Annotated in this window: 58 protein-coding genes (1 of these 58 only partly in view); 34 read left to right on the top strand and 24 right to left on the bottom strand. The window is 48.4% G+C overall.

Going from position 1 to position 55910, the window contains the following annotated elements:
• On the top strand, positions 1 to 322 hold the 3' portion of the coding sequence (locus ACZ5ZZ_RS18160) for a hypothetical protein (protein WP_464142497.1). It extends 35 nt beyond the left edge of the window; only the last 322 of its 357 coding nucleotides appear in the window; its start codon lies beyond the left edge, outside the window; the stop codon is at positions 320 to 322.
• Positions 323 to 327: 5 nt separating this feature from the next.
• On the opposite strand, the gene ACZ5ZZ_RS18155 is transcribed toward ACZ5ZZ_RS18160, so the two are convergent.
• From ACZ5ZZ_RS18155 to ACZ5ZZ_RS18145, 3 genes are read right to left on the bottom strand one after another with little or no spacing between them, the layout of a single operon-like run.
• The gene (locus ACZ5ZZ_RS18155; protein WP_464142495.1) at positions 328 to 1302 is read right to left on the bottom strand and encodes a hypothetical protein; all 975 of its coding nucleotides are present in this window, start codon (positions 1300 to 1302) and stop codon (positions 328 to 330) included.
• A 10-nt stretch (positions 1303 to 1312) separates the two neighbouring features.
• On the bottom strand, positions 1313 to 3259 hold the full coding sequence (locus ACZ5ZZ_RS18150) for a hypothetical protein (RefSeq protein ID WP_464142493.1): 1947 nt from the start codon (positions 3257 to 3259) through the stop codon (positions 1313 to 1315).
• 1 nt (position 3260) lies between these two features.
• Positions 3261 to 5471, bottom strand: a complete 2211-nt coding sequence (locus ACZ5ZZ_RS18145) for a hypothetical protein (RefSeq protein ID WP_464142490.1) — start codon at positions 5469 to 5471, stop codon at positions 3261 to 3263.
• Positions 5472 to 5575: 104 nt separating this feature from the next.
• Between ACZ5ZZ_RS18145 and ACZ5ZZ_RS18140 the strand changes: the two genes are divergently transcribed.
• Positions 5576 to 5920 (top strand): hypothetical protein, encoded by a 345-nt coding sequence (locus ACZ5ZZ_RS18140; RefSeq protein WP_464142488.1) that lies wholly within the window; start codon positions 5576 to 5578, stop codon positions 5918 to 5920.
• A 111-nt stretch (positions 5921 to 6031) separates the two neighbouring features.
• Here the strand turns inward: ACZ5ZZ_RS18140 and ACZ5ZZ_RS18135 are convergent, their stop codons facing one another.
• From ACZ5ZZ_RS18135 to ACZ5ZZ_RS18125, 3 genes are all read right to left on the bottom strand, one after another.
• Positions 6032 to 6154 carry a hypothetical protein gene (locus ACZ5ZZ_RS18135; protein WP_464142486.1) on the bottom strand — a complete coding sequence of 41 codons (123 nt, stop codon included), beginning with the start codon at positions 6152 to 6154 and terminating at the stop codon, positions 6032 to 6034.
• A gap of 140 nt (positions 6155 to 6294) precedes the next feature.
• A complete protein-coding gene (locus ACZ5ZZ_RS18130) occupies positions 6295 to 7134 on the bottom strand; it encodes a hypothetical protein (RefSeq protein WP_464142484.1) in 840 nt (279 codons plus the stop codon).
• Between the two features lie 54 nt (positions 7135 to 7188).
• A complete protein-coding gene (locus tag ACZ5ZZ_RS18125; protein WP_464142482.1) occupies positions 7189 to 7470 on the bottom strand; it encodes a hypothetical protein in 282 nt (93 codons plus the stop codon).
• Positions 7471 to 7550: 80 nt separating this feature from the next.
• On the opposite strand from ACZ5ZZ_RS18125, the gene ACZ5ZZ_RS18120 reads away from it, so the two are divergent.
• Positions 7551 to 7862, top strand: a complete 312-nt coding sequence (locus ACZ5ZZ_RS18120; RefSeq protein WP_464142480.1) for a hypothetical protein — start codon at positions 7551 to 7553, stop codon at positions 7860 to 7862.
• Between the two features lie 142 nt (positions 7863 to 8004).
• Positions 8005 to 8394, top strand: coding sequence for a hypothetical protein (locus ACZ5ZZ_RS18115; protein ID WP_464142478.1), 390 nt, complete (start codon positions 8005 to 8007; stop codon positions 8392 to 8394).
• Positions 8395 to 8412: 18 nt separating this feature from the next.
• Here the strand turns inward: ACZ5ZZ_RS18115 and ACZ5ZZ_RS18110 are convergent, their stop codons facing one another.
• A complete protein-coding gene (locus ACZ5ZZ_RS18110; protein ID WP_464142476.1) occupies positions 8413 to 9300 on the bottom strand; it encodes a hypothetical protein in 888 nt (295 codons plus the stop codon).
• Complete coding sequence (locus tag ACZ5ZZ_RS18105; protein ID WP_464142474.1) at positions 9276 to 9884, bottom strand: PH domain-containing protein; 609 nt, start codon at positions 9882 to 9884, stop codon at positions 9276 to 9278. The genes ACZ5ZZ_RS18110 and ACZ5ZZ_RS18105 overlap by 25 nt, the downstream gene beginning before the upstream one ends.
• A gap of 54 nt (positions 9885 to 9938) precedes the next feature.
• On the opposite strand from ACZ5ZZ_RS18105, the gene ACZ5ZZ_RS18100 reads away from it, so the two are divergent.
• Positions 9939 to 11741: a hypothetical protein gene (locus ACZ5ZZ_RS18100; protein ID WP_464142472.1), complete on the top strand. Its 1803-nt coding sequence runs from the start codon at positions 9939 to 9941 to the stop codon at positions 11739 to 11741.
• Here ACZ5ZZ_RS18100 and ACZ5ZZ_RS18095 read toward each other — a convergent pair whose 3' ends face one another.
• The 5 genes from ACZ5ZZ_RS18095 to ACZ5ZZ_RS18075 all read right to left on the bottom strand — a co-directional run bounded on the left by ACZ5ZZ_RS18095 (position 11742) and on the right by ACZ5ZZ_RS18075 (position 15641).
• A complete protein-coding gene (locus tag ACZ5ZZ_RS18095; protein WP_464142470.1) occupies positions 11742 to 12503 on the bottom strand; it encodes a DUF2227 family putative metal-binding protein in 762 nt (253 codons plus the stop codon). It abuts the gene before it with no gap.
• Entirely contained in the window at positions 12478 to 13014 is a 537-nt protein-coding gene (locus ACZ5ZZ_RS18090) for a hypothetical protein (protein WP_464142468.1), read from the bottom strand. The genes ACZ5ZZ_RS18095 and ACZ5ZZ_RS18090 overlap by 26 nt, the downstream gene beginning before the upstream one ends.
• A gap of 1 nt (position 13015) precedes the next feature.
• On the bottom strand, positions 13016 to 13720 hold the full coding sequence (locus ACZ5ZZ_RS18085; protein ID WP_464142466.1) for a hypothetical protein: 705 nt from the start codon (positions 13718 to 13720) through the stop codon (positions 13016 to 13018).
• 135 nt (positions 13721 to 13855) lie between these two features.
• Positions 13856 to 15025: an AAA family ATPase gene (locus ACZ5ZZ_RS18080; protein WP_464142464.1), complete on the bottom strand. Its 1170-nt coding sequence runs from the start codon at positions 15023 to 15025 to the stop codon at positions 13856 to 13858.
• A gap of 139 nt (positions 15026 to 15164) precedes the next feature.
• Positions 15165 to 15641 (bottom strand): transglycosylase SLT domain-containing protein, encoded by a 477-nt coding sequence (locus ACZ5ZZ_RS18075; RefSeq protein WP_464142462.1) that lies wholly within the window; start codon positions 15639 to 15641, stop codon positions 15165 to 15167.
• A gap of 233 nt (positions 15642 to 15874) precedes the next feature.
• On the opposite strand from ACZ5ZZ_RS18075, the gene ACZ5ZZ_RS18070 reads away from it, so the two are divergent.
• From ACZ5ZZ_RS18070 to ACZ5ZZ_RS18060, 3 genes are all read left to right on the top strand, one after another.
• A complete protein-coding gene (locus tag ACZ5ZZ_RS18070) occupies positions 15875 to 16192 on the top strand; it encodes a hypothetical protein (RefSeq protein ID WP_464142460.1) in 318 nt (105 codons plus the stop codon).
• A gap of 763 nt (positions 16193 to 16955) precedes the next feature.
• Entirely contained in the window at positions 16956 to 19049 is a 2094-nt protein-coding gene (locus tag ACZ5ZZ_RS18065; RefSeq protein ID WP_464142458.1) for a hypothetical protein, read from the top strand.
• Positions 19049 to 20806, top strand: a complete 1758-nt coding sequence (locus ACZ5ZZ_RS18060) for a hypothetical protein (protein ID WP_464142456.1) — start codon at positions 19049 to 19051, stop codon at positions 20804 to 20806. The genes ACZ5ZZ_RS18065 and ACZ5ZZ_RS18060 overlap by 1 nt, the downstream gene beginning before the upstream one ends.
• 38 nt (positions 20807 to 20844) lie before the next feature.
• On the opposite strand, the gene ACZ5ZZ_RS18055 is transcribed toward ACZ5ZZ_RS18060, so the two are convergent.
• On the bottom strand, positions 20845 to 22101 hold the full coding sequence (locus tag ACZ5ZZ_RS18055) for a restriction endonuclease (RefSeq protein ID WP_464142453.1): 1257 nt from the start codon (positions 22099 to 22101) through the stop codon (positions 20845 to 20847).
• Positions 22102 to 22298: 197 nt separating this feature from the next.
• Between ACZ5ZZ_RS18055 and ACZ5ZZ_RS18050 the strand changes: the two genes are divergently transcribed.
• The 3 genes from ACZ5ZZ_RS18050 (at position 22299) to ACZ5ZZ_RS18040 (ending at position 24871) form a co-directional block, all read left to right on the top strand.
• Positions 22299 to 22946, top strand: coding sequence for a hypothetical protein (locus ACZ5ZZ_RS18050; protein WP_464142451.1), 648 nt, complete (start codon positions 22299 to 22301; stop codon positions 22944 to 22946).
• 53 nt (positions 22947 to 22999) lie between these two features.
• Entirely contained in the window at positions 23000 to 23242 is a 243-nt protein-coding gene (locus ACZ5ZZ_RS18045) for a hypothetical protein (protein WP_464142449.1), read from the top strand.
• Positions 23243 to 23437: 195 nt separating this feature from the next.
• Entirely contained in the window at positions 23438 to 24871 is a 1434-nt protein-coding gene (locus tag ACZ5ZZ_RS18040; RefSeq protein WP_464142447.1) for a hypothetical protein, read from the top strand.
• Between the two features lie 21 nt (positions 24872 to 24892).
• Here ACZ5ZZ_RS18040 and ACZ5ZZ_RS18035 read toward each other — a convergent pair whose 3' ends face one another.
• Positions 24893 to 25357, bottom strand: coding sequence for a hypothetical protein (locus tag ACZ5ZZ_RS18035; RefSeq protein ID WP_464142445.1), 465 nt, complete (start codon positions 25355 to 25357; stop codon positions 24893 to 24895).
• A gap of 11 nt (positions 25358 to 25368) precedes the next feature.
• Positions 25369 to 26331, bottom strand: coding sequence for a hypothetical protein (locus tag ACZ5ZZ_RS18030; protein WP_464142443.1), 963 nt, complete (start codon positions 26329 to 26331; stop codon positions 25369 to 25371).
• Between the two features lie 187 nt (positions 26332 to 26518).
• On the opposite strand from ACZ5ZZ_RS18030, the gene ACZ5ZZ_RS18025 reads away from it, so the two are divergent.
• Positions 26519 to 27010, top strand: a complete 492-nt coding sequence (locus tag ACZ5ZZ_RS18025) for a hypothetical protein (RefSeq protein WP_464142441.1) — start codon at positions 26519 to 26521, stop codon at positions 27008 to 27010.
• Positions 27011 to 27137: 127 nt separating this feature from the next.
• The gene (locus ACZ5ZZ_RS18020; protein WP_464142440.1) at positions 27138 to 28499 is read left to right on the top strand and encodes a hypothetical protein; all 1362 of its coding nucleotides are present in this window, start codon (positions 27138 to 27140) and stop codon (positions 28497 to 28499) included.
• A 21-nt stretch (positions 28500 to 28520) separates the two neighbouring features.
• Here the strand turns inward: ACZ5ZZ_RS18020 and ACZ5ZZ_RS18015 are convergent, their stop codons facing one another.
• Both ACZ5ZZ_RS18015 and ACZ5ZZ_RS18010 read right to left on the bottom strand, forming a co-directional pair.
• On the bottom strand, positions 28521 to 29858 hold the full coding sequence (locus tag ACZ5ZZ_RS18015) for a hypothetical protein (RefSeq protein ID WP_464142438.1): 1338 nt from the start codon (positions 29856 to 29858) through the stop codon (positions 28521 to 28523).
• 170 nt (positions 29859 to 30028) lie between these two features.
• Positions 30029 to 30514, bottom strand: coding sequence for a hypothetical protein (locus ACZ5ZZ_RS18010; RefSeq protein WP_464142436.1), 486 nt, complete (start codon positions 30512 to 30514; stop codon positions 30029 to 30031).
• Between the two features lie 126 nt (positions 30515 to 30640).
• Between ACZ5ZZ_RS18010 and ACZ5ZZ_RS18005 the strand changes: the two genes are divergently transcribed.
• The 9 genes from ACZ5ZZ_RS18005 to ACZ5ZZ_RS17965 all read left to right on the top strand — a co-directional run bounded on the left by ACZ5ZZ_RS18005 (position 30641) and on the right by ACZ5ZZ_RS17965 (position 38471).
• On the top strand, positions 30641 to 31255 hold the full coding sequence (locus ACZ5ZZ_RS18005) for a hypothetical protein (RefSeq protein ID WP_464142434.1): 615 nt from the start codon (positions 30641 to 30643) through the stop codon (positions 31253 to 31255).
• A 110-nt stretch (positions 31256 to 31365) separates the two neighbouring features.
• Entirely contained in the window at positions 31366 to 31902 is a 537-nt protein-coding gene (locus ACZ5ZZ_RS18000; RefSeq protein WP_464142432.1) for a hypothetical protein, read from the top strand.
• A gap of 83 nt (positions 31903 to 31985) precedes the next feature.
• Positions 31986 to 32204, top strand: coding sequence for a helix-turn-helix domain-containing protein (locus tag ACZ5ZZ_RS17995; protein ID WP_464142430.1), 219 nt, complete (start codon positions 31986 to 31988; stop codon positions 32202 to 32204).
• Between the two features lie 63 nt (positions 32205 to 32267).
• Positions 32268 to 32438 carry a hypothetical protein gene (locus ACZ5ZZ_RS17990; protein WP_464142428.1) on the top strand — a complete coding sequence of 57 codons (171 nt, stop codon included), beginning with the start codon at positions 32268 to 32270 and terminating at the stop codon, positions 32436 to 32438.
• 56 nt (positions 32439 to 32494) lie between these two features.
• Complete coding sequence (locus ACZ5ZZ_RS17985) at positions 32495 to 32704, top strand: hypothetical protein (protein WP_464142426.1); 210 nt, start codon at positions 32495 to 32497, stop codon at positions 32702 to 32704.
• 460 nt (positions 32705 to 33164) lie between these two features.
• Positions 33165 to 33869, top strand: a complete 705-nt coding sequence (locus ACZ5ZZ_RS17980; protein ID WP_464142830.1) for a hypothetical protein — start codon at positions 33165 to 33167, stop codon at positions 33867 to 33869.
• Between the two features lie 579 nt (positions 33870 to 34448).
• Entirely contained in the window at positions 34449 to 35702 is a 1254-nt protein-coding gene (locus ACZ5ZZ_RS17975) for a ParA family protein (protein ID WP_464142828.1), read from the top strand.
• Between the two features lie 243 nt (positions 35703 to 35945).
• Positions 35946 to 37865: a hypothetical protein gene (locus ACZ5ZZ_RS17970; RefSeq protein ID WP_464142826.1), complete on the top strand. Its 1920-nt coding sequence runs from the start codon at positions 35946 to 35948 to the stop codon at positions 37863 to 37865.
• A 204-nt stretch (positions 37866 to 38069) separates the two neighbouring features.
• The gene (locus tag ACZ5ZZ_RS17965) at positions 38070 to 38471 is read left to right on the top strand and encodes a hypothetical protein (RefSeq protein WP_464142824.1); all 402 of its coding nucleotides are present in this window, start codon (positions 38070 to 38072) and stop codon (positions 38469 to 38471) included.
• A gap of 26 nt (positions 38472 to 38497) precedes the next feature.
• Here the strand turns inward: ACZ5ZZ_RS17965 and ACZ5ZZ_RS17960 are convergent, their stop codons facing one another.
• Positions 38498 to 38983, bottom strand: a complete 486-nt coding sequence (locus ACZ5ZZ_RS17960; RefSeq protein WP_464142822.1) for a MerR family transcriptional regulator — start codon at positions 38981 to 38983, stop codon at positions 38498 to 38500.
• 743 nt (positions 38984 to 39726) lie between these two features.
• On the opposite strand from ACZ5ZZ_RS17960, the gene ACZ5ZZ_RS17955 reads away from it, so the two are divergent.
• From ACZ5ZZ_RS17955 to ACZ5ZZ_RS17940, 4 genes are all read left to right on the top strand, one after another.
• A complete protein-coding gene (locus tag ACZ5ZZ_RS17955) occupies positions 39727 to 39969 on the top strand; it encodes a hypothetical protein (RefSeq protein ID WP_464142820.1) in 243 nt (80 codons plus the stop codon).
• A gap of 165 nt (positions 39970 to 40134) precedes the next feature.
• Complete coding sequence (locus ACZ5ZZ_RS17950; RefSeq protein ID WP_464142817.1) at positions 40135 to 41070, top strand: hypothetical protein; 936 nt, start codon at positions 40135 to 40137, stop codon at positions 41068 to 41070.
• 144 nt (positions 41071 to 41214) lie between these two features.
• Positions 41215 to 41640, top strand: a complete 426-nt coding sequence (locus ACZ5ZZ_RS17945; RefSeq protein ID WP_464142813.1) for a hypothetical protein — start codon at positions 41215 to 41217, stop codon at positions 41638 to 41640.
• Between the two features lie 39 nt (positions 41641 to 41679).
• On the top strand, positions 41680 to 42597 hold the full coding sequence (locus ACZ5ZZ_RS17940; protein ID WP_464142809.1) for a tyrosine-type recombinase/integrase: 918 nt from the start codon (positions 41680 to 41682) through the stop codon (positions 42595 to 42597).
• On the opposite strand, the gene ACZ5ZZ_RS17935 is transcribed toward ACZ5ZZ_RS17940, so the two are convergent.
• The gene (locus ACZ5ZZ_RS17935; RefSeq protein ID WP_464142807.1) at positions 42598 to 43311 is read right to left on the bottom strand and encodes an endonuclease; all 714 of its coding nucleotides are present in this window, start codon (positions 43309 to 43311) and stop codon (positions 42598 to 42600) included.
• A gap of 124 nt (positions 43312 to 43435) precedes the next feature.
• On the opposite strand from ACZ5ZZ_RS17935, the gene ACZ5ZZ_RS17930 reads away from it, so the two are divergent.
• Both ACZ5ZZ_RS17930 and ACZ5ZZ_RS17925 read left to right on the top strand, forming a co-directional pair.
• Positions 43436 to 44182 (top strand): hypothetical protein, encoded by a 747-nt coding sequence (locus ACZ5ZZ_RS17930; RefSeq protein WP_464142805.1) that lies wholly within the window; start codon positions 43436 to 43438, stop codon positions 44180 to 44182.
• Positions 44183 to 44229: 47 nt separating this feature from the next.
• A complete protein-coding gene (locus ACZ5ZZ_RS17925) occupies positions 44230 to 44961 on the top strand; it encodes a hypothetical protein (protein WP_464142803.1) in 732 nt (243 codons plus the stop codon).
• Positions 44962 to 44988: 27 nt separating this feature from the next.
• On the opposite strand, the gene ACZ5ZZ_RS17920 is transcribed toward ACZ5ZZ_RS17925, so the two are convergent.
• The 3 genes from ACZ5ZZ_RS17920 to ACZ5ZZ_RS17910 form a co-directional block, all read right to left on the bottom strand.
• Positions 44989 to 45591, bottom strand: coding sequence for a hypothetical protein (locus tag ACZ5ZZ_RS17920; protein ID WP_464142799.1), 603 nt, complete (start codon positions 45589 to 45591; stop codon positions 44989 to 44991).
• The gene (locus tag ACZ5ZZ_RS17915) at positions 45578 to 47587 is read right to left on the bottom strand and encodes an NHL repeat-containing protein (RefSeq protein WP_464142797.1); all 2010 of its coding nucleotides are present in this window, start codon (positions 47585 to 47587) and stop codon (positions 45578 to 45580) included. The genes ACZ5ZZ_RS17920 and ACZ5ZZ_RS17915 overlap by 14 nt, the downstream gene beginning before the upstream one ends.
• Before the next feature lie 97 nt (positions 47588 to 47684).
• The gene (locus tag ACZ5ZZ_RS17910) at positions 47685 to 48191 is read right to left on the bottom strand and encodes a MerR family transcriptional regulator (protein ID WP_464142795.1); all 507 of its coding nucleotides are present in this window, start codon (positions 48189 to 48191) and stop codon (positions 47685 to 47687) included.
• A gap of 88 nt (positions 48192 to 48279) precedes the next feature.
• On the opposite strand from ACZ5ZZ_RS17910, the gene ACZ5ZZ_RS17905 reads away from it, so the two are divergent.
• Positions 48280 to 48798: a crossover junction endodeoxyribonuclease RuvC gene (locus ACZ5ZZ_RS17905; protein WP_464142792.1), complete on the top strand. Its 519-nt coding sequence runs from the start codon at positions 48280 to 48282 to the stop codon at positions 48796 to 48798.
• On the opposite strand, the gene ACZ5ZZ_RS17900 is transcribed toward ACZ5ZZ_RS17905, so the two are convergent.
• On the bottom strand, positions 48793 to 50133 hold the full coding sequence (locus ACZ5ZZ_RS17900) for an HD domain-containing phosphohydrolase (protein ID WP_464142789.1): 1341 nt from the start codon (positions 50131 to 50133) through the stop codon (positions 48793 to 48795). The genes ACZ5ZZ_RS17905 and ACZ5ZZ_RS17900 overlap by 6 nt on opposite strands.
• A 133-nt stretch (positions 50134 to 50266) precedes the next feature.
• Here ACZ5ZZ_RS17900 and ACZ5ZZ_RS17895 point away from each other — a divergent pair, with 133 nt between their 5' ends.
• The 5 genes from ACZ5ZZ_RS17895 (at position 50267) to ACZ5ZZ_RS17875 (ending at position 55848) form a co-directional block, all read left to right on the top strand.
• Positions 50267 to 51940 carry a hypothetical protein gene (locus ACZ5ZZ_RS17895; protein WP_464142786.1) on the top strand — a complete coding sequence of 558 codons (1674 nt, stop codon included), beginning with the start codon at positions 50267 to 50269 and terminating at the stop codon, positions 51938 to 51940.
• 160 nt (positions 51941 to 52100) lie between these two features.
• Positions 52101 to 54161 (top strand): hypothetical protein, encoded by a 2061-nt coding sequence (locus tag ACZ5ZZ_RS17890; RefSeq protein ID WP_464142783.1) that lies wholly within the window; start codon positions 52101 to 52103, stop codon positions 54159 to 54161.
• 94 nt (positions 54162 to 54255) lie between these two features.
• On the top strand, positions 54256 to 54687 hold the full coding sequence (locus ACZ5ZZ_RS17885; protein ID WP_464142779.1) for a single-stranded DNA-binding protein: 432 nt from the start codon (positions 54256 to 54258) through the stop codon (positions 54685 to 54687).
• A 9-nt stretch (positions 54688 to 54696) separates the two neighbouring features.
• Entirely contained in the window at positions 54697 to 55344 is a 648-nt protein-coding gene (locus tag ACZ5ZZ_RS17880) for a hypothetical protein (protein WP_464142777.1), read from the top strand.
• A 9-nt stretch (positions 55345 to 55353) separates the two neighbouring features.
• Positions 55354 to 55848 carry a hypothetical protein gene (locus ACZ5ZZ_RS17875; protein ID WP_464142775.1) on the top strand — a complete coding sequence of 165 codons (495 nt, stop codon included), beginning with the start codon at positions 55354 to 55356 and terminating at the stop codon, positions 55846 to 55848.
• Positions 55849 to 55910 lie beyond the last annotated feature (62 nt).

Below are 55910 nucleotides of genomic sequence, written 5' to 3'. Positions count from 1 at the left end.
TAAGGCAAGAAAACTTGTCGAAGTAAAGCCTGGATACAGATATGCCACGGCCCCTAAGAGATCTTATTCGGAGACCACTGAGACGCTTCTGGAATGCGGGTACAACGCGGCCACCGCCGTACAACGCCTTCTGGAGTTTGTTGAAGAGATGGGCGTAAATGATCTTGGCGCCCGCGATAACTTGACGGCCTATCAGCAGCGCCAGCTTGTGTACATCGCTAAGGTCATGGGCAGCATTGCACTGGATTGCGGAGATCAGGCTGAATACATCTTTGAGCTTCTTGACGAAAACGACAACGAAGACGGCCCGTCACCGGCATAAGGTGATCACGGCAGATAAGGGATGACCATAAGCCCTGAACTGGTGAGAGTATTCACGGAGATCGTGCCACTCTCCCCCGCCGCCCCGTCTACCAGTAAATTGAATCCGACCTTCCCGTCGACAACTGGAAGGTCTTTAAATCCTGGCGTCCCATCCCCGAACAAAAACTTATCCAAGGAAACCTTTACAATTACCCCGTCGTCGATCTGATTACCAAATCGGTCTCTCAGAGTCTTTGTTTCGACAAAAATCGCCCCTGGTGATGAAACACTGATGTTTTCGATAGTGTTCGTAAACTCAATGTCGCCGAATGTTGTTCTTGCGCCAATCTGGGCACTGACACTCAAGTCAATCGAAGAAACTCCGGAGTTGAGGCGGAAGTTTTCTGAATAGGCCAAATTCTTCGTTTCACGATAGAATCGCAACTTCAGCGAGCACGTAGTCCCTGGATTGATGTAGGCCTGACATGTCGTTGATTCGATAGTCATGTCCCCAGATCCTTCAAGGCTAGGGAATGAAACCGGCTCTTCACCATCATTGCCAATGATCATTGGTAATGACCGAATATCGCCAGCCTCCATGAAGCCAAAATCAATCACCGTTTCAGAATCCGTAAACAGATTTCCGGACGACTTGACGTAAGCCGGCAGATCAATTCGCACCCCCATAAATTCAACCGCGAAATCCCGACTTCCAGTGATTGTTGGACGGATAACGATTTTTCCCTGGCAGACCGTGTTTGAAGAAATTGGATTACTGCACCCGACGACTGAAAGCTCTGGCCCAGACAAGGTCACGAATTGCGGGGAGTCAGTCCCATTTCTGAATATGGCATCAAGTTCTACCGCTGTATCGCTAAGCATTTCGCTGAGAATGCCGCTCCCGCGAACTTCGATAGCTGCGGACTCGGTTGAAGCAGCATCTTGCGGCTCTGAGCAAGCCGCAAGGAACATAACGATTGCCAATAAAACCACTTTCACGGTCTTCTCCTTACGGGCAGGTTGGGCACAGATGTCTTCTCAGCATTCCGCGAACCATTGGGTCGGAGCGCTTCCAAATAGACACGGCCTCTTCCTGCGTACGTACCGGGAAGGTGACTGGATAGATCACGCTGCTCGCATTGAATTTAAAGGGCTTCCAGTCGACTTGGTAAAAGTTAACAACCGGACTGTGGGTATTGTCCCCAGTAATCTGAGCACAGTTTTTGATCAGAGGGTCAGCTGAAATGTCAGCCTCGCCGTTTCGCCCGTGAGCCCCGTTAGAGAAATTCACGTTTACAAGCCCTTTGATGTCGTAGGCAAGAACCGTCGCCTTGCCGCCGAATGAACCTTCTTCACCGGCCCCAAGGTTGATTGTCTCGGAAGTTCGTTCTGCATTGCTGTTTGAGATCGCAACGCCAGGGCATGAGGCCTTGGTGCAATTGGCATTATCCTGTCTTTCCACAGGGTTAATGCTTTGACCAGGGTTGACGGGGTTCGCGAACGGATTTGTGCGCCCATGGTCAGTGAACAGCCCCACTTCATCATACGGAGGTCTTGCACCGGCGCCTCCAGGGCAAGCGCTGCCGGGCTCGACCCAAACGGTAGATGACGGGTTGCTTACGGCATCCTGAAGACCGTCGTCGCGCTCGTACGCTTCACATGAAAGCGTGTCGTCGATAAGGCGGAATTTCAGCTCCGTTTCCGCCATCTTGTGCATATAGAAAGTGATGCCGCGACCTGGGTTGACGACGTTAGCCGGGCTCACCAAACTGCTTTCAGCTTTCTGATAGTCGGTCAGAGCTCCATCAAAGTACCCGCCGATATTGGCCCCGATTTGGGGCGGACGCTCTTTCTTGTAGTAATAAGTCTTATCTTGGCTAGTATTTTCAGGCGTGGCAATCCAGTGCATAAAGTTGTATGCAAACTGAGGAGGCAAACAAATGTTATCTGTTACTGAGGCGTGGTAGTTAACAGTGTACTGTATGTTTGCAATCCATTTTGGGTAGTAACAGCCAGAACACCACCATTTCAAATACCAGTTCTTGAAAGCCTCAGTGCGCTGCGCTTCCGGTGTCCAGGTGGAGTTAGACGGCATTGAAAAGTCGTCATACTTCACTGTGTACCCTTTTGTTTTGTGTACATAGGTCTGATTTGACGCCAACTGAAATGCGCTGTGCCACTCAGAGTCCGCCGCCCAAAGCTCAAGACGGCAAGTGGTAGATTTTCGGGCGCACTTTCTCTGCCCCCCAATGTAAGGAGGGCGAACGCACTTCTTCAACGTCCGCGGAACCAGTTTTGTAACCCGCACAGCTGGCGAAGACACTCCGTCTTGGCCAATTGTATTGAAGCCAGCACCTTTCTCTGCACACAGGGCCTCAGAGAACTGATCACTGTTTGACTGAATTGTGCTAACGTCAACAGCGTCACATCGGGATCTCAGGTTCTCTGGGGAGCATGGGCCAGCGGATCCGTCAGCACATCTTGAGATGAAGGCATCATAAGCCGCCTCCCCATAAAAGCCTGACTTCATTTTTTCGGCGCAGATTTCAGAAGCATCAGCTGCTCGCTTGCCGGCATAACCGGCAACATTGATATTCACATTGTTGAACACGTCGCCAAGAACAATTGCAGATCCAGCGTTCGGACTTTTAACCACGCCTTGAGTTCCAGTCGCGGGATCCCACTTCCCTGCCAGATCAATGTTCAAAGATTGAGAAATGCCGTTGTTCGAAGTGAATACGCGTAGATTTAGAGGCACCGTGTTGGCTTCGTTTGATACGGAAACGATATTATTGGATGGATTGTTCACCACAACGTTTGAAACCGGAGCCAACGTGTTTGAAAGCGTGTTTATGACGGTCATATCAGGAGAGCTGCACGTCGTCCCCGCTCCGTCCGTTTTGCACACTGACGACGCTGCCAGAGCGATACTCATCAGTAATTGGTAGATCATCATATTACAGCCCCCCTCTACAGGTTGGACACAGCTGCCTTCTCACGATATCTCTAACAGCAGGGTCCGTTCTCTTAAATAGCTTGACGGCATCCTGCTGGGTCCGAGGTGAGATATTCTCGTTTTGGACGTATGTTGGCTCAATAAAGTCCAAGATCTTCCAAAAGGTCTTGTGGAATCCCACGTACAGATTTTTTGTCCCATTGTTCACGATGTTTGAGCAGTTTTTCAGCACGCTCGGAGCCGAAATGTCCATATCCCCGTTCACGCCGTGATCACCGTTCTGATATACCAAAGATGGAATATTTTTGATTTCGTACACCAAAAGCTGAGACGTCCCGCCGCGGGAGCCTAGTTCTCCCCGTTCAAGATTCACGACCTCCTTCGTAACTTCGCTCTGAGAGTTTGAGATGGCTACATGTGAGCAGTTCAGGCCCGAGCAGTTAGTATCCACAGTAGAAACAAGCGGATCTACCTGTTGTCCAAGCGCCCCAGTGAATTGGTCGCGAAGCCCATGGGCCGCCGTGTTCCCTTTATCTTCCCACGCGGGCACGTAATTCGCCGGATCTCCAGCTGGGCACGTCTGGTTGGTTTGGACATAGTTTGTAGCCATTGGGACCAAGTTCCCTGGTGTAGTGTCCGGAGAAGGTCCGCGATCTTCCTCATTGGAGAAACAATCAGATCCGAGCGGAAGAAATCTTTTGCCCAAAACTGTTTGAGTGCCTTTGTTTAACACAAGCGTGTGTCCACCAAATCTTGAATCCACCACGCCACTGTCGTCGTAAGTGTAATAACCAGGGTCGCACATCTGCGTGCTAAAAGTGTCAGAACAATGCTCGGGATGATAAGTGGATGGGTTCAAGTACTCGCTTGACTTCATGTCGGCACTTTCAATCGAAAGAGTTGGGACACCGTTCATAGATGACACTAACATCAACTCGAAATCTGAACTATCCGGCACAAGAGTGTAGCCTACACCGGAGAAACATTCGTTCATTTTGTAAATTTCTGGGCGAGCAAAAGGGGACAAAAATGGTACCGAGACCACTTGGTAAGAGGCGGGTATGCAGGATGTCAGTGTTTTCGTTCCCCCCACAGATGCTGTGGAGCCATCGAAGAACACGGGTCCCCACCCTTCTCTTTTTGTCGCTCCTTGCTGAGAGGACGAGAACATCTTCAAAATCTGAAGGCGAACGGGTGCGTAATCTTTTCCTCGAACAACGACTTTGAACGCCTTTCCGGACAAGGCTGCCCAATTTTTTGTAGACCAGTAATTAGTCAGATCGCCAGGATTTGTCGTGTTGTAGATACCAACGATTGTTGTACCAGGCTTTTCATAAACTCCTTGCATCGAGTTTAACCAATTGGTAATTGCGGGCTCCTTCCATTCACTGCCCGAAGCGATCGAGCTCTTCCCATACAAGGACAGGAGTGAGGCCACACTGTGAAACACAGGAGTGTTAAATCGAAGCTCGGTTTGAAGCAGTTCGCATAACTGCGCGTATCTGTAGTGGGCAGGTCTTTGGCACAACTTCAGTTCGCGAGGCACAAGTTTTGTCACAGTTACGATCGGGTTCACAATCTGATCTTGTGTAGAGAGATACGAGAACCCGCCCGGACAAATGCCAGCATGCTCAGTCGTATCCAGATTGAGGTCCATCATATCTGCATCATCACACTTTGTTCGGATAAGGTATTCGGGACAAGGGCTCCCAACAGTGCCGTCAGAACATCTGGTCATGAACTTGTCTTTTAGACCTTGTCCGTAGTCGCCGTTTAGAATTTTGGCGGCACAGATCTCAGAAGCGTTTTTCCCATTTTTTCCAACGTATCCCGCGGTATTCAAGGTCAAATTGTCGATGATTCCAGCCGTCACAATTGAGCTTGCCCCTTCCGCGGCACTCGACAACCCATTGGATTGAGCGTTTTTGTCCCACTTCGCCGAAAGGTCCAGAACCACATCCAGCGGTTCGCCCTGGTTGTTCAGAAAGATGTTAGTCTTCATTTTTTTTGAGTTTTCAAGAAGAAGGATGTTCACCTGCTCACCAGAAACCGCAGGAACATCTATGTTTGAGGTCGGAACCCCTTGGACTGTGGAGTTAACGATGCGAGCGCTGGAGGCTGAGGAGCATGCTGTGGCCCCTCCGGACGTAAAACAGTCAACATCCAGAGCATGGACACTCAATGGTAATAAGATCAGGAGTTTCCAAAGCATATGACCTCCATTCTTCACCACTTAAATAGCCAGCGCAGGGTCCGGGAGGCTCGGGCAGTCGTTTGACTATTTATGGTTCCAAGGAGGATTTTATGATCCGCAAAATGTTTTCTAAGGTAGACCAATTTGCCGCTATGGGCGCCGCCCACCTGATGGCAGACAAAACCCTTGTTCGCAGCGCCAAAATCGCGGGCGTGGCAGCAACTCTTCTGGCAGCCCCGTTGGCTCATGCCGGCTTCATCTCTGACGTGATGAGCACCCCAGTGACCCGCACGATCTTTGCTGCTGGATTCGGCCTGTTGGCTCTTATCGTGCTGTTTGTAAAGGTGATCATGCCATTGATCAACGGTAACAGTGACGGCATCGCCGCTGCGGTAATTGGCGCCGCAATTTTGGCCGGCATCGCCCTGAAAGGGCCAGAAATCATCATGGCCATCGGCCTTGACTAAAATCACAAACAACTCCGGGGCGACAGCCCCGGAGCACTGAATTTAATTTGGAGAGGGTGGAGTATGACAAAATGTGTAGATTTATCTGAAGACCCGCGGTTTACAGAAATTTCAATCACTTCGCTGATCGCTTTCTTCTTCCTTTTTTTGCTGATCAATATCTTCATCACAGTCGGTTTCTTCTATTTGATCCTTTGCGTTGCTGCTTTTGCGGTATCGCAAATCTTCTTCCAAGGGTCTCCGCGGCACGTCCTCCTTAGATTCAGATATACGGTCACAACATCCTCCACCCTCTCCCCAACTGTTCCACCCTCGGTGATCCTTCCGGATCCCGAGGAGGTTGAGGGGATTATGCGTTTTACAGGGATTGGTGATCACTCTTCTGAAAGATCGCTGTTCTCTTCTAAACTCTGAGCGTCTTCGCTGTTAACACTCGCTTGCGCCGGTTCTTCAAGAACCGGCTTTTTCTTTGTTGCTTCTGGCGAACCCCATCCAGGGACTTTGCTTGGCTCAAAGACAATTGTTTTAGGAAGTTCTGCCGATTTGATGGCCAAAAACACACGAGCATCATCCGCGGCAACCTTTGGGTGCTTCGCGGCCTTGAAGTTCACCGACGCCCAAAAGCTTGCATTGCTCATTACTGAGTCAGGATTGGCGTTGTGTGAGTAAAAAAGGATGGCGTCAGGAGTCCAGCAAACATCCCAAGGCTCGCCGTTTTCATTGACGTAACGAAAGTGCTGGAGTGCCTTCTTTAGCTCATTTTCCTTTTTAAAACCAATATTCAATGACAAGAAAATACTTCCGGCCATCGCTATCCCGTACCCGATTGCCGCTGGATAAAAGTGAATCAGCTTCACAGGGATGTTGCTCTTTTTTACGAGCCACTTTTCAGGGGGCCTGTTAAGGCGGACTTTGAATTTCGGCATCGTCACGGATCGACCCTGCGTGATGAAGTCTCTTGAATCGTACCCCATCCACAAGAAGCTTGCCAAAATCCCCAGAGACAAGGGGTAACGAACGAATCTGTTCAACAAACGATTGTTATTGGCCCGAATAGCGCCAGCGTATTCGTGCTCAAATCGTACCTGCATATCTTTCAGGAATTTCGCGTACTTTCCGTAACGTTTGGACACGATTCTCGGGAACATCAAAATGCTCCACAGCTCTTTGAGGAGCTTTCTTCTTGGGACTTCATCTTTCTTCTTCGTGGCCATAAACTCTAAATAGACCTTCCGTCTGGCTGGACTCTTTTAATACTTTATACGGTATTAAGAAGCATCGAGCTCGTAGATAGAGACCGGGTACACGGTCGCCACAACTTCGTCACAGAAAGCAAAAACAATCCCTTCGTAGAGGTACATCCCTGAGGAGTTGTGCCTTTCAGCTTTCGCCAAACAGGTCTTGCGCAAGGTGGGATCAGAGAGAACATCAAGCCCATCCTCAAGAGATCTCCAGGCTTTCTCGGCTATCTGTGAAGGGCTAAGCCCAAACCTTTCTCTCGCCCTCTCCACGGCATGATCACTGATCTTGATTGACTTATAGGAGAACATTTCACCTCCAGGCTACCCATTAAATAGCCTCGGGAGCTCGGCCCGACTATTTATTAGGCACTGAAAACCACGGAGCTACATTGGAAGACACAGTTGCAAAGACCAACGCCGAAGCAGTGAAACGCATTTTGTTTGAAAAAGTTCTTGAGACGCCAGTTCCGAGGACCGTGAACCCGAAGGCCACTCTTCGCGACTACGTTCCCAAAAAATTCACCTCATTTGCGGACGATTTTGTAATCATGTACTTGGACAAAATTGAGCGTGAGTTCAACGTATCGACCCACGGCATGAAAAGTAAGACGATCTCGGATATCTTGTCCTATCTTGAGTCAGCCAAGGTTCGCGCGATGAAGTACGGCAATCGCCCAATGAAGAAAAAGGTTTGGGGATAGTGCCCCTTTTTGGGAAAATGCCTCCGTCGACTTCTATATACCGGAAATCCCGTGATATTCTGAACACAGAACGGAAGGAGGCTTTATGGGAGGCACCAGACCCTCAAAGGCCGAAATTTGGACAGAGGCTCAGCGTGACATCTTGGAGATGACTGCGCGGCGCTTTGTTAAACCAGGCGAAAACCCTGAGAACAACGTGTTTATAAAGCTTGTCGGCCATGTCACCGGCAGGAAACCATTCTCCCCAGCTTTGCCTAAATTCGTTCAGAGAGCTCAAGCCAAAGGTGTCGATCTATTTATAGGTCAATCCGGAGGCATCATGAACAATAAAGCGAAAAACACAGCCGCAATTCTTAAAGACCCCACCGTCCAGAAGCTCCTCCAGGAAGCCGGAGACGGCGGCATCACTTCAAGGCGAGAGTCAAAACCAAGCCAGGATGAGCCTCCTCAGCGCCTTGAACCAATCACTCAAGACGACTTGATCAACACAGACTTTCTGACTTTTATGGGCAAAAAAATAAAAGAGGGGTAAATCCCCTCTTTTCATTTTCTAGCTCATCCACCTCGGAACAAGCAAGTAGGTCCGCTTTATCATAACCACGCTTGAATCAATAGCAGTTCCGCAGATTGCGCCCTTAATCGGAACAGTGATCGCCTCGACGGCCTCTTTGGCCACCTTCCATGATCTTGAAAATTCATCCAGGACCACGGAGCCGACCTTCAAGATGCGCTGATCATCGTCAAAGTGTACGGATGAGTGCAGTTTGCCTTTGCCGGCATCGTTTTGGTCAATGATGTGCTCAAGCTGTGCCTTGAAACCCTTGACTGCATATTTCCCGTCCGTCTCGTTCAAGAATGACGACAAAGCCACTGTCTTAACCATATCCCTTGCGTAATCGTCTTCGATACTTGAGACCTTCACAACGTGCGACACGTTTTGCAAGAAGGTAAGAGCTCCGCTTTTAATCACGTTGTCCATGATCACTTCAAAGACGATCTTGTACACGTCGAGATTCTTAAGAATGTTTAGTGAACATTCTTCTTTCGGCAAGTGGGTATAAATCAACTCCTTGTAATTTAGAGTCTCCAAGACTGACGGCGGAACATTGCTTTTCACCAGCTTAAAAAGCATGGTGACTTTTTCTTTGTAGAGCTCCTCAATGAGGGATTGCGTGGTGATGCAGTTTCTGAACAGATACCAAAGACCTGAAACCATATCCCCATCGCGAAGCCCGTTTGCGGACCGTAGTGTCTGAAAGTAGCTCTCCGCCTCATGCTTGAATTCGTGATACTTCTCCAGGAGTTCCTTTGTCTCGAGGTAACTCAGCTCCGCAAGCAGAGTTTCTGGCGCCAAGTTGGCGCGAACACCACAGAGATCATCCAAGAAGCCCTGCCACTTTACGCGAAATCTTACTAACTGCTCTGCTCTCGCGTCCATTCCTCACCTCCGTTCCTTAAATGGCCAGGATAGCTCCTGCCTTGGGATTCTCGGCTTTTAAGGTGTTCCACCATCGAATTCTGAGACTGGGCCGCAACAAAAGCGTCAAGCTCGAGCGCAATTCTTACCGGTATCCCCCGGATTTTGAGTTGTTTATTGGTCACATCCCTGGGTGCGAAGATTTTTATCGAACAGTAGCCAAGCAAGTTTGCAAAAATGTTCGAGCCAACCTGATGATCTTCGATCTTCACCATGTCGATGCTCTCGATGGGTCGAAAAATCAGGCCTGAGCGCATCGTCATTCTGGTTCTGTCAAACCTGACCTTTGTAGTCAGGGGGATCAATACCATATATAGTATGGAGAGCACCCCGGCCGCCGCGGCTGCCTTCTGGTGCTTGGTTGCAAACTTCAGCAGTGCAGCTTCCGGCTTTTTGATGATCTTGGCAATTTGCGGGTTGATTTTCGCCATATACCGGTGAACCAAGGGTCGCTCATTGATTGCCAGATAGTACGTCAAAATTAAAACCGCGATGATTGGGATAATGTTCTTTGCGGGATTTAAGCGAAATTCAATTTCGGTCATACGCCCTCCACCTCACTAAATAGCCGCAGGCAGCCATTTGGCTATTTACCAAGTATGGACATGACATCGCTTTTCTATCCTCCGCTGAGCCGGAAGATTTATGACACCAAATCCTATATAGACGCAATTGAAGACGGTAAAACGTTTCGCGACGTCTTCTGTCTTGGTGTTTGTGAACAAAATGGCGGCTCATGGCTTTTGAAAGATTTTGGGCAGGAGCCTCACGCTCTGTACGTCGGCACGACAGGTTCAGGTAAATCAAAGGCTGGAAGCTTTACTTTGACGACATACACCGCTACCAACTCTGATCACGCCATCATCTTTATCGCCGATGTTATCAAGGGTGCCGGCGACTACTCCCACCTCTTCGACCTTCCAAATGTCTACACCTCGGTCAATGAGAAGGGTTTTAATGCCAACGAAGGACTCAAGAGAATGATTGACCTGATGTACTCAGAGGCGCAAGTTCGCCAAGAGGAGTTCATCAACGCCGACGTTCCCGATCTTCCTGCCTATGAGCGTCTGACAGGAAAGAAAATTGCAAGAATTGTCCTTTTTATGGAGGAGTTTCACGCGATTCCTTACGGCGTCCTAGCCTTTGATAAAGACTACAAAAAGAAATACACGTCCGCTGAAAAATTCTTTAAGTTGATGCGTATTGGGCGCTCTCTCGGCATCTGGATTATTGGCGCTTCACAAAAAAGTACCAAATCCGACGTCCCAACTGAGATACGTGACTCTTTCACTCAAAGACTGATCTTCCGCGTTTCTCAGGGCGAGGCGCAGTACGTTTTGGGTGATTTGCGACCAGCTTTTTTGAGAACGGACCAAAAGGGCCGATGCTTCCACGAGGAAGGAGAAGTGCAATTCCCTTTCATTTCTCAATCTGAGTGTCGCCGAATCGTTGAAAAGTACGCCAAGCCATTCAACGCCGAGTGTTTCTATCTCAAGCCGGAAATGATCAAGAAGTATCTTTCTGGAAAAGACGGCAAGGAGCTGTACAGTCACAAGCGTGTTTCGGAATTGACGGAGGCGATTGAGTCCCATAAGGGAGAGATCGTTCTGGAGATCTGTCACGAAAAACTTGGACATTCATGGGAATCGGTCAACTCGAAGATTGATCCATATGGCATCTGCGGAATCATTACTGACCAGGAAGACAAGCGCTACTGTGTCGCTTACGAGACTGGAAAAGTCGGATTTAAAACGATCGCGAATCTTGTGAGAGCCATCAAGGAAAATAAGACGAATGGCGCTGTCTTGTACTGTTTGGCGGACGGGCTTAGTGCAAGAATTTACAAGGACGCAACCGAAGCTGGTATCCTTATCTACGACCACAAGGACCTAATCCGTTTTGGCGAGCAACTCGACACCGGAAAGGTCGATGTGGCGCTTCGCATGTACAAACTTCTGGCCAACAATGACGAGCATCACGATGACGAGGGGTACGATGATGAATTTGATGAGGATTACCTGCCTCCGGCAAAAGCTGAGAAGAAACCTCGCGCAACCAAACTGCCGAAGGATTTTGACTTCTCCTCGAAGGTTTCCGTCACAAGACCGATGACCGAAGAGTATTCTGTGGAGCCAGAAAAAGAAAAAGCCGTACCGAAAAAGAAGCCTAAAACCAAGCCCGCAAAAGAACGCGAAGAGGATCTGAAAATTCTCGAGAATGTCCGAAAAGGTCGAGTTCTTGCAGAGGCAGTTCTTGATGGCGAATTGCCAAAGAAGTCTCGCCAGCGAGCTGAGGACGTGATCAATAAGCGCGACTTCTTAAAAGACGAGCTGGACACATTCCTCGTGCCATCAGGCCAGATTGATCAAGCTCTAAAAGGATTGTTCGAGCCAGAGGAATAGTCACTTCAATGAATCGAGGTGTTCACGAACCATTCCAGGAACACCTTTTGACCTCTTCCAAATCACGGCCAAGTACCCGCGCTTGGCCGTTTGTGGCACATAAGAGGTTCCTTTGAGATAGGACTCGATGTAATCACCGAGCGAATGAAAGATGTCACTCACGAAGACTGGGAAGCAAAGTAGATAAAAACCGAGACTCCCAAATCCCTTCTCCCACGGAAAAAAGCTCGCCAACCACGCCTTGAAAACGCCAGGTATGGCTCCGCGAAGCCCGACAGGAGTCAAAACCATCTCCAGCAAGAAAACAACTCCCATTAGATACCAGATCCGCAACCACACTCCCAGAATAGGCAAGTGCGAAATACCTCTGTGGGTCAGAGTGTTTGCGAATGGTTGCCACAATACATTCCAGAGCAAATTTATCGGAGAAACGAACGTCTTCAGATACTGCCCAAATCCGAAATTTTTTATAGCGGACGGAAACGGAAATGTGTGCTTGCCTGGGCGATTCTCCGGATGATCAAGATCCGGTTGGAAAAAGGCCGAGCAATACATGTAGACCGCTGACGAAATGGCGCTCACGGTTACCGCTCCGGTAAAAGCGCTTGGGCCAAAGTTTGGCATCCTGTAGTAGAAGTGAAGAATGATGTAAATGAGAGCATAGTAAAGGGGCGTTGCCGTGTGGTTAACAGCAACGTTACTGATATTGTTCCCACCATAAGGGAAATAGTACTTTTTAAGCCGCTTCTTGAATTTCTCCACTGGAGACCTTTCCCGAACGAACCTGTGGTATCAACTCCCTGAGTACGTCCTGAAGAGCTGTCTTTTCAAAAGATCTACACAGAAATCGCGATGTGCTATTTGAAACAACTCCGTTGATTACGATCGCAGCTTTCCATACCGCCGTGACAATCCGCTCATCCCGATCAAATTTCAACTCAATGCCCTCCTCAGCGTACGACTTGGCCAAGACCTTTTCTTTCACAGCCCTGTATTCCGCGGCCTCCTTGATGTAACCAACATTTTCAAGGTGCTTGTCTGTGAACCTTCTCCCAAGTTCGCTAACAAGTTCTGGGTACGCGTCGCTGATCTCCCGAGCAACTATAGAGAGAACGGAATCTCTTGCGATCTCGGCTTCTTGAATCAGGCCGCGGTCAAGACACAGTGTTTCGGCGCCAGAGAGCTTGGCGCGCAAGCGGCCATTGGCGGAGCTGTCTTTAACGGTAATGTCCCAGTGCGGGAGAAGTGCCTGAAGTTCGTCTTGTGCTCTCATATCACTCCTTGAAAATGCTCTTGGCTTCGTCTTCGAAATTGTAGGTTGGAGCGAGCTCAAATTCGTTCTTAAAGAAAACCCTCGTTCTTGCGCTCGTGTTCACCAAAAACGAATCCTTTGTTACGTTCATGTTCAGGGTATCCCAAATTGTTTTATTCGCTGCGACCTCGTTCGCCGCCTTTCCCGTGATGTTCAGATACACGCCAAACGGAGTCCAAAGGGCCTGGCTGGCTGTTGATGGATCAAAACCATTCCAGACCAGGACTTTCTTGAGCCTTCTTCTTTCAACAATAAGAGGGTGGCTAAAATTCAAAAGAAGGCCAAAGAATCCTTGCGCGACAAAGAAAATGAATACAGGGTGTTCCAGGACCTTGTTGTAGTTCAGCTTCCCGGTCTTCATTTTTAGTGCGCTTTTGATGGAGAAGGTTGATTTGCTTTTTGTGAAGGGGCCGGCTCCAACATCGGCCATCAAATATCCGACCGCTACGGCATTTAGAGCCAACAACAAAGCCGCAGCTGCAAGGTGCCTCTTCATAGCAGATTTGATCCACGCTTGTTCGACCGTCAGTTTGTGAGCCTGAAAAAATTTCGACAAGGGAATTGTGCTTAGAGCAATGAGTAAAAGTTCAGCCCAAGGGAACAAGGTGGCGAAAAGGGCGCCGCTGCCGCCACTGCTTTCCTTCCCGCTTTCCATAGAACTTTTCATTATTTACCTCCGCTTCGACTTCCCTATAAATAGATCAGTGAAGCCGGAGGGGTGCCTTGTGACGGCGTTGCGCGGGACAGGAGCGCCATCCCGCGAACTTTTGTTATCTATCCAAAATCACAAAGGTAATCAGCTTTATGCCGAGAGCAGTGATTTTTTGTCGATTTCTTGCATTACCGGCCCGCTCATGGTGATCAGGACTTGGCTCTCCTGGTACTTTTCAATATCCATAATGACAGGTTTGACAAGGTTCAGAATCTCCTCCTTTAGGGATCTGACTCCAAAAGACTCCTTCATAGCCTTCTCGCTCACAGAGTCCAGAACCTCGTCGGCAAAAGACAGTCGCACTCGGTCCGCGTCCCAGAGAACATCCCTGTAATACTTCACCGGCGATTGATCGCTGGATTTGAGGATGTTCAGAATCATCTCTTTCGTAATCGGGTTTGTTTTGGTCAATGTCGTGAATCTTCCAACGAACTCCGGCGTAAATCCGAACTTCACAATATGGTCTTTGGTGAGCTTCGCTTCCCACTCCTTAGAGTCAGAGTCCCCAACGAGATCAATCTGTTTGGAGTTTGTCAGACCGGAGATCTCTCCGATTCCCTCAAAAGCTCCCGCTCCGATAAAGAGAATTTTCTTCGTGTTGAAGACGATCTCCCGGTCTCCGTTTTGGTTGCCGGTTTTGACCATTAGGGGAATCTCGGCGCCCTCCAGGATCTTTAGAAGTTCTTGCTGAACCATCTCGGACTTGAACATGTCCGAGGTCTTTGAACGGCCAATCTTGTCAATCTCGTCAATGAAAATGATCGAGCGCTCGGCTTTCTCGATGTCGCCATTTGCCATGTTCAAGGCCATGGAAAGCATGGAGCTGACTGAAAGCCCCACGTATCCGGTCGGAGACCAGCTCGAAGCGTCTACCTGAATCACTGGGTAGTCTTCAAGATTTCTGGCAAGAACGCGGGCCAGTTCAGTTTTGCCACTTCCGGTCTTTCCCATGATGATGGTGTTGTGTTTCATGCTTGAGTAGTTCCCGCGTGCGCCACGGGTGTGCATTGACACCGCCAGTGCCAGGGCGGCCTTGGCCTCATCTTGCCCAATAACGCTTTGATTGAACATCTCTATGATCTGACTTGGCGAGTACACGCGAGGCCCTTGCTTGCTATTGCCTCCTGCTGTGAGTCCGTTTTGGTTCAGCGTTTTCCTGATCATCTCAGACGTCTTATCAAGACAGTCGGAACACACGATCACATCGTTAAACTGAGCTGCCAGAACCACTTGCTCACCACATTTATGACACTGAACCATAAAAACTCCCCCTCCCGAAGAGATCATTTTTACCGAAACATCCTCAATTATCATTTCGAAACATCATCAATTTGCGGGATATATGCTGAACACGAAAATATTCAGATCCCGGTAAAATATCCTTTAAAAACCAAAACACTTAAAGACTCCCGATAACAGTGTCGGTAAAAATATTTTGGCTTTTGAAGTGTTCGCGATTAGCCGATACCTTCTTGTAATAAGGGTCCTCTTGGGGAACGCTAACGTTTCTCGCCCCGCGGACACCACGGTTAAAACAGATAACAAACTGGACATCATCCTTGAAAGGGCAGCTCTTCTTAAGCTGTCGCAAAAAGGCTGTGCCCTTTCTGATGTTTGTTTCCGGATCAAAGAGGTCTTTCTCTTTGATTTCCGCAATTGTTCCTTTTAGGAACGAGGGGGTTTTTGTTTTATAGATCGGTCCAAGATCTGGTTCAGCGAAAAATTCTGGGCGCAGTTGCATTAAGCCAATTTCGCCAATACCGCCGACAGCTTTTGTGTTAAAACTACTCTCCGTCTTGATCAGTCCTGCTACCAGGTAAGGGTCAAGGCCGTTTGCGTTCGAATACATTGCTATAAGCATCAAGATTGTTTTCATGAACCCAGTATATCCCGTTTTCATGTTATATACCGTCGCAAATGTGGCTTCGTATCACATTGGGCCATTTACATTACATACTACGTTTATATTTGTATATACCGAGATCGGGATTCTTACACTGATACGGAATTCAAATATGGAGAGAATTTAATATTCCAGTAACGTAAAATTGCTTTGGGAAACTTAAAAAGTCGGAAACGACAAAACACATCGTTAAGGAGGTACGTACAGTGAAGGGCGATGAATTGGTCTTTAGAGTTGAGGGTGCATTCAGAACGATAACTGATATGAGCGACGGAACGCTAAAAGCGGAAAAGGATGTTGAGCTGGATTTTTTACCGGCGAATCAGTTTTTAGACCTGCATGAAGCCCTAGAGATCATCAAAACCGAGCTTAAGCTCAGTGGGGGGTGGGAAATATACAGTGAGACGAAAGCTGTGATGAATATCATCAAGGACGGCTGTCACCACAAGCTTGTCGTTTGTTACGATGTTGTTGCTTTTGAAGATCTGCAAGAAGTGAACATATACCAAGAAGCAGCAGCATAGTTTTAGAGGAGCCGGGAAAATGATGTCCTGGCTTTTTCTTTTTTATCAGAGCGCTCTTATCGAGCGACATTCCTTTTAAAATATATCCAATATAAAGAGCTTTTTCATCCTGGCAGTGTGGTGGCTATTTACCGTCCACAAAGCATGTATCCATGCCGCGAAGATAAGGGTTTGCTGTTGCCCAGGTGAAACTCGCGCTACAAGAACACCTTCCTAATACAGACTCCCGCACCCTCCTAAAAAGGAGGTCGATGAGTACCAGCTCCGGTCAAAGTGGAGCCGCCCATTGGTCCAAAGAACAGGGACCGCGCTGTTGGGAAAGCTAACCGTCGAGTGTCGCCTTTGGAGAGGATTAAACGGCTCGATGCGAAACAAGAGATTGCGGAGAAGATAAAAACTTCTCTTTTTTAAAAACGCAATTTTTGTCTTATTATTATAAGATAATTGCCCTCCCATGCCTTCATTTCTAAGAGATTCTTGGACTTTTGGGTCCGGGTTAGGGTCGGGGGCGGACCGAGCCCCCGGACAGAGACCCGCTAGGGTCAAATAAAATTGAACATCTTGTGGTTCTGATCTTTAAAAAATGAATCAAGACAAAAACTGTTTCCTGAACGGTTGATAGGCTAGCTCCGTAAATCTCTCAGTCCACTGAAAAAGTGTGGATGCCACCTTTCTGGCTATATCAGAAAATATACCCCAAAAGGGATAAACCAGCACACGCCCAGCGCCTCCTCAGTCTATTTATAGAACGTAGGAGATGTGCATGAAAAGCTTCGCGAATTTCTTTAAATCACTGATGGTGTTCGGGGTTATGCTCCTCCCCTCCCTCGCTTTTGCGAACATGAAGGAAACCGAAGCTGCTGAGGATCTTGCCAGTAAGATTGCCAGTGACATGTACACTTCGATCCTAAAGTCATCATCCGCTCTCATTTCAGCCGTTGATTTTAAAGTATTGATTCTTGTTCTAAGCCTCGTTGCTTTCGGCAAAATGATTTATGACGGACTCGAAAGCACGGACCGTGTTGCCACCGGGTTGTTAAAGCTCTGCATCTACGCTTCTCTTGCGACTTTTTGCGTAGATTCTGGCGCGTATCGTGCCACCGGCCTGGGTCAACAATTCTCAGCATACACCCAGTCTGAATCCACAGGCTATCTCGATGGAGACTTCATTAAGGCTGCGAAAACATTTGCTGACGGTCTTGCAAATGCCCTTTTCGCTGGAGACGGTCGTCAGCAGTTTTTGAAAGCCAGAACAGAGGCGATTGAGTATATCGTTGGGTCAGAGCCCAACACTATTGATTTTGACAATCCGTTAAGCTTCTGGAAGCTTGTGACTCCTTCCGGGTTCTTGATGTTCGCTTTTACGATTGTTGATCTTATTTGCGCGATCCTGGTTTTCATCACGATGATCATCTTTTCTGCCTACGCCGCCTTGACCCTGATTGGCTTTAAGTTGATTGTTTCATTCATGGTTCTTGAATCGTACCGAGACGAAATCAAGAGAGCGTACAAGGTGCCCCTTGCCAGTGCATTCTTTAATGCTGCAAACATCTTCATGCTCGGAATAATGGCGATGATTTACAGCTCGTTGATCACCTTGTTGAAATCTTACAGTGTCAACGTGGCAGCTGATACGACATTCAGGCTGGTAACAGTCGGGTTTCTTGTGTTTATGATTGCGGCACAGATCGCCTGCATCTGGCTCATCCCTCGCGTAGCCCGCGATATTTTGGATCTATCGCTTGAGAACTTCACAAAATTGCCGGGTGAGATCGTCAAAGGTGGCTGGGGACTTGGAATGTTGCTTGCAAACCCGGCGTCAGCGATCATTGGAAAGATTATGGGCCAAGCCGGAAGTCTTGGAGCTGGTCTTTTTGATAAAGTAAAAGGAAAGTTTGCAAACAATCCTTCGTCTGAGTTCTCTGGCGGCGGACCTGCATCAGCGGCGGCTTTCACCAATTCTCAGAATGGTCCATCCAACATGTATGGGGGAGCAGCTGGGTTGACTAACGTACTCGGCGGATTAACCTCTTCGTCCTCCCCTGCGGCTCAACTTCCATATGGCGGCAGTAATTCTGGATTCAGTAACGGACCTGGACCATCCGCACCATCAGGAACGCCTCAACAGCCGTCCGGCCCATCTTCCGGCGGCGGCGGTTCTGCGTCCCCGGTAGTGAATGTTCAGCCTACCGATAAAAAGAAGATTTATAACAAATCAGAGGATCTTGAAAAGATCGTATCTTCAAACGACTCTCAAGACCCCTCGCAGCCCAAAGCGTCCTTCTCAGATATTGGTTCTGATGAAAACAATGGGAGTTATCCTGTAACCATTGATGTGACGCCGATAAAAGAAAAAACTCTGACCAATGTCTCAGAAAGGGATGTTGGCGGTGACGCTGGGTCTGACGGCGTTATTGATGCCGACGCAGTACGCGATGTCTCCGAGGCAGGACTCCATAAAGAAAAGGGTGTAAGCAAGACAAAAAGTGTCCTGAAAAAAGCTTGGGGCGCGACAAAAGTTGTTGCTAAAATTACGAAAGAAACTGCCAAGTACGCGGGCGGCGTGGCAGCCGAAACTGCGAAACTGGCAGCCGAAACAATTCCAAACTGGGACAAAGGTGCGAATCATGTCTTCGACAGAGCTATTGACAGAGCCGACAATATCGCTGGAACAACCGCCAGAGCTATTGGAAAAGACTATCTTCACATCCATGGACAGAATAAAGGCAAGCTTGAGAGCGAAGTTCAGCAAGAAAAGCTGAAAAAGAAAAATTCCAAGGGCGATGATCGCTCCGAGAAGCCGAGCAAAAACAAGACTCAAGAGAGTGACGAGAATAATGATAAGGGGAATGAATAATGGGTACGTGCAAATGCTTATTCTGTAACAGGCCATTTGACCCAAACAACACCAACAACGTTGGTGCCGAGTGGGGCTACGGACCTGAATGCTTTAAGAAAATCGTGAACGGCGAAGTAAAAATGCACGGTGTTCTCGTCAAAAAACCAATTTATGATGAGATTGATACGTTGGCGGCAGAGATTGCGTGCAACGAAGGGCGTGAACAAACTCCTGTTGATCATTACCGCGCGGTACTGACAAAAGCTCACTACGCTAATGCTATGACCGGAACTGGCGACTACCCTATGGAAGCTATTCGCGGAATACGTTATCACAGCACTTACGACCATCTCTTTGATGCTCGTGAAAAAAAGTTGCTGGACGAGACTATTGAATGGATGGAGAAAAGCTTAAATCCTGTTGAAATGGAGAGGTACATTCTTGAACAGGATGATCTTGCTGATGAAGTTCAGAAGGTGATCAAAAACGCCGTATCCAAAAACTACGTCGCGCAAAAAGACCGAAATGACTACATCAAAGATACCGATCTGGGTATCGCCGTGCCCTTCGTTCGGCTGGGAGTCAGAGACGCTGACCCAATTGACATTATCATGGCGAATAAAGCCGCTGAGGAATACGAAACCAACATGTTTCTCGTCAATTCGGCTCACAATATGCCCGAAGAACATCGCCATGTTCATCTTCCATCCGACAATCTGAGACTCTTATCAGACGACGGCAAGACCTTGGACACGTCTTTTGAGGGTGCGGTCAGAAAGGCTCTTGAGGCTCAGGCAGTTTTGAAAACAGGTAAGGACGACACGTTTGACGCCAGCATGACGAAGCTGTTTAACGGCTCAGGGAAAGAGGATCTGGTCAAAAGATACATTGATCAATACAAGAAGGACCTCGAGGGGAAAACTATAAAAGTGGCCGGAGCCTTTTATCCTCAACGCGCTCTCGACGAAAACATTCGCAACAACGATAAGGCCGGCGACCTTCAAGTAAAGATCCGCTCAACTACGAACTACTTGGCCCCTCACGCAAAGCAGTTGCGCGACATTGCGGAAGGAAAAGAAAAGATAACGCCGTACTCTATCGCTCCTCTCGCCTTGGCCCCTCTTGCAAAGTATGCCGAGAAGGACGGGTACAGCGCAATCGTGATCAAGTCGCAAAACGGCGAGTACAGAGGCATCAGCTTCGTCAAAGCGCACTCAATGCTAAAGGATACGTCTTCTCCTTTTGAGAAGGCTTACTCAGCATGGACCCAATGGTCGGGCGGCAAGGCTGGCGCCGCAAAGAAAGCTGCTGCTGGCGAATCTATCCACATTGTTGCCAGGGGCACTGATGAGGCAATCTATGTCTACTGTGTGAATCCCGTTGATGTTACTTCTCTGCCGGAGGATATCAGAAGCAACTTCGTGAGAGTGCGTTCTGAAGGAAAAGAGAAGGGGTTCCAATTCCTTTCTTGCTACGAGATTGGGGAGAACTTCAGTGGAGATCCGCACAAGTATTTGCTTGCCCCCGCCTCTTTAGAGGAGTTCAACAGATTCTATCCAAAATATGAGAATCCCGATTCGGTAAACTTTGAGAAGGGGCCTTTAATGTTGGGCGGGCTTACGCAAAGCTTCAGCCTCTCGCCTCTTGCTGAGACCGGGAATCCCATGATTTCAGACTATGTCTTCCCAAGAGATATGGTCCACAGGCTTGGGGTTGCCCGGTACAAGAGACCGCTCGCCGAGACTCTTGCGATCAGAATGAAAGCAAAGAAATAGAGACCTGAAGACATCATCTCTAAAGAGATAGTGTCTTTTTAAGAAGCTCTTGTTCCTTCGCCAACTTTAAAATCTCTCATACAAGCTACCGTTTTTTGACCAGAAAACACGATGATACCCTGGGCTTTAGCTGCTTGCTCCGCTGCTGGCGTCAATGTGTTGTTGGTGATGAGGACAAGTTCAGCTTTGCTGGTTTTGACAATGCCTTCCTGACGGTAAACGTGATATCCACGAACAAGTTGGTCAATAGCTTCTACGCCCACAGGCTTTGAATAGTATTTGGCTTGAACGACCGCAGTAGTCGGCTCACGATCAATCAGACTCTGACCGTAAACCAGCACGTCAACACCCTGGTCAAAGCCTTGAATTTTCTTAAGGCGGCCCCACTTCTTCAAATCCGAGGTCAGGTGATACGAGCCTTTGTAAATTTGAGACAACATCTCGCCAGAGGCGTACTCAAAATTATCACAATGACGCGCACCCAAGGTGTGCTTATTTACTGGAACACTGATGTTTCCACCAACTGCTTTAAGGACGATCACTGATTTTCGAGAAACAACCTTTGCAAGATCAATTGACCAATCTTTTCTACGGAAAGCCGCAAGTGCAACCGCTGCCGCAATTCCAGAAAGTGCTGCCACTCCTGAAAATCCGACAAGGATGTCTTTGGTGACTTTAAGGTGCTTTTGGACCAATCTCTTATCAGTGCTGCTCCATTTGCTCAAATTCTTCTCGTATTTACCGGCCTTAGCGTAAACTGCGCCTTTTTTCGTCACTTCTGGCAACTCTGAACGAAGCCCGCGTAAATTGTAAACACTGTAAACCTGCATCATGGCAACAGCGATAATTGCCCACACACGAAGACCATCAGCGATCTTTTGACCAGCATCACTATTCTTTGTCTTATAGATCAGGTGAAATGCAAAATAGGAAACCACAGAAGCAAATATAAATGGGCCAGAATAGATCCAGTACTCCAACGTGCTCATCATTGGGTGCGCCACATAGAAGGTCGCCAAAGGCTGGCCGACACCGATAAGCTCAAAGGAGAGGAATTTGAACATAACCACTGTGGCCACTACCGGAAGAACGTAAATGCCGGGAGTCAAAGCCAGAGCAGCCAGAGCCAACGCCACAACAACGAAGGGGTACAAATAAGAGCTCGCAAGAGAGAATAGCACCATGGTGCCGATCGTCATGATGCCATGCTTGGTGAACACAACTCTTCCAATTAAAGTAAGAATCGCGCCGATAAGCTTTCCAATTGCCGAGTTTGTTGCAGTTGTTGAAGTCATAGGGCCTCCAGGTATGCTTTCAATATAATATACCTTTTACGGTATATCCATATAAAAACGAAATATCGCGTCAAAGTGAGACATTTCGATAACTTGGACCATGGAATTTCTTCACCGAGCGCGAAACGGCCCGTTAATTGCGAGCCAATTTCGGGTCGCTGACGGCCCCTTCTCCTTCATCCTACGAGTATAAGGAAGTGAAAATGGTGCTTGGTCTTGCTGCCCACAGAATTGATTTGATTTTGGCGTTTGATAACACGAAGGATAATGTCCTGTTTGTAGACAACCTGAAGGTCGACGCTGTCGATATTGGTGCGGCAGTCAGAAGTTTCGTAAGAAACATCTGCGCCTTCAAGGACGACTTTCAAATTTATACCGCGGACCGATTCTTCTCAATTGGGGAATTCTACGCCACAAAGGGCTACGACGCCTCTTACTACGCTGCCGGAGACGCGCTGAAAAAACATTTTGAGCAAAAGTTTGCCAACATCTTCCGCGACACTCCCCAGGGGTACAAGTCAGACAGTATGGACTATATCTCCCCCTCTGAGCTTGTTTATCCGGTCCTCTCTAGCGAGAACCAGCACGCCTTTTACATAATGCCGGTGTATATCATCACGGTCAAAGAGAAGGCGAAGAAGATGGTTGAGAGCTTGGACAGCTTTAAAACGAAGGATCAGGATTCTTTGACCAAAAAAATGTTCGATGCGACTCACTTGAAGAATGTCGTGAGCTGCGCAACGAACGGGGCAACTTACCTGTCCGCTGTCCCGAGAAATGTTGACCTGGTGAAGTTTATCAGTGCCAGACTCGTCAAAAAGAACCTTTTGCAAATTCAGTCATAATACCCCCCCCTTCCCCTCTGCGGCTATTTATGTGCATGAGCAAGGAGGGCTGGGTGAGAAACATCGTTCTGACGACCATTATGACAGTTTTGGTTGGCTGTGCCCCGGAGGCTGATCGGGCACTTGAGACTCCAGTTCCAGCTATTCCAAAAGATGATGCCCTGCCGATGTCTCCATTTACGTCACATGAGATTAAAACGACGTCTGGCGGTTATATAGTAGAAGCAGCAGCTACCCGGCAAAATAGCTCAATTCGCTCAGCGAATGGGTATGTGATTGAAGCAGCTGTTCAATAAGGGGATAGAGATATGAGAAGTTTGATTTTGCTAATTCTTATGATTCCGAACATCTGTCTTGCATTTTCCTTCTCTGGAAGGATTAAGTCACCAAGTGGGCAACCTCTCGAGTCGCCATCTGTTACTTTCACGCTCTCTCTAGTTCCGGAAGAGAATCCTTCATGTGTCCTGTACAGGGAATCAAAGACGGTTGACATGACAGGCTCCTCGGGACTTTTTAATGTCGATGTTGGCTCAGGAACAAGGCACTATCAGGCTAACGGATTAAACGTGTTTGCAAACAAGGAGTACTCTTGCGAGGTCGGCCCCTCAGTGATCAGCAGCGGCAAAATAAAACTTCACGTTTCATTTATTGAATCCGGAAACTTTGTAGACGTTGGCCACTTTACGGTTCCTGTTGTGCCCGCCGCAATTAACGCCAAAGAACTTGAAGGCATCGGCGCCTCAGGTTTCATTCGAGCGCAGAACGGGGTGACTCAAGGGACCCTTGAGTGGTTTTCAAGTATCGCCACCGACATTTCTGCGACCATCAGTGGCAACTCGCCTCACTATTTGAAAGTTTCAGATGCGGAGAATGTGGACGGAAATGCGTTCAACAAACTGGACAAAGCTTTGAATCTCGCGGATCTAAGTGATTTTGCTCAAGCTCGTGCAAATCTTGGTCTTCAGACCCTTGCAACAAAGACGTTTGTTGCTGAAACCGACTTGGCCACTTCCTTAAAGAACAAGATTGACCAAAAGGCCGACACTTCTGCCCTTGGTCCCCTAGCTACGAAGACTGAGATTCAAGAGACTGACTTCGCATCATCTCTTCGCTTAAAGCTTGATGGGAAACTCGATTCAGACAAAATCGACTTTTCAGATTGCACATCTGGGCAGGTAATCGCCTTCAGCAGTCCTCTCAACAAACACATTTGCCAAAACATCAGCGTCAACATTGCCGAGGTTTCTGGCCTTCAATATGTCTTGGACACAAAAGCTGATGCTTCAGCCATTGAAGGTAGAGTGAAAAACGAAGGCGACGTTGAATCTTTACAAGCAGGCCCTGAATCAGCCAGGCCTTCGGCTGGGCAGCCTGGCCGTGTGTACATTTCGACTGATACTCGAAAGATATTCTATGACTTGGGACCCTCGTGGGCATCAATCGGGATCAGTTCCGCGGCCGACCTTACTGGAGATATTTCCGGAAACTCTCAAAACGTCAATGGCGTGGTGAATGTTGCCAATGGCGGAACCGGGCGCACATCTCACACCGCGAATTCTGTCCTTCTTGGAAACGGTGGGTCTGCCCTCAACTCTGTCGCTCCTGGATCCGCGGGAAACTTGCTTACTTCAAACGGAAGCACCTGGGTGAGTCAGGCTCCAACTCCCCCTACGGTTCCTTCTGGTACTATTTGTGGCTCTCGTTTGATCTCTTGTAACTCTAGTGGAGGCGGATCTCCGCAATATGACTATAATGGGTCATCCTCCGTCCCTTGCAACGGAACTGCGCTGATCGCGACTGGTTGCAGCGCAGGCAGGGCAACAGGAGTAACTTGTCCGACGGGTTATTCAGCTGCGTCGGCATATATTCTGGAGGACACTATTGCTGAAAGACTTGTGTGGCACTTCATGTGTCGAAAAAATTAGTTCACAAAAAAGATCGGGGGCTCACGCCCCCATTTGTTTTTCGAAACTCAGGATTGCTTCAAGCTGCGATCTCATTGACCGCAGAATAAACGCGGGAACCACGTCGAGCGGATCAGAGATAAACCTGGTGATCTCCGGCCCAAGGTAATCAAGGGCTTCCTGATTATTGCTCCAAGATGCCTCGTGATATGAGGTCAGAAGCGACATGGCCGCGATCACAACCCTCTCCTCTTCCGAGTACCCCCCGTACTCCGACGGGTCCATACCGGCGGTGTCCACCATCTGCCTATAAAACTCCTCAAATTCCGGGATAAGCCCCATCTGGCCAATCTTCTCCACAATCAGGCCAATCCAAGGAGGCAAAATTTCCATCAGTGAGTCAATGTCCTCTATGCTCAGGAGAAGCTCCATGATTTCTCGGGACAGGTTTTCGTTTTGCTCGTCCTGCGCTCCCTTGAACGGCAGATCAATTTTCAGCGTTCCCATCGCTACGTCTCCTACGCTGCCAGCTTCAAACGAGAAAGTTCGGAACTCTTCCCATTTCTGTGACAATTCATCAAAGCCACCAGATCCGCCTTTACTTCATCCAGTGTCCCAACGATCATGGATGTCAAAACGACCTCTTCTTCGTTATGGACGAATTTCACAGAACCGCCAAACTTTCCGTCGATGGCACGATACTGGAAAAGTGGAGCGAACTCCTTCTTATCTTGTTCTTTGGCTTTAGGGGCCTTGATCGTGTCAGCCTGGAAGCACTCACCAAAGAAGAATGATCTGATAGCTGGAATTCTTCTTGCGGCAAATCGCAGGTACGTTACGAAGTCCTGATTAGACTGCACGGCACTCATTTGCAGAACCCCGTCGATCAGAAGAAGCAAAGTGCTTCTGCTTTGATCGTCAGGAAGTTCACTGATGACGGTTTCTTTAAGGTCTTGAACATCACTGTCGCTAAATCCTGGAGCAAACACGAAGTGATCGGAACGCTGGCTGTCGTGGCACTGGCCACCAGTTAGTGCAGCCCACTTCCCGATTTCATGAACCGTGTCTGCCGCTTTTGCTTGTGTGTATCGGTAGCGGCCCAGAATCCAGGCTACGCAGCTGCTTACGAAATGGTTGACGTTTTCAAATCTGCGATCTTCCGGTGAAAGGTGCTCGTCAGCAAGATACTCTGACACTTTCTTTTCAACCGCCTGAACCATCTCGTGATCGAACTCGATATTTTTCATGCGCTCATAAACCATAACAAAAAGTTCATCTCTTGTTTTTGGTTCGTAGGTGAGCATCATGTTTTTAAGAACCGTATCCAGATACTTCTTTAGGCCATTTTCCAAGATGCCTTCTTTGGAATACACCTCTTTGGCCGACATCAGTTTGGTTCTTACCTCTTCCTCTCCGAATCTTTCAACAGCCTTTCTTAGAAGAGTAGCTCTCACACCGAATTCTTTTTGTAGTTCTTTCACGTCCAACCTCCGAACATAGAATGTCCTAACAGTTTCGGTATATCCACACAAAAATGGAATATGTATCCAAATGATACAAGGAAAAACTGAATCTTGTTAAGTGGATACCCCGAAAGCTGCTTAAAATATAGGCCCCGCCTGCGCCTCCCGCGAGTCGTTTCATCCTAAAGATGATGGTGAGGTTGTTATGAAGATATTTGTTCTTATTTTTTCATTTCTCGCATTTTCGCTCGTGGTCGAAGCCCAAGAGGCAAAACTTCGGCCCCGATGGTCTTCAGTTGAAGTTACCTGGGCGACAACAACTTTGGGAGAAGAGTCAATGGCCACGTCGACCATGACAATTCGCTCTCATGACGGAGCGAGCATTACCGGCGTTTCGATGACCAGTATGACTGACCCAGCCGGTGAGAACATCAACCTGTACTCACTTGAGTTGGGAGCCACGGTCTTTGAGCGCGGAAAAAACTCGATCAATCTGATTGGCGGCTTCGGGCTAAGAAGCCATCAGGACAATGGTTCGTACGGGGCGCAATACAACTTAGCGGTTGAATTAGAGCGCTATGTTGCTCGCCCAGCTATACTTAAAATGGGTCTAAAGCTCGGGGATCTCGGCGCGCCAATAAATGGCGACAAATCAAACTATCAGCAGGTGTACGGCGGCATCGCGTTCGAATTCTAAAACTGGTATATACCATCCAGTTTCTGGTGCATATTTCGTTCTATTTTGAGACCGGGCATTCCAGACCCGGTCGAACTATTTATATACTAAACAAGTGAACTTCAAAGGCCGATCAGTAGGAGGCCCTATGAAAATCTTGAACGTTACCTTTGCCATAGCCATTTCTTTACTGACTGCCGCATGCACCGACATTTCTCCTTCGGTGGGGTGCCTTGTTGACTGCGCTGATTCTCAAAAAGTGGGGATTTCACAGGAAAGTGGTGAAATCGTTGTTGGCAAGATGCTTTCCCGAGGCTCTACTAATATTCGGTTATTTGAAGACCAAACCGAAGTCCCTGTAAAGGTTGCCAACAAAAGTCGCGGCACAGTTGGGTTGCGCCCCGTTGGCTCAAACTTCACTCTCAAAACCTCTGCCGTGTACCGAGTCCTCGTTTCCACAGCTCAAGCTGGCGAGCAATCCTACAGCTTTGTCATCGAGGTGAAGGACGGTTCGGCCAACGTGCAGCCATTTGCTACGGTTGCTCCTCCAGTCTGCTCGGCAGGCCAGCAGCTGACTTTCGACGCTCAAGGCATGTTTACTTGCACTCAGGTCTCTGACAACAGCGTGATGAGCTTCGCGAAGCAGACTCTTCCGGTTTGCGGGCCTTCTCAAGCCCTGTCCGCCGACGGAACTTCTTTCTCATGCGCAAACGTCACTGACGGGTCCGTGAAGTCTTTCGCCAAATCTGAGCTTCCTGTTTGTACCGCTAACCAGGCCTTAAGTGCTGTTGCAGGATCCATGACTTGTGTAAGTGTGCTGGACTCGGACAAATTGCCGATGACGGGCGGTGTTCTTTCGGGAAGTCTTGGAATGAACGGCCAAAAGCTGCACGGCCTTTCAACGCCTGTCCAAGGCGACGAGGCGGCGAATAAAAGCTATGTTGATGACGGGTTTGTTAAGATTCCGGCAAATGGCGACAGAATTTCGATTGCAGCCCCCTCCAATACGTCCGCCGCTGCCGAGACCGTCATGATTGGCGGATCGGGCAATATTGCCGAAGGAAAAGGGTCTGTTGTCATCTCCGGCCAAGGGGCTGTAACCAAGAACGCTTATGAGCATGCTGTCTCCTCGGGACCGACCGGGGCAAAGCGAACGCAGACACTGTCTGTGCCTCTTAAAGGGTCTGGCGCTGGCTGGGTGACCCTTTCACCCGACTCTTCTGGGATCACGTTGAACCTCATTGGCGGCGCCTCTTACATCTGCACGCTCGATGTCGTGGGAAAAAACCAGGTGGACGGATCAATCCTTGCCTACTCAAACAAATACGCCATTGCAACAGACCCTGCGCTAACAATCTCCCAGTCCTCTGGGACTACCATTGCCGGCTCACCGATCGTGTCTCACAGCTCGTCCGCCGCTTCAGCCTTGCGCCTGTCGATTCGCGATGGCGCCAATGGCGATGACGTGGCCTGGTCCGGCAATATCTCCTGCTCTTTGATCGGCAATTAAAAAAGGCCCCCTGAGGGGGCCTTAAATTCTCTTAAACAGATCGTCGAGACTCTCATCGTCTTTGTTGATTCGCCCCTTCATTAAGGGCTTCGTTTCTGACCCGCCTGGCTGGTGAGGCGGCTTGCTTAAAGTCAGCTTATCGAACAGCGCCTTGTACTCTTCCTCACTTGAAAAGGCCGCCTTGTTGTCGGTCATTTCTCCGATGCGTTTGAGCTCTTCGGTTGAAACGGAATATCCGCCCACCTTTGCAACCAGGTTCTTCATTGGATCGTTTCCAGAGAAGTTGATCGAGATGACTTTGTTGACCTTGAGAATTGAGAGGGCGTCCTCAAGAGCTTCTGGGTTTTTCCCTTTATCGGAGCTGCCGTCAAAACTGCTTTTAACAGCCTTGTTCAAAACGACGGCGTATCTTTCTCCATCCTTCTCAGCAATCAGATCTGCCACAAGGCTCGGGTTCCCTTGAGGCGAGGTGACGAAACCAAAGAGGCTTAAAACACGGTCGGCCACGGTTTTTAGGTTGAACTGATCGAAAGTGGATAGGACTTTAGCGAGCGGCTTAATGCGAGCAAGGCCATCTGACCCAGATCCCATAAGTCCTGTTTTCAGCTCTTCGAGAGTGATCCCTAAGAGGGTTGCCTTGAAAGGCTTTCGGTAATGTCGTAACAGATTCTCGGTTTGATAATTCAGGAAAGGGAATTGCATGAACCCTTTTTCAACTGCGCAACGTCCATTTTGCCCCGTCATGATTTGTTCCGCGTGAGGCATCCCCGCAGCCGAGGCGTCGCCCGGATTGTTGACCTTGAAAACCAACCATGAAGAGATGCCTGTCTTTAGTACGCTTGGGATATCATCATACGTTGCACGCTGGGTGAGCAGCACAAAAGAGATTCCGTACGCTCTGGCCACTTTCTGCATCAGGATGAATTGGTTTGCCATCGTGCCTTCCTTGTCGCGATTTTTATCAAAGTCCATGATTTTGCTCAGCATGAGCATCCCGAACTCCTCGATAACGACAAGAATTCTGGCCAAGTGAGTGAAATTAGGGTCATAGTGAGGCGAAGAAGGGTCCTTTTTGATTCTCTCGTAGTCGTAGATGTTTTGCGCACCTACTCGGTAGAATTCAGTGCCCCTTGCAACACTCTGGGCGTAGATGAGATCGAAAGCGGCCGCCGTCTTTTCTGGGTCCTTGATTATCGGGATTGCTGACGGGTGATCGAAACACATCTTGTAGTCAGTCATCCCCTTTTCAATGTCTATCATGAAGTAGACGGTTTTATGACCATTGACCATCATGTGGTTCGATACAGAAAATCTTCCGCTGACAGACTTTCCGGATCCCATTCCGCCGATAAAGGCCACGCCAGGGTCTTTCACCAGATCAACGCTGTGATAGTCTTCTGTCTTATCAAGGATACCGAACACGAAGCGATCGTCCCAATCCCCCGATTCGATTCGGTTCATGTAGCTCTTCAAGGAAATTTCTTTTCTCGGCACCTCTGGCAAAAGATGGCTGATGGGGTTGAGTTTCATTAAAAACCTCCTGAATAGCTGTCGAGATAGTCTTCAACTCCCTTCCAAAGAAGGATGGAGTCAATTCCGTGTGCAACAAGAAAACCCATCGCGAAGAAGAAGTCTGGGTGATCTTCCTTTATTTCGAGACTTCGCTTGGTGATCTCGCGCAAAGACCCGAGTCTCAAAGTATGAACGTCGCCATTGTCAAAACGGATGACCATAAAGCCTCTTTTGAGATCAATGTCGTATGAGTCGACTGAATTCAGGTATGGCTGAAGACGCTTTTGGTGACTGCCGAGTCGCTGTGGCAACTTAAGGTTGTTGCTCATCCTCTTCATCTCGTCTGGGAAGAGATCCTCAAGAACGCCAAAAAGATCAGAAATTTTCTCCTGACTCACCCTTTTTGTTGCCAGCATCTCTACCATTATCTTCCTAAAGCGCCGGGTGTACTTCTCAAACTTCTCTTGGCGGGTCAAAGCCCGCTGACCTTCTGCTCGTTCCATGAGGGATAAATAGACCAAGCTGACCTCCCCTCTAAATGCTTGAAAATTATGGATTCTGCTCACAATCAGCTCAATGGCGACGCCTTCGCCTGACTATTTATAGAATAGTCGGCCCTGGGAGGTTCTATGAAAATGATCATCATTGGTGCAATACTGGCAATGGCTCTATCCGGATGTTCTCCCACAAATATCGCAGGCACCCCGTCGGCCCCGACTGTTACTGATGACCCTACTTTCCGCGACTACAAACTCAGGTTTTTCAACTACGGCTACCAGGTGCTTAACGTGGATTTATCGGGAGATGATACTCCGATTGCGTTCGACTCCATTGAGCAGGCTGACGAGGACGTTATTGCAGCTTGCGTGATGTATAAAAGCGGCAACAGGGTCGTGAGCAAATTTATTCTTGTTCGTCCCGACGCCTGGATTACCATGAATGACACCGAGGCGGAAATCACCATCAACCACGAGCTCGGCCATTGCAATCTGTGGCGCGACCACATTGAACAAGCAACTTTGGGGGTTCCTGATTCCATCATGTACCCGCGAATCCTGGATCCAACCCTTTATCAAAGCCGACTTACCGAATATGTTCGCGAACTCTTTGAAAATTCGGGGCTTGGCCAGTCTTATCTCTCTGCCATATCCGGAAAAAAGCTCCATAAGCTCACGCACGTTCTCAAAAGAGACGGCTCTTGCGGAGTGATCGAGGAAGAAGTTTCGACCCCAGATTCAATATAGTTATACCTTAAACGGTATATTCTTTAAAAGACATGTTGAAGAAGCCCGAAATCTCACGGGTTTCGGGAATTGTGTTTGATGCCATTTAACTCATGAGCGGGAGGTGACTCATGAAAAAGGCAATCCTACAAGACATCAAGAAGCTTCGTGATTTTGCAAAGTCTCTCGGCGTTCGAGTGATCATTCGTCGGAAGACAAGCGATGATGCCGGAACTTATGACTACGATTCAAAACTCGTCACAATCAATATTCAGAAAAAATGGTCGCAAAAAGATATCGTCAAAGCGCTGATCCATGAAGTGGCGCACGCGCACGGCGACAAGCTCTTTGGTCGTGATCACGTTTTCAAAAAAGCCTTCAAGCACGCCGGTGAGGATTGCAGAACGATGCCCGCAGAGACCCGCAGAGCTATTTACCAACTCGAGAAAAGAGACATCGAGCGCATGCACTCAATCTGGAAGATGCTGGACCTGAAGTCCGTTTCAGAGAAAGAGGTCATCGACGATGCGCTTTTTGATCTTACTGTTTATGAGTACTACGCTGACGCATCAAGGCACCTCTCTAAAAGGAGACGGAGCCAGCTCAAAAGAGCTATCAGAGAAGGCAAGAGACTTCAGCTTGTGAGAATTCTCTACAAAAAGATGTAATTTTGTCTCGTTCTGATATTCTTTAAACGGTATATATTCTTTTTTCGGTATATGGTTTATTATTGTTTTCAGGAGGCTATTTTATGGTTTTAAAAGCATTGAGACAGAAAGCAAACCTTACCGCGGAAAAAGTTGCTGACCTCGTTGGTCTGCGCCAAAGCAATGTGACAGCATACGAGAAAAGATTCGAAAATCGCTCGATCACTTTAAAGAGTTTGATTCGTCTCGCTTCAGCTTGCGGGTACAAAGTGCAGGTTGTTTTTGTGAAGGACACTGAAGAAGTCAGAGTCGATGTTCAATAAAACTCAATCTCCGACTGAAAGATTTCGCGGTTTGAGTTAATGCGCGACCGGAGGTAAGGTGAAATGACACGCAAAGAGATCATTGAGAAGCACGGTATGCATGACGGCAAGGACGATGTCAGATTCGAACAGGCGCTGTATTATTCCTGCTACCTTGATCGCCCGATTATTTCGATCTTTGTTGGTCTGATCACTCTCGAAAGAAAGGGTGTTATCTCCTTGAGAGAGCGTTAGCGCAAGGAACTCATGTTCATCATCCTTTGAATCAATTTTTTGTTTAAGAGGGTCTAATGTTTTTACAGGTTTCTGACTGCGTCGTTATGGTTGAAGTTTCCGACGGAAAATTCTACGGCAAAATTCTTGGTCCGGATTTGAATTTTCCAAAGCCGGCTGGAGATACGATTGCTGAGATGGCTGAATCCGCAAAAACTATTCTCGATGGTATCCGAGCCGGATTGGCGGAAGCCGAACAAAAAAAGAGAGTGCGAAAAGCATCATAACTAGCAAAATTCCTAATATTCCGCAAATTTCGTTAACCCTCACAACACAGTCTATCCAACACCCGCACCAGGGCGGCGTTCACAACGCCCTCCCCTTCTAATATTCTGTTCAAATCAAAATAAAGGCTCTTAAGCACCTTCTTTTACTCATTTTCCGGGTCAACCCATTAAACAGGTAGGCGGACGATTTTAAAAGCATATAGATTTCAGGAGGTGTCCCGTGAATAAAGTGATTGTCTGGATGTTTGCTTTGGCGACCGTGGGGTTAGTAGGATTCTGGCTTGCTGTCGGAGACCCTAACGATTGCCGTAAATTCTCCAACCGTACGCGCTTTGAGGTCGGTCCAATTAAGCTTTATTTGGACTCCCAAGTAATCGGGACTTGCAAAAGATGACATTGAACCTCCCGTCTATTTATAGACGGTTGCGCAAACATTGCGCAGAGGATACGGAGGAAATAAATGATGAAGCTTTTGCTTGTTTCACTTGCTTGTTTTGGTCTTGTCGCCTGCAAAGATGGGTCAACTGGATCCGCCGGTCCCGCTGGAAAAGACGGCAAGGACGCTACAGAAATCGCCGACGGAGCGATGCCGCTGTCAAAATTGAGCGTCGCTGCGGCGGCTGAAGGATCCGTGCTGGCCGTCGAAGGAGGAAAGGTTGTGGCAAAGGCGATGGCCTCCTCTGATGCGAAAATTCTTTACAAAAACTCAAGCGGTCAAGTGGTTGCAACTCGCGGGGTCAGTGATCCAGTATTCCGTCTTGCCAGTGGCATCTATGTAAACAGGCTGTCAGAGGCTCCAAATAATCCATTGCGAGCACAAGCAATCGGCACGACGGCGGGAGGGACTTTCTCCCTGACAGTAGTGTACTCGGGAGCTGGTTGCACTGGCGAAGCGCGTTTCGCTAACGGTGACTCGTATATGGATTACAATACCGAGGTTCTGGGAATGATCAGCTCTGTTGGCCATGGGGCTAACGGCACTTATCTCCTCCCAGATCTTGATACCGGGAAAATCACGACCCCTTTCAACGCATTGTCGCACATGCAAGACGAAACCTGCACTGATGGTACTGGCGCTGTTATGACGCAAACTTGGCGCACGATTCCGCTCCCCGGCGGGTCGCCGCTAGTTGGTCTTGATGTTGTCAGGGCAGATTACGAATAGCTAGATAGTTAGACTATCGGTATATGGAGGAAGGTCGATTAATTCGACCTTCTTTTCTTAACGCTGCCTTATTCCGTCGCTCCAGAACCAATTTCTCAATAGAAGCCCCCTGGTAACACGCCGATAAAGTCGGGACAAAGTCGGGCTCATAGTGGGTGCAAACTCAGGTCATACTCAGGGCAAAGTTTACGTCGCAATTCTCTTTAGTCGGAGCGAAGTCGGTGCGAAGTGGGGACACACTCAGGGCAAAGTCGGATCCAAACCTGGGGCGCAAAATGCTTTTTTTTCGAACTCAATCTCTGCTCAATTCTTCCTCAATAGATCTTTCAAGTTTTAAGTCGGGTCACAAGTCGGTTCAAAAACTCTCTAGATAGATAGATAGAAAAAAATATTTATTTTCTTTCTTTCTAATAAGCTCACTGTTGCCCCGACTTTGCACGAATAAAACGCGATGGGTCAGAGATTCGATTTCACGCTGCAACTCTAGAGCACCAAACTTTAGTTGTTGTAATAGATTTGACAATTGATGAAGTTTCGATACGATTTCATAAGAAACCCTATCAAGATAGGAAAGACGTCATGAACGCGAACGTTGAGACTGAATTGTCCATGAACCCAATCAACAAAAGCAACAGCACTCAAAAGCCCGTGGTCGTTGAAACTCGTGCCGCTGAAACGGCGCCTATTAGCTCTTACGATCCCCTTATTTCCAGAAAGTTGATGGAGGGCATCTGCGGTTTGAGTACCAACACTTTAGTGAAGTACGAAAATGAAGGTTTGATTCACCCGCAAAAGGTCCGTCACGGCGGATTGGAAGTTGTGACGTATCGCGTAACAGACGTTCAGGCCGTGCTTAAAAAACGCGGTGTTAGCTTTACCAAAAAAAATGTTGCTGAAGTGATCTCGATCTTTTCTCAAAAAGGTGGGGTTGGAAAGTCGGCATTTACGCAGCACTTAGGGTCCATGTTGTCACTTGTAGGTCGCGTTCTTGTTATTGACCTCGATAGCCAATCTGACGTGACAAGTTTGTTTGGGTTGAACGTTAAATTTGCTGACCTTGTAACTGAAGATGCTGAGCTTGATCCTACTATTGCCGAGTTGATGGACTGGAAGCTACAGGATGGTCACGAATCTCCATACCGGAAATTGCCGTTCGAAGCGGTCGTAAAGAAGATCTCCCCTAGCCTGCACGTCATTCCGGCAGATTTGGATTTGGGTGAGATCAACTACAGCCTTAATCGCCTCCCTCTTGAGGATAAGATGGATGATGATGGGAATGTTAAGCCAGCTATTTTGTATATGATCAAAGACGTTATTGATCAAATTAAACATCAATACGACTTCATACTGTTCGATTGCCCGCCAAATATTGAGACGTGCAACGTGAATGCCTTATTTGCCTCAAACAGAATCATTATCCCGCTGGAGCTTGAAGCTAAGTGCTTGAAGACGATGAGACGAAACGAGGACTTCCTCAAGAGACTTGCTTCTATCCATCCTGGATTTGATTGGGAAAAGATTTTAGTCGTTCCAAACAAGTTTAAACGCGAGAACATCAAGATTAAAGCGTTAGCGAAGCTTCAGGACATCTATTTTGACAGAACCGACGTCCAACTCTCTGAAGCGGTATTCCCTAATGGTGCCATTATCGACCGCTGTTCAGAAGCTCGTGAACCAGTTTTTGTGGCAGCTACGAAGTACGGCAAGGACTTTAAGTCTGGCGTACCTCAAGCGAAAGAGTTTACCAACTACTTCTGGGCAGTAATGCATGAGATCTTAGACGTTCCGTTGACACACCTTGTGTTCCCGGACAGTCAAGAGCTGGAGGCTTAATTGGGACTTCTAGATTCTGATGCGGAAGAGCTTAAAAAGAATAGGACCGAAAACTCAACAGGAAGGCCTGTTAACAAGTCTGGCCTTGGTGCTTTGAGGAAGTACGCTGATTTGACAGCCAAGTATCGCCAGACTGGCAACGACCCAGCGCCCGTGGAACAATCCCGTGGAACGCCCGCAAAGTCGGAGCAAAGTCAGGGCGCTCAGCCCGCTGGCGGAAATGTTGAAGTCGGTGCAAAGTCAGTGCAGCTTGATGAGGTCAAGAATTCGACCTCAAGCCCCGCCGTGGAACATGCGCGTGGAACATCGGAAAAGTCGGAGCAAAGTCAGGGCGCTTCTCAGGACTTATCAATACTTGAAGTCGGGGCAAAGTCGGGACAAGGTGACGCAGTCCGATCACTCCCCCAGTCTTCTGAAGATGCCAAAGTCGGTGCAAAGTCGGAGCACACATCCGCACCAGAGTCTGCGCCTCAGCATGAGGAAAGTCGGGGCAAAGTCGGGGCGGAGTTTACACATTTCGAAATCAAGAAAGACCTTCCTGACACGACAGAAGAATCTAATAAAGTCGGGACAAAGTCAGAGCAAGTTTCAGTCACTGCTTCCGATTATGTGGCCCAAGGTTCTTCCAAGATTGTCTCAAATGAGAGCCGCTCTTCTTTGGATTTTCAGGTTTCCGAGCAAACGCCAAAGTCGGGGCAAAGTCAGAGCACAAAACGCTCCCCTGCCGTTTCTATTCAATTAGAGGCCCACAAAGTCGGAGCAAAGTCGGGGCACGAATTTAGCATTGAGAAGGAAGCTAGTGGAAGTGAATTAGGTCTCACGAAAGTCAGTGCAAAGTCGGATCAGGCCGTGTTCGCTGATGAATCGAAAGTCGGGGCAAAGTCGGGGCAACTCTCCACCGAAAACACTCATGGTGAGCAATCGAAAGATCTCGACTCTAATATGTTAAAGTCGGAGCAAAGTCGGAGCAAAGTCAGGGCATACCATTCGCGCTCTGTGGCTGAGCAATTCAATAAAGTCGGTGCGAAGTCGGGGCAAGAGAAGGTCTCGATTGAAGATCATCAAAAGACACTTCCCCCTGATGCCGAAATTAAAGTCGGGGCAAAGTCGGATCAAAAAGCCTCGGGCGGCGCTTCGAAAGTCGGGGCAAAGTCGGGGCAGGTTGTGTTGGGAGAAGTGGGGCGCAGATTCGCTTCAAACATGAGTGTCCCAGTTGATGGTCTGTTGGGGCAGCTTAAGGAGCAAAAAATTCAGCGCACTGGGCTCAATCCACAAGATAAGAGAGTCGTGCCTGAATCAAATGATCCGGTGGATGTCGCTACTGTGAGCGGATCGCAGCGTGTGATCTTGGATTACATGTTCGACTTGTGCATCTGGGCAAATTCTCTGGTGACCCCTCCAATCGTGATTGGGCAGCTGGCCAAATCCACCGGTATTAACGAGGGCACGGCGATTTCGTCTATTAAGCGCATGTGCAAAAAGGGCGTAATCTCTCGTGATACCTACAAGGACGGCAAAGGCGGATGGACGAAGTACAAGCTCAATGAGACTGTCTACAAGGATCTTGTGCATCAGCGGCAAATGGTTTTGTCAGGCAAAATGCCACAGGCGCCTCATCTTCTGTCGAGTGTGGCTTCTGAGCCGGAAAAGCCGCCTCTGTCATGGTTTAATGACCTTGATTTCAGCAGCGTTCACCCAATTAGTCCGAGTTTGGTGAATTCTAAGATCAAGAAAGCGGTTCAAGAAAAATTAACTCCCGAGCAAGTGCAGGATTTCATTTCTCGGTACACGTCCTGGTTTGTAACGCAAGCTCAGGACCAGATAGGGAGTCCAGTTGGTCTGTTCTGTAGGAAACTGCAAGAATTTGCGGTTAATGATGGCGCCTCTCCCATTCTTTCATTCATGACGAAGGAGGAGTTGGCAGTAGAGGCAGAGTTCCTGGCCAACGCTGAAAAAACTCGCCTGGAGATGGAGCTGGTTCGAAAGGCAAAGGAGCAGCAGAGGGAGCGCGAGTCCGAGGAAAAGTTTGAAGCGTGGTTTGCTTCCGCATCCGAACAAGAGAAGAGGGCAGTCTATGCGCCAACAGCGCATGCACCGATTGATTCTCAAGTTTATAAGGCCGCTCTCCGAGAAACGTACAAGCAAACCTTTGGTGCGGTTTAAGCGCGCTTTTTGTTGACGCTTGGCTCAGGCTCTTTTTTATAAAAACGCATGATTATTGGGAAGGGGGCGAGAGCCCCTTTTCAGATCTCCCGGTAGCAACTCACTCAAGAGTCGCGAAGGCGCAACATAATATATCGTAAATGATATATCTCTCCCCTCACATGTCCGCGATCTATTTATTGGTTCTCACTGAAGGAGAACCAAATGCTGAGCAATCGCGAACCCATGAATCACGGGCTGACTTCCCGTTCAATTTATTTGGCAGTTCTTCAAATACAAAAAGAGTGGCGGCTTTCAGACGATGATCTGCGCGACATTACTGGGGTGAGCGAGTGGGAGATGTCTGAATGGCGTCGGCGAGGCGGCGTGACGGTTCATTTGTATTTGACGCAAAAAGACCAAGCTATCGCCCGCCTGTTCAGGGTCCAGGTCCAGCTCGAAAAACTCAAAGAGACTGGGATCAAACGCAAAAATTGGATCCGGGCGGAAAACAAGGAGCTTGGGGGAAAGTCGCCCTTGCAGTTGTTAAAGAGTGGCGAAGATCACGCTGTTGCCCGTGTGGTCATGCAGATCGAAAACGAGTTACGTCGCAAAAAGGCAGGCTGAGCGCTGTAAAGCAATGGTTGTCGGGATCAGGGCTCCGCAAGGGGCTCTTTTTCGTTTTTTGGCGTGTACGGGTCCCAATCCAGCCCGTGAACCTCTTTAAGGTAAGCTTTTGCTGCAAGGACGGGGATTGAGCGGTGCCCGCCGGGGCTTTTTTCGGCTTCCAGGTCGCCACGATCTATCGCTCTACGGATTGTGTTTTTGGAGTCTCCAGAAAGCTTGGCTAACTCTGGTACGGAAAGCCAATCGGAATGCTTGGCAGTAGCGTATTTGATGAAGCTCGGCTCTGGATATGGCAGCTTTGCTGCCTCAATTCTTTTCAGCTCTCCGGCCATTTTCGCCCAGGTTTTGCCTACGGTGATACCAACCCTGACCATAAATTGAGCCGATAGCTTGCCATCCTTTGGGAAAGGTTCAACCACAGTTACACCGAGATCCGGACAGGTGACTGCCAGGTATTCTCGCGTTTGCTTTAGAACAATCGGGTAGTGGAATATCGAAGGTTTTCTTTTCATGCGCCAGTCCCGCTTTCGGTGAATGCGAACCGAAAGGTTGAGCATTTCGTCTTCATAATACGAAGACGCCGAGGAAATGATCAAGAGATACCTTCGGAAGGCGGTGGACAGCTATTCCCCCTAAAATAGGTCAATGACGACCCAATTTAGGGAAACGCGCTAATAAAGGTGATAGGTTCGCCGGACCTCTAAAAAGTTCCAAAAGTTCCAAATTTTTGTGCGGTTCGGGGTCCGGCAATAAACGCATGATTATACGTCTATTCATGCGTTTTTTAAAATCTCCTTCAAAGCCCGCACAAAAACCTCATTTTTTCCTAACCGCTCCAGGGTGTGCCCGGTACTGATTGCGTAAAGAAGGTGCGCAAAAGAGAAGTGTAAAGGAGAGGTTATTTTCAAGGGTGGGGCAATCAGGCCTCATTTTAAGGACCTGGGCGGTCCAAAGGAGAAACTATGAAAAAGAGACTTTTGTGCAGCTGCTGCGGAAACATGTTGGTGAACGTTGGTGGAATTGGGCAGTCCATCTATGCCTGCATGCACCAGCCATGTATGCAGGCGCGATCAAAGCTGTCGACGCGCATCTGCCTGGCAGGGTGCGGTTTTCCCCTGAAAAGGGAATTTTCTCAATCCGAAGGGCCTGTCGGGAGATGTCCGGGGTGCAGAGATTGCTTCGAGTAAATCGGTCTATTTATTGATGGCGGTTGGTTGGCGCGGGCCTCAATCGCCTTCGATAAAAAGGGGGTAGCGTGGAGATCTTACTGGGATTGATATTTTGTACGGTAGGGGTGATCGTGGGAATCGTCCGTTTTTTCTCAAATCGCGCTAAAGAAAAGAAGAACGCCGAATCACTTCGGGTAGCCGGAGCGGGACTGGATTCGGAGCACTTGGACGAATTTCTTGAAAATCTTGAAAATGGCGGGCGTCCCAAAAAATACCCTCCCGCTCAATCTAATAAGGGCCGGAGAACTGGTTATGGGGGTAAAATCTGATCTGAGTCCGGCTCAGATAAACAAAATTGCGATTGGTCAGGATCTTCGGTAGCCTATTTCGACACCTTGGATTTGTGCGTTTCTCGCTTTGAGACGCTTTGGCATTATTTTATTGGCAAGTTGCCTGTAAAATAGTATTCTGTCTTTGTAACCCAGGAGGTCCCCATGAAAACCAAACTTCTTGCAATCAGTCTTCTTTCCTCACTAATGATCGCCTGCTCCGGCGGGGGCGGCGGAAGTTCGGTTTCCGATGGCGGCGGCAATGGCGGCCAGACTTCCTCGTTGAGTTGGTCACAGAGCACGGTGACTGCCAATACTTCGTACATGAAAGACGGGCAACCTTTGATTATCACGGTGTCACCTCGCGGGACCAACGGCCAGCCGTATGACATTGCGGGTGAGTGGAACATCCAATTGATCCCTCTTTGTGTAAGTTGCGTTATGAAGCCTCTTCAGACGCTGACCATTAACGATTTTGTTCGTGACGGTGACAACTATGTAGCGACGATCAATCCCGAGGACTCTTCAGCGGTTTCTTTCATGCTGTCTTTCGTGAAATACGAGAATGGCGCAACTCCCGGTGATACGATTGTGAACCAAGCAAAGCTTTCCCTGATTCAATGGGAGATTTGTGCAGAATCTAAGCAGCAAGGGGAACTGTTTGTTCAGACAGAACTTAACGGCGAGATGTACAATGTGGTTTGCACCGAGAATGAGCTAAAAAGTCTTGTTTGGAGCGGCAAAACTGAACTGATGTCAGAGAACTTCATGATCGCTAAAGATATCATTATCTCCAGTGGGACAGTGTTCTTTGGTGTGATGGACAATGAGTCAAATTATGTTCCTTTCACTGGAAACTTGTACGGTAACGGCAAGACCATTTCTGGAAGATTCCAAGTGTCCGAGACAGGCACTGGCGCAACCATCTCTTCCTTGACCGTGAGCGGAAGCGACATGTTTGTCGTGTACAACTCTGTTGGCACCGTCATTGATGACGTGACAGTGGAAAACCCCGGCTCTGCTGATGCCTCAAAGATCTTCCTGTGCAATGGAAGTACAACTATTCTAAATTCTCCTTCCATTTCCTGTCACGCCAACTAAGATAGTTGGCTCAGGAAGGGCTGGTTTATGGAAAGCACAAGAACTCCAAAAATATCGGATCTGTGGGTCTCACTTGAAAAGGCTGCCGAAATAATTGGGAGATCGTACCCAAGAATCGTGCAACTTCAAAGGGAGGGCAAATTCGTGAGCCGAGTCAATTTCGGGCGCAATTACTACGTCCTTAAGCGCGAAGCAGAAGCGATTCGCGACAGCGCCGGGGCCAATCTTCCTCTTGAAGGCTTCTTGGTGAGCAAGGAAGAAGAGGAGTTGACCCAGCTGCACCATTCGATCTTAGAGGTGGCCGAGATCCTGGGAATATCTAAGACCGCAGCAGCCGAGAAGTTTAAGTCCGTCTTTCGCGACGATGTGATAGAGATGGATGACGGGACAAAACTCATTCACAGAGATGTTCTTGACAGATACGCCGAAAGCGAAGGTATCGACGTGAATGAAATAAGCTTCATGGTCAGACTGCCGCGCGAAGAGAAGCGGAAGCTTGAGAAATACTTGTCTGAAACTGGCTCTAGCATTGATTCCTGGCTTCTTAAACAGGTGCAAAACTTGAAATAATGCTTTGACTTGAGAGTCGCCCTCGGGGAAATTTGTTTCATGGGCGACCTGGTTGAAAGAATATTACCGGTAGAGAATCCGAGCAGAGTTGATGAAACCACAGCTATTGGCACTTGGCTCTATGGCAAGTCCAAGTCTACTGTCAGGTATTACAAAAGAGTGCTCCGGGAGTTTTTTCAGTTTTACCCGAAGCTGGCAGTAAGAAATGTCACAACAGCCCACGTCACAGTCTTTCTGAAGCACAAAAATCAAAGCAAGCCATCATCGAGGAACACTGAGAAATTGGTCCTTTCTTCATTTTTTGAGTACTGCGTTCAGACAGATGTTATGGCAAAAAACCCTTGCCGACTCATCAAAAACGAAAAAGTTCCAAGCAGACTCCACGAAAAAGTGATGTCGATCGAGGAGATCGCATCAATCAAGAGTGTCTTAAAAGAACGTAAAACACCAAAAGATGAGAAGTTAAGCCCGCGTGACGAAATGCTCGTTGATGTGGCTTATCACCTGGGCCTGAGAGTGGCCGAGCTTTGTTCTTTGAAAGTCAGCAGCTTCGTGCCCTCCGAGAACGGCGGGACGATGTGGGTCGTTGGAAAAGGGTCTAAAGTCAGAGGGGTGGCGGTTACGGAGAGTCTTGGAAAAAGGCTTCTTTCCTATATCCGGGACATGGGGCTTAAAAGTGGGGACCCCTTGTTTATTTCCCAAAAAGGGGATCGAGAGCCTCTTACCACTTCGGCAATTTACAGGGTGCTGGTCGGGGCAGGGGTTAAAGCCAAAATTGCTCGCCCGGCTCATCCGCACAGGTTCCGCCATTCTTCCGCCGCCCATGCGGTTGAAAATGGGGCGCCCATTGATGTGGTGAAGAATACCCTTGGGCATTCTGATATCTCGTCCACCGGGCAATACCTGAATCTGAAACCAAAGAAATCAAACGCTCACTTTCTTCCAGATATTGAGTGATTACCTGGAAGCTAATGAGCCTTTGCAGCGAGAGGACAGTGCATGCGCCTGGCCTGTTATGGCCTTAAGCTTTTCCCAGCGTTTGCACTCTTGCTTGGTTAATGGGAACATCTTGTCCCAGGCCTGAAAGAGTTTTTCGTTCTTGGAAGATATGATACCGCGCCCAGGGTATCGCGCTTCCATGTGCATGTAGGTTCTTGCAACAACACCTTTGGCAGAGTCGCTGGGTTCAAATTTTTTATCCTCCAATTTAACCGCACACTTTCCGAACTTTCCCGAGGCTCCAGATAATTGAGCCATCGAGTAGTTTGATCGCAGCATATTCAGCTCGCCAATTTCTGGAAACAGGTTGTACACATCCCCCTCCATCTTTGCGAACAGCGGGTTTGTGCCGGCGCACTTGCGATTGCTCATCTTTTTCCCTTTTTTGAAACACTTGGGGCTGCCGTTTCTCCATTCCGCAAATGATTGGCCAAATGCCTCAGCCGGCACGACGTGTTCAAATTCCATTTTAGTAGATCTGGAACTGTTCTTTTGGGGTTTGTAGCCGCACGATGCAAGGTCGACCTTTTTACCTTTGACGACACAGCCACAATACACGGTCTTGTTCTCAAAAAGATCGAGGTTTTTGGAAAGGATCCGTTTCGCATCGTCGAAATCGGCAGGACCCTTTGCAAAAGCAGACAGGACTGTGAAAATCAGAATCTTGATCATAAAAACCTCTCATCACAAATATACCACAAACGGTATATACATAAAAACACAATCTCGCGGCGGCTCGGTTTGAGAATATTTTTCACCTGCGCCCCCTCAGTCTATTTAATAGACGGAGGACTTAATGGAACAGAAGCGTCGTCTCATGTGGGCAAAAACGATCATGGTCAGCATTTGGCAACTTGCCTTGGCGCTTGCGATTGTGGCCGTCGTTCTTGGTCTTGCGGGATGCGCGGATGATACAGAGGACAAATCTACGGCCGTTTCATCGCGATGGATGGATAGAAAAGTCTATCTCGCTTTTTCCGACGAGGATCCGAAGCGCAATGGCTATTTCCAAAAGCAAGACCTCAGGGCCGCCCTTGAGGACATCTCTGCAAACTCGATGCTCGGCGCAGGGTACTTTGAATTTGAGGAGATGGACGAGTCAGAGATGCAGTTTGTCCGAGAAACCCAGGGAGTGTCCGACTTCAAATCTTTTATCGTTATCTGGCCGACCGACGTTTTTAACCAGTGGGCTCAGGACAATTATGGCGGATCACTGGTGGACAGGAACGCGATGCTTGTCATTAATGCGGCAAACAAGCGTCAGTTCTATTTGATCTTGCGGGCAGAGTGCTTTGAGAGCTCGGTGAATTGCGATGGGGTAGGGAAGAATGGCATGTATGCTCTTGTTGCTCGCCAGTTAGGAAGGATGACCGGTCTTTCCGTGGACTGCACTAATGTTCAGTCCACCATGTGTGCAGACTCGCCGTCGAACGTACAATGGAACAGCGTGAACAAATTTAACTTTATTCGTGCCCTGGACAATCAACTCGAAAAGATCCTGATGACTCCAGATTTTTACCAGAGTTTTAGTGCTGGCGAGTGATATTTTCTCGCCAAGGATTATGTTTCACAAATGGGAGAGGTGAGCGTATGGAAGAAGCGTTTCTTGTGGCTGAGTACCTGCTGGAAAGAGATGACTTGCGGAGCGAGTACGAGCGATTGTGCCAAGATAGGGGTCTTTCGCCCGACAGTGAGCTGGCGGCAAAAAAGATGAGTGATCACAGTCTTTACGCCATGGCTCAGCTCGCAATGCAAGCTGCGAGAGAAGATATGGCAATCAAGTGCGCGTCGGCGGTTCTGCATGATGAGGCGGAAAAAAGGGATTATGCAGAGCGGATCAAAGAGGTTTTCGGTGAAGGACTTGTGACGTCAAGGATGGCAATGTCTCACGAGCAGATGTCCACTCATGTTCTGACCAGGGCAATGAGAGTGACAAAAAGGTTCCCGCACGATGTAGTTAGTGACTTCGGAGTGGTGATTCCAGACTACATGGAGAGCAAGCTTCGTGGTCTTAGTGCAAAGATCTACAACTTGGTGCAGTTGGCTTTTCTTGAGGCTACAGTTACAAGACACGAAGATGATGGTGTTCATTACGTCATTCATGAATTCCGCGATCAAAGCGTGGGTCTGAACGGGGCCGATCTGATTCGATTTGGTATCCATAACGGCGCGCCATACTACGAGGAAGATGAGCGTGAGATCGAAGCTGTAATTGAAGCCTTCGCCGATGGAAATCATGAGGTCCGAATTGAAGCCGAAGGTTATCTGAAAGCTCTTCGCAGGGAAATATCCTCTGCTCTTGAGAGGATGCTTGAGAAGTGAAAGGTGGGGCGGTCATTCCGCCCCAATTTACATTCTTTTAAGGGCTGTTTGCTTGTTTCCATCATGAATGATAACTTGCCCACTCTCAAATCTTTCAAGCGTCAGAGGTTTTGTGATCTGGGCCGGGCACCCGGAAGACAAGTTCGTGATGGTCGGTTTTGCAGTGATGGAGTGACGTATAACCTCTCGAACGTTCCCTTCAACAACCTCTTCTTCAGTCGTTCCTGGATTATAAGGATCAAAAACATTGTAGTCTTCACTACCTGGCTCGCCCGTTGAGCCCGACGAGGCTCCGCCATTTGAGATGGCGTAAGTGACGTTGCCGTCGCAGCTACAGACCTGGCCAAAATTGCAATACTGAGGCTCGTAGTAAGAAGAGAAGTTGATGAGCATTGATCCTTCAGTTGCCCCGTACTCTCCTGTGAATGTCACATATGACTGCCCCTCCACGAGATACCATGGCGCATTTGAATTTGAGCGAGTGGCCACGACCTTGTAGGATTTCCCCCACATGTCTGACAGATCGCCATTGATCTCCTCTTCAATGTCCGCGCTGCAACCGATTGCGATAGCCACAAAGGCATAGATGGCCATGGTAATTATTGTCTTTCTGGGGTTATTGATCTTCATAGGCTTTCACCTCGTAGATTTTGTTGTCTTCTGAGTCCGTTACGTAGAATCGGCTGGAATTTGGCTCGTAATGGATGGCAGATATGCTGCCGAGCGCCGGCAGAGACTTCTCTGGGTTGTCTGGGTTCTGTGCCCCGTTTGGATTTGTGATCGAGAAGGTGTACGGAATCCCGAAGTACGGAATTTTCGTCCACTCCTGCCAGTACTTCACGTTATTGCCGTAAGAGCCTGATTTCGGCTGGACGGCGTAAAGGTTTCCGTTTGCAGTTGTGATAGAAGAGATATAGTCGAGACCATATCCGACATTTGATTCATACGTGCCGCTACTGAGCCCCCAGGTAGGAATTTTATTGACGTCCTCTTGGCCAATGACTGTATTTGCGTCGCACCCGCCAGTTGCGTACGTGGCAGCGTTGCAGGAAGGGGAGTTTCCGCTCATCATGGTGAGCTTAAAACTCAATATTCTAGCCTTCAGCTGCATCGGTGTGTTGGTGTAGCTGTTGTGCATGGAAATGTCTTCGTATGTGGATACGAGCAAGCTCTCCGTTGCGTCATCATAATGAATATCCGTCGGTCTTCTGAAGTGTCTTGCCAAGAAGTTGTTTGGGGAAATGATTGTGTCTTGGGCATATTCGGCACCAAAAATCACTCCCGCAGTCTCAAACGTTTCCCTGTCTTTGAGCGTCTTTTGCCCAAGCACTGAAGAGAACTTGCAGAGGCTTGAGGCGGTCCATGTGGACTCATTGCAGTTCCATGACGCCAGGTTGGAGTACTCTTTCACTCTTACAATGCGGTCATTGCCTCCGTCGCAGACGTAAGCATCGCCGTCAACAACAGTCACCGCGGTGGGCTGATTGAGAGACGCCTCTCCATCGGTTGAGACATCGAACGTTTCGATAGATCCTAAACCCTTTTGTCCAATTACGACGTCAGCGGCACAGTTGTCGACCGAAGTCGACCCAAACAGCATTTCTCGGTCACACGCCTTGCTGTCCGGGAGCCCTTTATGGGCAACAACACGATTGTTCCCGGAGTCAACAATAAGCAGGTTTTCACCATCAACGAAAACATCAGTTGGGCTTGTGAGACACTTTGAGAAGTCAGTGGGCGTGGCAAACTTTGTGGTGCCGTAATGAATAGTTTCTTGAGCCGCGTGCTCCTGGCACGTCAGTCGGCTGTACTGGTTGGGTTGTCCGATGATATTGACGGGCGAATAAGGCTCCCCAGCTGAAGACCAGACGCAGAGCTGATATTCCAAGGATGACTTGTCCGCGATGCTGTCGCACCCGAGAGCGCCTTGTTTTGCATAAATTATCACACGGTGATTCTGAGTGTCTGCGCAGTAAAGCAAAGATCCGGATTTCCCTGAGGCGCACTTGCCCGTTGTAGCGAGAGGGGCAGCTGGGCTCGTCGCTCCAGGGCTCAAGGAATAGATAGTAAACGGGGGACTCGGGTTCCCCGGCGTGGCTCGGGCACCTTCTGTGGTGTACGCGACGCGGACCCAGAATCTTTCAGGGGGCGCGATCACAACGGAGGATCCTCCCTCGGTCGTGGTTACGCCAACTTTGACCATGCCGCCGTACACGCCATCTTTCTCGGTATAAAACCAATACGTGTAGTTCTCGCTCGGAACCACGTTCTTGGTGTCTTCATGAAGCTCACCCTGACCTTGATAAATTTCCGACAGCGCTGCGGGACCGAAGTTCGAAGTAGGAGTATCAAGGACGCATGTTTCGCTGGCGTAGTAGCACTGCCGCTTATAGAGGTGGATTTTATAATTTGTAAACGCGTAGAGGATTGGATTCTTCCAGGTCAGAATCACCTTGTTAGGAGTGGAGGTGTCGACCTGAATTCCTGTGACTGAAAGGATCGTTCCAGATGACCCGGAGCCGGGATTTTTTGGATCGAAAACGTCGCTCCCGCCAGTGGCCGTCTCTTCAAGAGAACAGGCACTGAGTATCATGGCAATGGTTATGACCAATACTCTTAAAAGCATAACGCCTCCAGGTCTATAAATAGACCGGAAGGCGCCTTGCCTTGCCCCCTCTGGTCCTTAAAATAAGGATGAAGGGCGGCGGATTTCTCTAATGATTTTAAGCCAGTGCGCGACGCTTTCTGGGCATGTTGAGAACGGCGTCCTTGAACAGCTCAGTTGCCAGAGTCTCGATTTTTGCCGGGTCATTATCGGCAGCTTCGGACAAGATCTTGTGAACAGTAGCGTCCAGCTTGACCTTGTGAATGTAGTTGCCGTGATAGTAGTAAAAGCTTGGAGATTTTCTGCTCGCGATTGCTGCTACCTTCTTAAGCTCGGAGGCCGGGATCATCTTGCGACCCTCTTCGTCCTCCGTGAATTTCAATTTTCCTTCTTTGATGTATTTGAGAACCGTGGAGTAGTGGACTCCAACCTTATCCGCAAAAACTTCGATGGTCATTTTGCGGTTAGGGACTTTCTCGAGTACCTGATTTAATGCGTCCTCTTCTACTGCCATTCCGCCATCAAGCTCGATGATTTTGATCTTGTTTTTATTGATCAACTCAAGAACTTGGTCATGAGGCATGTTGTGTTTTCTTGCTGCCTTTTTTACCGAGATATATCCCATAACGATCTCCCTGTTAATATACCGGACTTTTTGACTATATACCGCTCTCCTTCAGTCCTCCAGCTATTTATCGAAATAGGAGGAGTCCATGAAAAATGTGCTCGGGCTAGACCTAAGCCTAAACGGGTCAGGCATTGTGCTTCTATCTCCCGATAATGAAATACTACATCACGAAGTTGTGATTCTGAATACAAATGCGCGAAATAAACTAAAAGGTATGGACAGAATCCTCTATATAATTGCGCGCATAAACAAAATAGTGACTGAATACAGCAATTTAGAGGCGGTAATTGAAGGGTACTCGTTTGGCTCAAAAGGTCGCGCTGTTGTCTCATTGGGAGAACTTGGCGGGGCTGTGAGGCTATTTCTGATTCAGAATAATATACCATTTTTAGAAGTCCCTCCGACAACCTTGAAAAAAGTGGTCGCTGGCCGCGGGGACGCCAAAAAAGAAGACATGCTGTCCGCGGTGCGGGCTCAATTTGGGGTCGTATTTGACGACCATAACGTCAATGATGCCTTTTGTCTGGCTCGATACAGAGAACAAATCATTTCCTCTCTGCCGCCCTCGCTGCGAGAATTCCAAAAAAGGCGGGTTATTTTATAGAACGGCCATGACGTCCAGAATGAACGACACTGGGTATCCCTTTGTGTCGTTCAAGATGCCGGCGAAAAACTCCTTTTTGACTTCTTGCGCGGTCTTTCTGCCTTCGCCGATCGTGATTTGCATTTTTTCATCTAACTCTTGTGAGAGTCGAATGATGAGGGCCGATCTGCTCAGCTTTTCCGGCATCGGGCGATGCGGGAAGCCCTGTCTGTCAGCTCGCTCATGTGATTGAAGTATAGCATTTTTTACTTCCTCTGAGAGGGGCATTTTCCTAGACAGGCACTGATTCAAACTATAGATCGGGTGCTTATGAAATTCCATAATTTCCTCAGCATGCAGCTTTTCTAAAGCATGCTTTCTAATTTTGGAAGACGTCCTTGGAGAAAGCCAAAGAATCCCAATATCTGAAAGCAGGGCTCCCAACATAACGTCACGAACATTAGGGTGTTTCAGTTTACTCGCAATCACAGATGCGTATGCGGCGATGGCGGGTCCTCTTTCCAAAGATCCGTAATCGTCGATATTTGAGTTATTGATTATTGTCCAAGGGTCGTCAAGTTTTATGAGTGTGTTACTTAAATCAATCACGTAGGAGTTTATCTTCTCAAAAAGAGCCTTTCCTGCGTCAAAGTTCGCTGCTGAAGTTTGGTCGCTGACCAAGAGTACAAGCTCTGTAAACCCGTGTTTGAGCTTAAGAAATTGCGCTCTGCACGCTCTGAGAACAGAGTCCTCCTCACTGCCCGAGACTGTTTTGGTGTACTCAATCAAACCCTCCGCCTCGTTCCGGTGAACGTATAGCTCATTTATAGTGGAGAATTTATTTATAAACTCCTGCGAAACTACAGTTCCTGGTTTTGCAATTTTGAGAAATTTCTTATTTTGTGGCAGCAAGTGGTGGACCGTGAAGTCAATCGCGGTCCCCGCCACAAGATCTTTCACTTTCAGCGGCACAAAAGTGGTCCGGACAATTTGACTTGTGACAAACTCCACCTTGCTGGAGTTAAAGAAGTCCTCTTCAGTCACGATCAAAGATGTCCCGGATTTGTGGATATTCTTGGCTTCGTCTTCCAGAAGACGAGAGCCGGTCACGACAATAATATAGGATTTGTCAGCGACATGGCGGCACGTCTGCACCAAACCAGCGATTTCAAAAGGGGTCCGATAGATACAGTCCAGCAGTATGCACTTCGCTCTCTTAAGGGTCTCTTCGGCATCATAAAACTCATCAACGTCAGCAAATGTCTTAGACTCAAAAGAGAATTCGTTTTTGATAAACTCAACCCTTTTAAGGAATGCCTCATTTTTGGAAACCGATACCAGGTCAATCAACCACATAGCTACCCCGCGTAGGCGATAAATAGGAACGAGAGCCTATTGCATATTTAGGATGAAATGAGGTGCCAGGATGATTTGGAGGCCTGGGACGGCGCCCGTCTATTTATAGGGTGCCCATTATGATGGAGGGGTTATGAACAGATTTTGGCATTTGATCTTAGTTCTGGCCGCTGTGTTTTACGCAGGATGCACTCAGACCGAAGACCCGTGTGCGGATATTGCGAACAGCGGAAGTTCAGCCTGTAAGACAGGCTCCGGTGTCAATGTGGATGCCTCTCAGCTGGCAATTGAGTTTGCCGAAGCCTCTTTCTATGATCAGAATGAAGATAAGTGGAAATCAGTCCGCGTTTCCGGAAACAAGGTCGAGGACACTATCCCTCTTTACGCAAATGCGGCATCTTCCGCCCCAGCCGAGGCCCTGAAATCAGTCATTGATGCTGAAGCCCTGAAAGCAAGCGGGGGGAAAAACATCGTTCCATACATCAAGATCATGGCAAAACCGGAAGTTCGGTATGCGTTCCAGTATCGCAAGATCGACAGCGAAGGAAACGAGCTCCATAAGCAAATCGGCGAGGCCATCAAATCCGGCGATTACGCGTACATTCCCTTCATCAACGAGATGTTCAATCAAAAGCTTCTGACTCCGGGCGCCGGGATTGGCACGACCTATAAAAACATTTTCACCATTACAGGCTCCCTGGGCGGGAAGAACGGAATGGCAAAACAGGTCGAGGTTCTTACAACCGTCACGGTGCCAAATATCGACTATCAGGTAACTTTTGCCTCTGACGTTCTTGGATACAACCTCAAGAACCGCTGGTTGAAGTACAAGAAAGACCAAACCGGAACGCAGCCCAACGACGACTTCAAGTTCGTCACCTTGGTTGATCGCGCCTCCGGAAGTGGAGAGGTTTCCGACTACGACGTGCAAATCATTTTCAAGGATGACTTGAAAATCGAGCTGGAGCAGGAACTTTTCGTTGAGATGCCAATCAACTTTGACCTCTTCAAGTTGACTCAAACAATTGTTCCGGCCCGCGGTCACTCTTTCTACACGACGAAGATCACCCTGGACTCTTACAATGATTTTAAGCACAAGGTTTATTTGGACAACGTCCTTCTTGATCAGAATGGAAAAGTGTTCTCTCGAGCGTTGTTCCCAGGCGGCAAGAACTTCAACATCACGCTGTCTCTCGACTTTACTCCTAACACTCGTTATGTGGCGCAGGATCCAAATATCAAGGGTCTTCACTACCCACTGAAGCCGCACTGCTTGCTTGAGGAGAATAAAGCATGGGCTCCATGGCAGAAAGAGCCCCTGATTGATCAGAACGCTTCTTCCGGGAAGCTCCTGGCCATCTGTCACCCTGATCTTGGGCACGAAGTGTTGATCGACCCTTCGAATAACCCTCTCAACAGAAGTCTCGAAGACACCTGGTTCCGCGTGTTCTCTTACGACAAGTACGACGCTGCTAAAAACTACTTGGGTTCCTTCTATGGAATCAGAAGCGTGAAGTTCAAAGTGTCCGGATGCTTTAAGGTTCAGATCAAAGATCCGAACACGAGCACCTGGTCCAATCGCACAAACGGCGGATCGAACTGTGGCGATAGCTCTGCCACAAATGAGTGGGCTCCATTTACTGCGGAGAAGACCTTCACAGTGTTTGATCATGCAGCTGAATACGAAAATGTCACAGGTTTAAAGACCCTGATTGATGCCCTGAAGGCAGCAACTACGATCCAGGACAACAACATGGAGATCAATAACGAGCGCTTGAGCGGGAACACAATTCGCCACATTTACTAAACCCACAATGAGGCCGGTCTCCGGCCTCGCTTTTTCGGGAAAAACTGAATTTTGCTTGATGATCTGCAAATAGCTAATTTCCGGTTCCTTTCCTGCTCCATACTTTAAAAAGTATATATCAAACGCTGCTCTTCATCCTTATTGGTGGAGGGCCTTTGCTGTGGCTGATGATTCATTTTTAAGTCTTTACAACGGATTTACACGCTCATTTGATCCAGAAATGGACAAAGCCCCTGTGGAACCTCTTACCGAGGCGGAGCGCATGGAGCTGTTTGATAAGCTTCACAGCCGGATTGAAAGCGCTTACGTCAGCAGAATCATCAGCTCAAAGCAGCTTAACGGCGACGAGATCAACGACCTCAAGAGTGAGGCTGTCATCTTTTTGCACAACATTTTGTCCAAGTTCGACAAGTCAAAATGCGGCGCCATTGGCGACAAGGATGTGCCGGGGAAAGACCAGCCCAAGACCCTCGCCTGGTACTTTCTTGCGTGGGCGCAAGGAAGGGTGAATTGGGCTGCTCAGGATAACCGAAAACGACAGAGAAGGCTGGTTGGCGCGGAAGACCTGAACGCTATCAAGAAGAGGCTCGAGCAGAGAGAGAAGGAGCTGGACGAGAACCTGAAGGAGCAGTCTCTTATCGGGCCGGCTGCCGAGAAAGCCGCAAAGATTGCCGGCAAAGGCAAGAAACTGTCCCATGAGCAAGCTTCCGTTTTATCCCGGATGCAGGATCTCTTTGCTCGCTCGGAAGAGCTCGGGTCTGAGATTGCAACCTTGAGAGCCAAGGTCGACAACCCGGTTGACGGGGTGTCTGAGACGAATTTCGAGATTGAGGATGGATTTCAGCCGCACACCTCCCCGGAGACAAGTGAGGATCACGACACTGTTGTTCAGTGGCTGAAACACCTTCCGTACGACGTGCGCGAAATTATAGTTGAGAAACTTGGGAATGACGTTCCCTCGAACCTTATCTCAAAAAAGGAAGCCAATCTGATTGCTCCTTACATCAGAGCTCTGGCCAGAATCCTTAAGTCGTCGAATAACGGCGATTTTTTGCCAAAGTACCTGGATATCTTTCGCCCTCACGGAGTTGTGAGAAAGGTCGTTGCCATGAAATTAAACGTTCAGAATTTCCTTAAAAGTCACGGACATGCGTGTACCAAAGCGTCGGGCGGCACTCACGTTACCCTCGACTCTTGCCCTATGTGTAAGAAGAGTAAGAAATTCTATATCGAGCTGAAGAGCGGTCTTTATATCTGTCACAACTGCCGTGCAGATAACACTGACCATTGCATGGGTGGGCCGGTAGGTCTTGTGATGTTGATCGCTGGCGTGTCTTTCCCGGAGGCCACGAAGATTGTTTACGGTCGTTCGGAATTGACAGCGGCTGAGCTTAACGAGGTGAAACACAAAGAGAAGTTCTTTGACTTCCTTTTCGAGGAGGAAGAATCGGTACAGGAGGAAGACCTCAAGGTCTTAAAGCTTCCCAAGTGTTTTGAGCGCCTGAATGAGGATAAGCACCCTGAGCACTATCGTTATCTGACGAAAGTGCGCGGTCTTTCGCCGGACGATATCTCAAAGACTGAAATTCTGGCTATTGCTGAGCCAGACTTCAGGAAGGTTCGTGCCGAACTTACCAGAAGCGGGATGATGCTCGATGAAGCAAACGAGTACGCTGGGTATGTTAATCGCGTGATCTGGCCGATCCGAAAGGGAAGTCGCGTTGTTGGCCTGATTGGCAGATCAATTGAGAAAAGGCCTTACCTAAAGACTCGCAATTCTACCGGTCCATTCAGAAGGTTCTCTATTTGGAACCTGGACCACGTCAGAGATTCTGAGTTGGTAGTGCTGACAGAGAGTATTTTGAATGCCTACAACTGTGGCCTTGATCGCTCATGTGCAACTTTTGGGGTTCACGTTTCAGACGAGCAGATTGAGCTCCTTTTACGTCTTCCTAAAACGACCAAAGTGGTAATCGCCTTTGACCCGGATGCCAATATTGCTGGAAAGAACGCCAAAGAACCTCTGACCGAGACGTTACGCAAGAAGCTCTCTCTGCATTTTGAATTTGTTAAGGTGCTTGAGCTCCCGAAAGTGAAAAACGAGGAAGGCAAGTATCTGGACGCTAACGACTACACGAAAGAGCAAATGGATCGTTTCATCCTAGATTGTGTGGCCGGAGAAGCGATTGAAAAGAAACTAAATCCCTTAGACGGTATATAATCTTCATAATGGTATGAAATTGATACAACCAAAATGAGATTATTAGCACGGTATATAATGTAAGTGTAGAATCATAATTGTAAAGGAGGCCGCTATGGTCAATAAAGTTACGCTGCTCGGGCGCCTGGGTTCTGACCCCGAGACAAGACAAACAAACGGTGGAAAGTCGGTCTGTATTCTCAGTGTTGCAACTACGGAGAAATGGAAAGACGCCCAGAGGAAAGATCACGAGCGCACGGAGTGGCACCGTGTGGTTTTGTACGGGAAGGTGGCTGAGGTCGCAGGGAAGTTCCTTGAAAAAGGTCAGCTTGTGTACCTTGAGGGCAAACTGTCTCATCGCTCTTACGAGAGAGATGGTCAGAAAAAATATGTGACGGAAGTGATTGCCGACACTATGAAGATGTTGCCGCGCTCTTCGCCTAGAAACGAATCAAGATCTGGTGATGATCAAGGGGATGACAACTACAGTTTCCAAGATTTCGGCCCCGAGCCGAGCTTCTCTGGAAGCGACGACATTCCTTTCTAGGCTTGAAAGATGAGAATCGACGAATTTCTTGAGAGCTTAAAAATGGATATTCTGGAGCCGCACAAAGTGGCTCCAGTTACTACTCTGGACGAAGAAGGCGTGCATAAAGTGCGCTTAATCGACGCCAGAGAGCGTGAGCCAGATCTGTTCCCGTATCACAAAGCCTTTGTTCACTTCGTGAAGATTGAGAAGTGGACAGACGTGGTGAAGTGTAACGGAAAGAACTGCGCGCTATGTGACGCATATAAGAGCGGCTTAAGAAGCGTCTCTCAGGCAAGCTTGAGGGTTTTTTACTATCGCTGGGCCGGAAGCAGACTTCGGATACTGTCTACCTCCATGGCCCTGTACTTTCAGATGTGGGGGACGCCAAGTGGCGAGCCAGGGTCAGTGTTAAAGGCGATACAAAAAGGGAAAAACCCGTTGGCCCTGCAAGGTGGGTCGATAATTGAGGTCGCCCGATATTCATCCCCTCTAAGCACGGAGTGGACGGCAACAGTCAAGGAAGAGCCTCATTCGCTTGGGGAAGATGTGAGAAAGGCACTGTTGGCAATGCCTGCTCTTACGGATGTTCATCATGTCATGGGAAGAACCGACATGGTTGAACTTGTGAAGTATTTGAATGGTAAAGGCAAGCTACCTCGACAACTTTCAAAATAGGAGCTTTAAATGACGACTGTATCTAGTGTTGATGTTTTTAAAGAAATTCGCCGCAAAACAAAAGTCTACAACGCCAGACTTCTGCGCGTAAAGAAGGCTTACACCAAACTTCGAGACACAGACCCTACCGTGGTTAACGAGCGCACCGGTGAGGTTGACGCCGAAGAAACCATGTTTGCTTTTGCATCCCTTAAAAAGGCAGGCTTTAAGCTTATGGAGGCCTCATTCATGGCTGTTGCGGATGCAAGCCAGGACGCGAAGTATTTCGAGTCTGAGATTCGCCTCGGCAAAGCCGACCGCATCATCGAAAACAAAGGGTTCACCAAAATCACATCAGATCTCAGGGAGTCTGTGATTCTTTCAAATCCAGAGCTGAAGGATCTAAAAGTTGCCATTGAGAAGCTGAAAGCCTTCTCTCGCATCGTGGACAAGTACTGCGATTCGCTGATGGCGGATGAGGTCAACTACCGCAAGGCAGCCGAAAAGCGGTTGAGCGGATTCTAAAAAAATAAACGTGCGGCCCGATGGCGGACAGCACTTATACGAACAAACGATTTTATAAACAG

The sequence above is a fragment of the Bdellovibrio sp. HM001 genome, assembly GCF_055397275.1.
This window is presented reverse-complemented; position numbering and strand designations above follow the sequence as displayed.

Bases quoted from the DNA above. Each gene is read 5' to 3' on its own strand.
- ACZ5ZZ_RS18150 (WP_464142493.1), bottom strand. From the start codon at position 3,259: ATGATGATCTACCAATTACTGATGAGTATCGCTCTGGCAGCGTCGTCA.
- ACZ5ZZ_RS18145 (WP_464142490.1), bottom strand. From the start codon at position 5,471: ATGCTTTGGAAACTCCTGATCTTATTACCATTGAGTGTCCATGCTCTG.
- ACZ5ZZ_RS18140 (WP_464142488.1), top strand. From the start codon at position 5,576: ATGTTTTCTAAGGTAGACCAATTTGCCGCTATGGGCGCCGCCCACCTG.
- ACZ5ZZ_RS18130 (WP_464142484.1), bottom strand. From the start codon at position 7,134: ATGGCCACGAAGAAGAAAGATGAAGTCCCAAGAAGAAAGCTCCTCAAA.
- ACZ5ZZ_RS18125 (WP_464142482.1), bottom strand. From the start codon at position 7,470: ATGTTCTCCTATAAGTCAATCAAGATCAGTGATCATGCCGTGGAGAGG.
- ACZ5ZZ_RS18110 (WP_464142476.1), bottom strand. From the start codon at position 9,300: ATGGACGCGAGAGCAGAGCAGTTAGTAAGATTTCGCGTAAAGTGGCAG.
- ACZ5ZZ_RS18105 (WP_464142474.1), bottom strand. From the start codon at position 9,884: ATGACCGAAATTGAATTTCGCTTAAATCCCGCAAAGAACATTATCCCA.
- ACZ5ZZ_RS18100 (WP_464142472.1), top strand. From the start codon at position 9,939: ATGGACATGACATCGCTTTTCTATCCTCCGCTGAGCCGGAAGATTTAT.
- ACZ5ZZ_RS18090 (WP_464142468.1), bottom strand. From the start codon at position 13,014: ATGAGAGCACAAGACGAACTTCAGGCACTTCTCCCGCACTGGGACATT.
- ACZ5ZZ_RS18085 (WP_464142466.1), bottom strand. From the start codon at position 13,720: ATGAAAAGTTCTATGGAAAGCGGGAAGGAAAGCAGTGGCGGCAGCGGC.
- ACZ5ZZ_RS18080 (WP_464142464.1), bottom strand. From the start codon at position 15,025: ATGGTTCAGTGTCATAAATGTGGTGAGCAAGTGGTTCTGGCAGCTCAG.
- ACZ5ZZ_RS18075 (WP_464142462.1), bottom strand. From the start codon at position 15,641: ATGAAAACAATCTTGATGCTTATAGCAATGTATTCGAACGCAAACGGC.
- ACZ5ZZ_RS18065 (WP_464142458.1), top strand. From the start codon at position 16,956: ATGAAAAGCTTCGCGAATTTCTTTAAATCACTGATGGTGTTCGGGGTT.
- ACZ5ZZ_RS18060 (WP_464142456.1), top strand. From the start codon at position 19,049: ATGGGTACGTGCAAATGCTTATTCTGTAACAGGCCATTTGACCCAAAC.
- ACZ5ZZ_RS18055 (WP_464142453.1), bottom strand. From the start codon at position 22,101: ATGACTTCAACAACTGCAACAAACTCGGCAATTGGAAAGCTTATCGGC.
- ACZ5ZZ_RS18040 (WP_464142447.1), top strand. From the start codon at position 23,438: ATGACAGGCTCCTCGGGACTTTTTAATGTCGATGTTGGCTCAGGAACA.
- ACZ5ZZ_RS18035 (WP_464142445.1), bottom strand. From the start codon at position 25,357: ATGGGAACGCTGAAAATTGATCTGCCGTTCAAGGGAGCGCAGGACGAG.
- ACZ5ZZ_RS18025 (WP_464142441.1), top strand. From the start codon at position 26,519: ATGAAGATATTTGTTCTTATTTTTTCATTTCTCGCATTTTCGCTCGTG.
- ACZ5ZZ_RS18020 (WP_464142440.1), top strand. From the start codon at position 27,138: ATGAAAATCTTGAACGTTACCTTTGCCATAGCCATTTCTTTACTGACT.
- ACZ5ZZ_RS18010 (WP_464142436.1), bottom strand. From the start codon at position 30,514: ATGGAACGAGCAGAAGGTCAGCGGGCTTTGACCCGCCAAGAGAAGTTT.
- ACZ5ZZ_RS18005 (WP_464142434.1), top strand. From the start codon at position 30,641: ATGAAAATGATCATCATTGGTGCAATACTGGCAATGGCTCTATCCGGA.
- ACZ5ZZ_RS18000 (WP_464142432.1), top strand. From the start codon at position 31,366: ATGAAAAAGGCAATCCTACAAGACATCAAGAAGCTTCGTGATTTTGCA.
- ACZ5ZZ_RS17995 (WP_464142430.1), top strand. From the start codon at position 31,986: ATGGTTTTAAAAGCATTGAGACAGAAAGCAAACCTTACCGCGGAAAAA.
- ACZ5ZZ_RS17990 (WP_464142428.1), top strand. From the start codon at position 32,268: ATGACACGCAAAGAGATCATTGAGAAGCACGGTATGCATGACGGCAAG.
- ACZ5ZZ_RS17985 (WP_464142426.1), top strand. From the start codon at position 32,495: ATGTTTTTACAGGTTTCTGACTGCGTCGTTATGGTTGAAGTTTCCGAC.
- ACZ5ZZ_RS17980 (WP_464142830.1), top strand. From the start codon at position 33,165: ATGATGAAGCTTTTGCTTGTTTCACTTGCTTGTTTTGGTCTTGTCGCC.
- ACZ5ZZ_RS17975 (WP_464142828.1), top strand. From the start codon at position 34,449: ATGAACGCGAACGTTGAGACTGAATTGTCCATGAACCCAATCAACAAA.
- ACZ5ZZ_RS17965 (WP_464142824.1), top strand. From the start codon at position 38,070: ATGCTGAGCAATCGCGAACCCATGAATCACGGGCTGACTTCCCGTTCA.
- ACZ5ZZ_RS17960 (WP_464142822.1), bottom strand. From the start codon at position 38,983: ATGAAAAGAAAACCTTCGATATTCCACTACCCGATTGTTCTAAAGCAA.
- ACZ5ZZ_RS17950 (WP_464142817.1), top strand. From the start codon at position 40,135: ATGAAAACCAAACTTCTTGCAATCAGTCTTCTTTCCTCACTAATGATC.
- ACZ5ZZ_RS17940 (WP_464142809.1), top strand. From the start codon at position 41,680: ATGGGCGACCTGGTTGAAAGAATATTACCGGTAGAGAATCCGAGCAGA.
- ACZ5ZZ_RS17935 (WP_464142807.1), bottom strand. From the start codon at position 43,311: ATGATCAAGATTCTGATTTTCACAGTCCTGTCTGCTTTTGCAAAGGGT.
- ACZ5ZZ_RS17930 (WP_464142805.1), top strand. From the start codon at position 43,436: ATGGAACAGAAGCGTCGTCTCATGTGGGCAAAAACGATCATGGTCAGC.
- ACZ5ZZ_RS17925 (WP_464142803.1), top strand. From the start codon at position 44,230: ATGGAAGAAGCGTTTCTTGTGGCTGAGTACCTGCTGGAAAGAGATGAC.
- ACZ5ZZ_RS17920 (WP_464142799.1), bottom strand. From the start codon at position 45,591: ATGAAGATCAATAACCCCAGAAAGACAATAATTACCATGGCCATCTAT.
- ACZ5ZZ_RS17915 (WP_464142797.1), bottom strand. From the start codon at position 47,587: ATGCTTTTAAGAGTATTGGTCATAACCATTGCCATGATACTCAGTGCC.
- ACZ5ZZ_RS17910 (WP_464142795.1), bottom strand. From the start codon at position 48,191: ATGGGATATATCTCGGTAAAAAAGGCAGCAAGAAAACACAACATGCCT.
- ACZ5ZZ_RS17905 (WP_464142792.1), top strand. From the start codon at position 48,280: ATGAAAAATGTGCTCGGGCTAGACCTAAGCCTAAACGGGTCAGGCATT.
- ACZ5ZZ_RS17900 (WP_464142789.1), bottom strand. From the start codon at position 50,133: ATGTGGTTGATTGACCTGGTATCGGTTTCCAAAAATGAGGCATTCCTT.
- ACZ5ZZ_RS17895 (WP_464142786.1), top strand. From the start codon at position 50,267: ATGAACAGATTTTGGCATTTGATCTTAGTTCTGGCCGCTGTGTTTTAC.
- ACZ5ZZ_RS17885 (WP_464142779.1), top strand. From the start codon at position 54,256: ATGGTCAATAAAGTTACGCTGCTCGGGCGCCTGGGTTCTGACCCCGAG.
- ACZ5ZZ_RS17880 (WP_464142777.1), top strand. From the start codon at position 54,697: ATGAGAATCGACGAATTTCTTGAGAGCTTAAAAATGGATATTCTGGAG.
- ACZ5ZZ_RS17875 (WP_464142775.1), top strand. From the start codon at position 55,354: ATGACGACTGTATCTAGTGTTGATGTTTTTAAAGAAATTCGCCGCAAA.